The sequence below is a fragment of the Amycolatopsis sp. MJM2582 genome (assembly GCF_000754115.1).
Taxonomy (GTDB): domain Bacteria; phylum Actinomycetota; class Actinomycetes; order Mycobacteriales; family Pseudonocardiaceae; genus Amycolatopsis; species Amycolatopsis japonica.
On sequence record NZ_JPLW01000003.1, the window covers coordinates 266994 to 324369 of the forward strand.

Genomic DNA, 57376 nt, shown 5'->3' on the forward strand with positions numbered 1-57376 from the left:
CCGGACGGCGGCGCGGCGGAGCACCGTCTCGCGGCGCGGCGTCGCGGGGCGCACCGCGGCGGGAAGGCGGGGGCGGGGTCTGACCGGTCCGGGACGCCGGACGGCCACGGCCCGGCGCGGCGGCCGCGGCGGGACGGGCGGCGGGCTTGGCCTCGTCGCGGCGTTCCGGTTTGGTGCCCGGCTTGACCTTCACCGGGGCCTCGGGATCGCGCTCGCGGTAGATCCGGAAGATGCCGATCGCCAAGGTGATGCCGGTGGTGATGGCCATCGTCGGGAAGCCGTTGATCAGCGGCGTGCCGACGTCGAAGGCTCTCGAAAGAAGATCCGTGCCCTTGCTGCCGTCCGAGGTCAGGAGGATGACTCCCGGGACGGTCACGGCGAGGACCAGGGGCGGCTGCACCATCGGGCCGAACAGCCCGCGGCGCTGGACGGCCACCACCGCGGCCACCGCGCCGAGCGCGTAGCAGGCCTTGAACAGCAGGCCCAGGTCCTTCTGCATCATCATGTCGACGAAGGCGCCAAGGATGGCGAGCCCGAAGCCCACCAGGACGGCCGCCCACCAGGGCAGCCCACGCCTGGCGCCGACGAGCGGACGCTCGTCCCAGGCAACGGGGACGTCGTCGGCATCAGGATCGCTCTGGCGATCGCGAATCGCGGTCACAGGCTCCACCGTATATCCAAGCTGCGGGCATACCGCCAACAGGCGGTGTGTCTATCGCCTGGTAGTGGTCATTCCGGACCACCCGGACGGACCGTCCGGGCACTTACCGGAAGTACTACGAGTAAGCGGGCGACAAGGTTGTCTTCCGGGCTGAAATGGAGCTCGCGATTCCGGAAACCGCTGGTGGGGCGGGTGCGGTCGGTGTGCTGAGTACCTGCGGTACCTGAAGGCCCCCTTCCTGTACTTAGGCGCAAGGATGGGGGCCTTCATGTACTTGGGGAAGGTGTGAAGGTCGAGTTTCCTCGGCTGAGCCGAGGGAAGGGACCCTTCACGCGCGGCGGCTGTGACCACTGGTGCTCATGGGGCCTGTATGACGGCATGCGAGTCCGTGAAGGCCTCCTTGAGGGACCCAGAGTCCCTCAAGGAGGCCTTCACGGACCGGACCTGGACCGACTACAGGCGGCACCTCACGACGCGGGGAGTTCGTCCGCCTTCCTGATCAGCGGCACCGGTGCCGGGCTGCCCGCGGCGTCCGTCAGCGGCGAGACCGTGCTCCGGAAGCTCTCGAGCGCCTCCAGCTCCCGCCGCCGAGCCGAGATGAAACGCTGCAGGTGGGTGCTCGACAGGTTCAGCGCGTCGACCGCGTTGCCCGCGGCCCGGTGCGCGGCCGCGGCGCCCGCCCGCACCTGCTCGACGTCCTCGACCAGTGCCCGTTCGGTCGCGGCGAACAGCGCGGCGGAGGCCAGTACGGCGAATCCCGTCGGCCCGCACAGGAAGACCCGCCGGTCCAGCATCCAGCGCAGCAGTTCCGGGTCGGTGTCCAGTGCCGCCACGACGGCCGCGTCGGACGGGACGAACATGATCGTCCCGTAGATCGCGTCGGCCCAGCGCTGGTAGCCCTTGCCCGCCAGCTCGGCCGCCCGCGACCGGAGCTGCCGGACGTGGACGCGCAGCGCGTCCAGCCGTTCTTCGGGGTCGTCGGTCTCGACGGCCTCGGCCCAGCAGGCCATGCTCGCCTTCGCGTCGACGGGGACCGTCCGGCCGCCGCCGACCCGCAGCACCATGTCCGGTTTCGCGGCGCCGCCGCCCGCCAGATCCGTCTGCAAAGTGAAGTGCAGCTCCTCGCGGAGCCCGAGCGCGCGTGCGGTCTCCAGGAGCACTTGCTCGCCCAACTCGCCCCGGCCGCTGATCGAGGCGAACGCGACCTCGTACCGGCGCAGCGCGAGCTGCTGCTGATCCGCCTTCGCCCGCTCGGCCGCGACCTGTTTCGCCGCCGCGTCCGCCCGCCGCATGCCGTCGTTGTACAGCCGCCAGAGCAGCGCGACGGCCGCGAGCAGCAGCAACGCGAGCACGACGGCCGCGGTGGTGATCACCGTCGCCACCGGTACCTCCCCTCCGGATCCGAGTCGGAGGACATCATGGCGGAACCCACCGACAAAACCGGAGCGGCGCGGTCGCGCTCCGTATCTGACCTGCGTCGTCCCCGGCGTGTCGGAAAGCGCAGTGCCGCCAAGGGCGCGCCTCCGCTGTCCGGCCGGTGTGCGGCCCTACCTTGGGCTGCGTGAAGCTCCTGCACACCTCCGACTGGCATATCGGCCGCACTTTCCACGGCGCCGATCTGCTCGCCGAACAGGAAGCCGTGCTGGGTCATCTCGCCGAGCTCGTGGTCGCCGAGTCGGTCGACGTCGTGCTCGTGTCCGGCGACATCTACGACCGTGCGGTGCCCTCGGCGGAGGCCGTCCGCGTCGCCACCACGGCGCTGGGCCGGATCCGGCAGGCCGGGGCGAAACTGGTGATGACCCCGGGCAATCACGACTCCGCGCCGCGGCTGGGCGCGTTCGCCGAATTCGCCGCGGCGGGCGGGCTGCATCTGCGCGCCACGATCGACGGGCTCGCCGAGCCGGTGCTGCTGCCCGACGAACACGGCGAGGTCGCCCTCTACGGCATCCCGTATCTGGAACCGGAGCCCGCGCGCCACGCCCTCGGCGTGCCCGAGGCCCGCGGCCACACCGGCGTCCTCACCGAAGCGATGCGGCGCATCCGGGAGGATCTCGCCGGGCGGCCGTCCGGGACGCGGTCGGTGGTGCTCGCGCACGCCTTCGTCACCGGCGGCGAGCCGACCGAATCCGAGCGGACCATCGCGGTCGGCGGCGTCGAGCAGGTGCCGGGTTCGGTGTTCGACGGCGTCGATTACGTCGCGCTCGGCCACCTGCACGGCCCGCAGACCCTCGCCGAGCACCTGCGCTATTCGGGCAGCCCGCTGGCGTACTCGTTTTCCGAGACACGCCAACGGAAATCGGTCTGGCTGGTGGAACTCGGCGCCGACGGGCTGGCCGAGGTCCGGCGCCACGAACTGCCGGTGCCGCGGCATCTCGCGATGCTGCGCGGCGAGCTGGCGGAGCTGCTTTCGGATCCGGAGCACGACGGCCTCACCGAACATTTCCTCTCGTTCACGGTCACCGATCGGGTCCGCCCGATCGACGCGATGCGCAAACTGCGTGAGCGGTTCCCGTACGCGGTGCACATGGACTGGCAGCCGGAAGGCGGGCACGACGGGGCCGCGCTGAAGTACGCCGAAGCCGTCCGCGGGCGGTCCGACGTCGAGATCACCCGCAGTTTCCTGGAGGACTGCCGGGGCTCCGCGCCGTCGGAGAGCGAGGAGCGGCTGGTGCTGGCGGCGCTGGGCGCGGCGGGCAGGGAGCGCGAAGTATGAGACTGCACCGCTTGGAGGTCGCCGCTTTCGGTCCGTACGCGGGCCGTGAGGTGGTGGACTTCGACGCGCTCGGCGCGGACGGGCTGTTCCTGCTGCACGGTGACACCGGCGCGGGGAAGACGACGCTGCTCGACGCGATCGCGTTCGCCTTGTTCGGCACCGTTCCCGGCGCTCGCGGCGAGGTCAAACGGCTGCGCTGCGACCTCGCCGAGCCGGATCAGGTCACCGAGGTCGTCCTCGAACTGACCGTGCAGGGCCAGCGGATGCGGATCGCGCGCAACCCCGAGTACCAGCGGCCCAAGCGCCGGGGCGAGGGGATGACCGTCCAGCAGGCGAAGGCGGTGCTCAGCTGGGTCGGCACGGTACCCGCCGGCCACGTGGCCGAGGGCATCACACGGATCGACGAGGTCGCGCGCACGGTCGAACGGCTCATCGGCATGACGCACGAGCAGTTCTTCCAGGTGGTCCTGTTGCCGCAGGGCGAGTTCGCACGGTTCCTGCGCGCGAACACCGCCGAGCGCGAGGAGCTGCTGGAGCGTCTGTTCGGCACCGAGCGCTTCTCGGACGTCGAGGACTGGTTCGCGAACCTGCGTGCCGAACGCGGCCGCGAGTTGCAGGCCCGGCAGCAGTCGCTGCGGGAATGGGTCGCCCGGTTCGCACAGGTCGCGGGGCAGGAAGCGCCCGAAGAGGGGCAGGCCGAGTGGGTCGACGAGGTGCTGGCCGAGTCGGCGCGCCGCGTCGGCGAGGCACAGGAACGTGACACGAAGGCCCGCGCGGCGGCGAAGAAGGCCGAGGCCGTCTGGCAGGAGAACCGGTCGACCGCCGAACGGATCCGCCGCGTGCGCACCGCCTATACGCGCTTGTCGGTGATCGCCGAGCAGGCGGACCAGCGTGCGGAGTGGGCGGAAGAGGTCGAGGCGGCCCATCGCGCGGCCGGGGTGGTCGCCGAGGCCGATCTCCTCGAACGCAGGCTGGACCAGCTCGCGGAGGCCGAAGCGGCCGAGGCTCTCCGGGCCCAGGAGGTTCCTGACGCGGTGGACAGTTCCGCAGCGGAGCTGCGCGCTCGGGCGGGTGGTTTGCGGGAAGAGGCGGGCGCGCTCGCCGAACTCGTGGCGGAAAGCGAGCAACAGCACCAGGATCTGGCTCGGCGCGAGCAGCTGACCGCGGTCGCCGCCAAGGCGGAGAAGCAGGCCGAGGAGTTCGCCGCCGAACTGGGTGCCGCGCCGGAGAAGGTCACGGCTTTGCGTGCCGAAGCGGCCGCTGCCGCCGAAGCCGAAGCGAAACTCGACGGCGCTCGCGCTCGCGTCGACGAGCTGACCGCGCTGGCCCGCGACGCCGACGAGATGCCTCGGGTGAAGCAGGCCGTCGAGCGGGCGCGGGTGGCGGTCAGCGAGGCCGTGGACGGTCATCAGCAGGCCCGGCAGCATCGTCTCGATCTGCGTGAGCGGCGTCTCGAAGGGATGGCGGCCGAACTCGCCGCCGGCCTCCACGACGGCGAGGACTGCCCGGTCTGCGGAGCGACGGACCATCCGTCGCCGGCGACGCACACTGGTGGCCTGGTCGATCCCGAGGACGAACGCCGCGCCGAAATCGCGGAACAGCAGGCACATACGCGGCGTGAGAAGGCGAAAGCCGCGTTGCAGGAGGCCGAAAACCGCCTGACCGTCCTGATCGAGCGGCTGGGTGAACACACCGCCGAGACGCTGCGGGCCGAACTCGGCGAGGCGCGCGCACTGGTCGCCACACTGTCGGAAACCGCACGCCGACGGCCCGCGCTCGAGACACAGGTCGTCGCCCTGGAACGGAAGATCGAGCAGCTGACCGAACAGCGCGGGGCGGCCGAGCGTCGTGCGGTCGAGATCGCGACCGAGGTACGCGGTCTGACGGAGCGGCTGACCGAACGCGAGCGCCGGTTGGAGAGCGCACGAGGCGAGTGCGCCGACGTCGCCGCCCGGCGGCGGCATCTGCTCGGCGTCGCGACCCGCCTCGACGCGCTCGCCGAAGCGCGGCTAAGTGTCGCGGGTGCCCGTGAGCGGCGGGACGAGCAAGCGAAACTGGTCAAGGAAGCGTTGCTGGCCAAGGGATTCGCCGATCTCGACGAGATGCGCGCCGCCGCGCGGCCGGACGAGCAGATCACGAAACTGGAGGCCAGTCTCGCCGACGCGAAGGTGATGGAGCGGGCCGCCCGCGAGGAACTCGCGCAACCCGACCTGTTCGGCATCTCGCCGGAGGACGAGATCGACGTCGGTGCTTCGGCGGACGCGGCGCGGGACACGCGAAGCGAGGCCGAGCAGGCGCTCGTGGCGCTGCGAGCGGCCACGTCACGGCACGCCGACCTGACGAAACTGGCCGAGCGGATGACGTCCTTGATGGCGGATCTGGCGCCGGTCGAAGAGCGGTACCTGGAACTGAAGGCGCTGGCCGAGGTGGTCAACGGGCGCGGCCAGAACGCGCGGAAGATGTCGCTGCGTTCCTATGTGCTGGCCGCGCGGCTGGAGGAGGTCGCGGTCGCGGCGACCGCGCGGCTGCGGACGATGAGCCAGGGCCGCTACTCCTTCGTGCACTCGGACGCGGCCGGGGCGCGGGGCACCCGCGGTGGCCTCGGGCTCGACGTGCTCGACGACTACTCCGGCACCATCCGGCCCGCGAAGACGCTGTCCGGCGGCGAGTCCTTCCTCGCGTCGCTCTCGCTGGCCCTGGGGCTCGCCGACGTCGTCGCCGCCGAAACCGGTGGAGCGCTGCTGGACACGCTGTTCATCGACGAGGGCTTCGGCACGCTGGACGCCGAGACGCTCGACATCGTCATGAACATCCTCGACGAGCTTCGCGCCGGAGGGCGAGTGGTCGGGCTGGTGTCGCACGTGGAGGAGCTGCGGCAGCGGATCCCGACGCGGCTACGCGTCCGGAAGGCGCGTACGGGCTCTTCGGTGGAGATCCACGCCGCCTGACCCGCTCCTTGAAGTGTCATGAAAGGGCCGTTCAGGACATCTTTTGTCCTGAACGGCCCTTTCATGACACTCGGGACGGGCAGTTCAGGCCGCTTCGTGGGTCAGCAGCCACTGCTTCGCCGGCACACCCCACCGGAAGTTCCCCACACCGCCGCCGGTCCGCACCACCCGGTGGCACGGCACGAACAACGCCGCCGCGTTCTTCGCGCACGCCGACGCGGCCGCCCGCACCGCCGCCGGATTCCCCGCCAGCGCCGCGTACTCCGCGTAGCTCACCGGCTCCCCGGCGGGCACTTTCCGCAGGATTTCCCAAGCGTGCTCCCGGAAAGCGCCGGACCGTTGCCGCACCTCGACATCGGCGACGGCGTCCAGGTCGCCGTCGTGGTACCGGCGGATCGCGGTGCTCACCGGCCCCAGATCCCGTCGTTGCCTCACCTCGCCGGGGGCGAGCGACGGCGAGATCAGCGTCGTCAATTCGGCGACGTCGCCGGTCCAGCCCGAGGCGAGCACGGCCCCGTCACCCGCCACGACGGCGGTGAACGGACCGATCTTCGTGTCCATTGTGGACCAATACGCGATGCTCATGGTTTTCCTTTCAAGCGCGCAGTAGGTACATGCCGGCGTACGAGGACCAGGGCTGCCAGGCCCGCCCGCGTTCGGCCAGCGTCTTTTCGTCGTCGGGGATGCCCAGCGCCGCCGCTCCACGGCGCAGCCCCGGGTCACCGGTCAGCAGGACGTCGGGCGCGCCGAGCACCCGCATCAGGACGTAGTCCGCGATCTCCGGCCCGATTCCCGGGAGCTCCAGAAGCTCCGCCCGCAGCTCCAGGGGATCGCGGCCGACGTGGACCGACACCTCGTCCGCCAGCGCGCGGGCCACGGCGGCCACCCGTTCCGGGCCGTGTTCGGCGACCTGGGCCGCCGTCGGGAACACCGTGGTCAGCCCCTCGAGTGACTCGTCGCAGCTGGGCACGCGTTCGCCGAGGCTCTCGGCGAGCGCGGCGGTCTCGGCGGGGGAGAGCATCGCGCGCAGCACGAGCTCGTCGCCGTCGACCGCGCCGGGCACCCGGATGCCGGGGATCGCTTCGACCAGCGGCGCGAGGGCCGGGTCGGCCCCGAGGACCCGCGAGACCGCCTCGGGATCGGCGTCGAGGTCGAGCAGCCGCCGCACCCTGGCCACCGCGCTGCTCAGGTCACGCAGGTCGGTGAGCCGCAGATCGCAGCGGACGTGGTCGTCCTTCGCCGTCAACCACACCACGCCGATGCCGTGTGCGAGCCGCAGCGTGCGGCCGTAGCCGGTCACGCCGGAGTCGTCGCGCGTCACGTGCTCGACGCCGGGGACGGCCCGGTCGGCCAGGAAGTCCAGCACCCCGTCCGCGTCGAACGGCTTCCGGAACGGCAGCCGCAGGCTCAACCGGGTCCCGGTCGGCAGTTCCTCTGCCTTACGCCGCCGCAGGCTCGCCGCCCGAAGCTGCGAAGGCGTCGTCGCGAAGACCTCTCGGATCGTCTCGTTGAACTGGCGGACGCTGGAGAACCCGGCCGCGAACGCGACGTCCGTCAGCGGGAGCCCGGACATCTCGATCAGCAGCCGCGCCGAATGCGCCCGGTGCGCTCTGGCCAGCGCCAGCGGACCGGCGCCGAGTTCCGCGGTGAGGACGCGTCCGAGCTGGCGTTCCGAATAGCCGAGCCGCCGCGCGAGCCCCGGGACGCCGTCGCGTTCGACGGTGCCGTCCGAGATGAGCCGCATCGCCCGTGCGGCGAGGTCGGCCCGGATGTCCCAGTCGGGGGAGCCGGGGACCGCGTCGGGCAGGCAACGGCGGCAGGCGCGGAAGCCGTGCGACTGCGCGGCCGCCGACGTCGGGTAGAAGCGGACGTTCTGCTGCTTCGGCGTCGACGCGGGGCAGGACGGACGGCAGTAGATCCCGGTGGTGGCGACGGCCATGATGAACTGGCCGTCGAACCGGGAATCACGGGCGGCGACGGCGCGGTAACACCGTTCGGTGTCGCGCCACACGGCCCGTTCGGCCAGGGTCTGCTCGGTCATGACATCGATCGTGCCACCAGGTCGGAGGCGTGGCTGGCGGAAATCCGACACGGCGATCAAGGCCTCGGCGGATGGGGCGGCGGGCGGCACGTAGACTTCTGGCCCGTGAGTCTCACCCTCGGCATCGTCGGCCTGCCCAACGTCGGCAAGTCCACCCTGTTCAACGCGCTGACCCGCAACGACGTGCTCGCGGCGAACTACCCGTTCGCGACGATCGAGCCCAACGTCGGCGTCGTCCCGCTGCCGGACCCGCGGCTGGACCAGCTCGCCGAGGTCTTCGGCTCCGAGCGGACCGTGCCCGCCGTCGTGTCCTTTGTGGACATCGCGGGCATCGTGAAGGGCGCGTCCGAGGGGGCCGGTCTCGGCAACAAGTTCCTCGCGAACATCCGCGAGGCCAACGCGATCTGCCAGGTCATCCGCGTGTTCGACGACCCGGACGTGATCCACGTCGACGGCCGGATCGACCCGGGCAGCGACATCGAAACGATCAACACCGAGCTGATCCTCGCCGACCTGCAGACCCTGGAGAAGGCGCTGCCGCGGCTGGAGAAGGAAGCGCGGACGAAGAAGGAGAACAAGCCCGCGCTCGACAACGCGGTCAAGGCCAAGGAGATCCTCGACGCCGGGCGCACCCTCTTCCAGGCGCAGAAGGAGGTCGACTTCGAGGCGCTGCGCGAGCTGAGCCTGCTCACCACGAAGCCGTTCCTCTACGTCTTCAACGCCGACGAAGGCATCCTCACCGACGAGTCGCGCCGCGAGGAGCTGGCCAAGCTGGTCGCCCCGGCCGACGCGGTGTTCCTCGACGCCAAGGTCGAAGCCGAGCTACTCGAACTGGACGACGAAGAGTCCGTGCGCGAGCTGCTGGAGTCCGTCGGCCAGCACGAGCCGGGTCTCTACTCCCTCGCGCGCGCCGGCTTCCACACCCTCGGCCTGCAGACGTACCTGACCGCCGGCCCCAAGGAGTCGCGCGCCTGGACGATCCCGCAGGGCGCGACCGCCCCGCAGGCCGCGGGCGTCATCCACACCGACTTCGAGCGCGGCTTCATCAAGGCCGAGGTCGTCTCGTTCGACGACCTGATCGAGAACGGCTCGATGGCCGCCGCCCGGTCCGCCGGCAAGGTGCGCATGGAGGGCAAGGACTACGTCATGGCGGACGGCGACGTGGTGGAGTTCCGCTTCAACGTCTGATGCCCCGAGGAGCCAAGGGCATGAGCGCCGATCGCGACGTCTCGTTCATCGATCGCTGGGGTGTCGAGATCGAAGACGACATCTCCGTCGAGACCTTCGGTGCCCTGCTCGACGCGCTCAACGACGATGCCGATGCCGAGCACGTCGTCGTCGACATCAACGACAGCGACGACTGGTTCGTCGAGTTCACCCGCCGCTCCGTCTGTTTCCAGCAGGCGGAACGCGGCGGGGAAGTCGTCGGCACCCTCGACTACGCCGACCGCGACGAGGCGCTCGCGATCGCCAAGGAGTTCATCGACGGCGACTTCGAGGCTCTTCGCGCACGCTCCTGGAAGTCCGACGGGTGAATCACACGCCGTAGCGGTCCTGGAACATCGTCGCGGGTGCCTCGCCGTGCCGCGCCGTGTAGGCCGCCACGATCTCGTCCGCCACGTCCTCGCCGGCCTGAAGACGGACGAGGTACGGAACCGCCCAGTGCAGCTCGGCGGCGTCGAAGTCCTTCTCCCAGAGCGGATCGAGCCCGGTCCGCGTCTCGTCGAGCACAGCGGAGAGCGGAACCTGTCCGCCCGCGTTCACCGGATGCGGGCCCACCGAGATCGAGAAGCGGGAAGCGGCGCCTGCCGGGTTGACGGCCATTTCCATGGGGTGCGGGTGGTGGCCGGGCGCCGTGCGCGCGATCACGAGGAACCGCAACGGCCGCCGTTTCGTCTTCTTCATGCGGCCATTCGAGCACGCCGCCACGGACCGAGGATGAACCGCATGACGAGCCCCGCCCTCTCGCCGCTTGCCCGCGCTCTGGCGCGCACGGACTTCGCGGAGAACTGGTACCGCTGGTGCGACGCCCGGCGCGACTGGGCGGCCGAGGCGACGGGTACCTACGACGAAGACTCCCTGCTGACCGCCAGCGGCGTCGTGTGCAGCCTGACGGTCCAGCTCGGACGCGGACTCAACTCCCAGGAGTGCCGCCTGGCGGTGCTCGCGGGCGGCGAACGGCAGGGGGAGCCCGAGATGCTGCACGCGATCACGCGCGCCATCCGGCTCTCCCAGGGCGAGCCGGAACCGGCCCCGCCCTACCCTCGGCCGATCATCGGCAGCCGCGGTCAGCTGGAGGTCGTGTCGCGCGAGATCGTCGACGTTCTCGGCCAGGTCGCCCGAGGCTGGGCGTCATGACCGAGGTCCTCTTCTCCCGTGAGAACGGTTGGATCCCGCGAGTGATCCGCGAGAACGGCGAGCTCGTCCTCGAACTCGGCGCCGGAGCCGACGCCAACCATGATCCCCGCAGGTTCACCCTCCCGATCTCGGAAGCCCATTTGGCGGTGATCCGCGGCGATCTGGTCCGGCATCTGCTGCTGTGGAGCGCGATCCTGCCGCTCTGCGCGGCCGCCGGGATCCGGCGGCCGCTCGACGAACGCGCGGCGGTCGCCTTGCTGGACCCGATCCTCCTCGGGGCGCCCGCCGAAGTGGAGTTGTTCTTCCAGGACATCCGCTGGGACGTACGGCGGCTCGTCGCCCAGGGCGCGGACGTCGAACTGCTCGGGCGCGGACGGCTCTTCGCCGCGTTGGGTTCCGCGACCGAGCGGTCCGACTGGTCGCTCGTCCAGCGGTACGACGCCAACCGTGGGCACGCCCGATGAGTTTCCCGCTGTGTTCGGAAGGACGACGATGAGGCCACTGACCTTCAGTGACGACAAGGAAAACGAGCAGAAGTGGGTGCCGGGCGGTGCGCGATCCGCGGCCGACGCGTTCCGGGAGTTCGTCGACCGGCACCGTGCCGACGACAACGCCACGTTCTGCATCGAGGACGAGGAGAACGAAGAGGCGCTGCTGCTCATGTACGACGCCGGCACCATCTGCCGGATCAAGGGCGCGCAGGACTCGCAGGTCGAGTACCGCCTCGTCACCAACGGCGGCGACTACCGGAGCCAGGTGGCGAACTTCGTCCGCGGCGGTTCGGCCGCGCTCGACCGCAGCGGGCCGTGGTTGCCGGACGTCGCCGCCCTCGACCGGGCGAGGCTCCGCTTCGAGTTCGACGGGTCCGTGTTGCGACGGACCCATCCGCGCGAGCTGCGCCGTCGCCTGGAGATCCTGACCGTCATCGACGGACACGAGCCGGCGACGGTCGACGGGGTCACGCACTTCGGCTTCGGCAACGGCGGCGGCGACACGGTCAACGCCTGGTTCACCGCCGACGGACGCGGCCTGGTGACGACTTTCGACCACACCAGCGCGCTCAACTTCTACGAAGACCCGCAGGCGCAGGCCGCCCTGTACGACGGTGTGCCGGCGGACCTCCTCGCCATGGTGAAGGACGCGCCCGAGACGGAGACGACGCTCGAGGTCGGCGGCCTGGTGGCCGCCGGTGGCGTCTTCACCTTTTCGGGACCATGCGCCATGTCGGAAGGACTGGTGGCCCGGCTGCAGGAGGCGCGACTGGACGTCGGGGAGACCGGGGTCGGCTGGTTGCTGGAAGGTCTTCTCTCGTTGCAGGACTTCACCCCCGCCGCGGTCGCGGAGGAAGTGGCGTGGTGGAGCGACGAGGACATCGAGAAGGGGTTCGCCGCTGCCCCTCGGGAACAGCCCGCGCCGTTCGACCAGGAGACGGTGGATCGCTTCTGCAAGATCTGGGCCGACTCCGGGTACAACGATCGCTGGGACGTGCACTACGTCTTCTTCGACGGCAACACGGTCGAGGACGTGGGGGAGGCGCGGGACGAGCTCCTGGCCTTGGTCCGGACGCTCGGACTCGAGCGCGTCGACGCCCCGCCCGGAGCCCCCACCGGTGAAGTGTGGGTCCGCACCGACCCCCGTATCGACGCCGAGCTCGAGCGCTGGTCGTGACTTCGTCAGGGAAGGCCCCGGACTTGCCGCCCGGCGGTTCGGATGAACACGGACAGGGTTTCCTGGCTGCGTTCTTCATGCTGTTTCACGGCGGCGAGATCCGGAGCTCGGTGCAGGGCCTCGATCGGCTCGAAGGTGGCGTCGACGAGTTGGAGGATTTCGGAATCGTCGGTGAGCATCTGGATCCTGAGCCGCGCGTGATCGGCCGCCGCCCCGCGCTTGTCGGATTCCGTGTGCGCGGCCCGCATCTCCTCGTCCGGCGCCGAGCGCTGTTTGAGGAACCATTTCGCGATCACGCCTTGCCGCAGTTCGGTCATGGCTTCGGCGAAGGCCACGTACGCGGCGATCCGTTCCTGCCGAAGCCGTTCGTCGCGAGCGGTCCGCTCCGTTCGCCGTGTGTTCAGCAATCCGAGCAGGTACGTGAGGGTCGAACCGGCCAAGGTGCCGGAGATCGCGACCACGCTGGTCAGCACGCCGTTCATGGCCGGGATCGTAGGATCTCCGCAGCCGCGCGGTAACCGAATCCGAGGAGAACAGTGCCGAACGACGACGCCGTCGATCTCATCAGATCGCTGGTCGATGCCACGGGACCGGCCGACGGCTGGGAATCGCTGGCGATGATCCTGGAATTCGGGGAGGGGTTTCGCAGTGCGTATGGGTACGCGTATTCGCCCGGAGACGTCATCGCGCCCGTGGCCTGCAAGTGGTCGAGTATCGAAGCCGCGGTGGACGCGTACCTGGGCGGCTACTACCGACCCGGCGACAAGCTGCCGGTGAAGATCCTCGTGCAGTTCGACCGGACGGCCGGAAAGTACGAAGTGACGTTCGAGGACACCGACGAGGACCGCTGGGCCGTGAAGCCGAAGAACTTCCGGACGATGCGCGAACAGCTGCGCCCGAAGTTCGGCTGAAAGGCGAAGACGATGGCACGAAAGCGAAAGACCCTTCCCAAGGACTTCCAGGAGATGCTGACCTCGGCATCGGTGGACGAACTCAAAGCCGTCTTCGGCAAATGCGAGATCGACGCGCGGGGCGGCTACAGCAAAGGGACCGCGATCGGCTTTCCGGAGTGCCCGGACGAGCTCATCGTCTGGCTGACCGGGCAAGGGCTCGCCGTCGACACCCCGGACAGCTACGGCAGGACACCGCTTCACGCGCGGGCTTCCCGCGGTGCCACGAAGCAGATTCCTTTGCTGCTCTCGCTCGGCGCGGACATCGATGCGGCCGACACCTCCGGGAAAACGCCGCTTCAGGCGGCGGTCGAGAGGCTGAGGACCGAGTCCGTGCGAGTGCTGATCGAGCACGGGGCGTCGACCGCGATTCACGACAGGCGCGGTGACTCGTTGCTGATGCGATGCCTGATCAGTACGGAAAACGCCTACCTCCGCGAGTCCGCCGAGATAGCGAAGCTGCTGCTCGACCACGGAGCGAGCATCACGGCCGAGATGCGCCAGAAGGTCGAACGGATCGGTAGCGGCTTCGAGTTCCACCGCGAGACCTTCAACCGGGATCTCCTCGAAGAGACCGACGCCGCGCTCAGTGAGCTGTACCGGATCTTCGACGTCGAGCCGGTCGCGCGGCGGTCGAAGCACGACGGGGTTTCGCCGATCGTCGTGCCCGACGGATCCTGGCAGGAGCGGCACAAAGCGCTGTGGGAGCTTCTCGTCCCGTCGCGCGGCGCGGGCGCGACGGTGCAGTGCGAGGCCATCCGCGTCACCGGCCGGATCTCCGACGAGATGTTCCGCAACGGCGGGGCGAACTGGGACCGTGCCTATCGCGCGATGGCCGACGCGTTCCCGGGTTTCCTCGCGCAGGGCGAACCTCTCGGCGAGGAAGAACTCCGTGAGGCCAAGGAGATCGCCAAGCAGATCCGGTCGGGCCGCGGGGCGGACGACCACCTCGATCGCTTGAGCGAGCTCGCCGTCGCCTGGGTCGCGAAGAACCCGGCCCCGATCGCCTTGGGAGCGGTGGACTACACACGTTGAGGGGGTGCCGGGTGTCCCCGATGAGGACACCCGGCGAGCCTCACTTCCGCAGCAGGCTGTACGCGGCGGAACCGATCAGCTCCAGCGAAACCTGAAGCCGCTCAAGGGAAACGTTGTCCTTGATGGTGTCTTCCGGCGTGTGGTACGTCGGCTCCAGCAGCGCCGGGCCGGTTTCGCCACGCCAGCTGAAGTTGCCCGAAGCGATCCCGCGTTCGAAGAACGGCACGTGGTCGCTCGAACCGCGCGCCACCGGACCCTTGACCCGCGGGTCGTAGCCGAGCCGCTTGGCGGCGGCGTTGACGGCCGCGGTCGTGGCGTTGTCCGCACCGTCGACCGAAAGCAGCCAGTAGGTGACGGCCGGGTCCCAGCTGGTGGCGACCATGTCGTTCTGGAAGCAGCCCGCGATCCGCTGCGCCTCCGGGTCGGACAGGTTCTTGACGTAGTGCCGCGAGCCGATCAGCCCGTACTCCTCCGAACCCCACAGCGCGAACCGCAGCGTCTTGTTCGTCGGCAGGTATCGCAGGACGCGCGCCAGCTCCAGGCACAGCACGGTGCCGCTGCCGTCGTCGTTGGCGCCGGGGGAACCGGGGACGCTGTCGTAGTGCGCGGTCACCATGACCACGCCTTCGTCCTTGCCGGGGAACGTGGCGGGCCGCTCGGCGATGACGTTGTACGACGTCAGGTTCTTGTGGTGCGTGGCCGTCGCCTTGACCGTGACCGAGCCCTTGGCGAGCCGTTCGCGCAGGCGCTCCACTTGCACCTGGGCCAGGCCCAGCACCGGGATGGTGACCGGGGTGGCGAGCGTCGGGGAGAAGGCGGACAGCTTGCGGGCCGGGTCGGCGCCGATCCGGCCGAGCAGCACGGCGTCCGCTCCGCGCTGCGCCGCCGTCAGGTACGCGTCGGCCTTGTTCGCGACGGCGGCGATCAGCACGATCTTGCCGGTCAGGTCGTCGGGCAGGGTGCTGCCGTCACCGGCGTCGACGACGACGGCCTCACGGGTGACGTCCTGCGCGCCCTGCGGCGACGAGCCGGTCTGCCAGCTGTCGCGTCCGATCGTCAGGCCGCCGAGGAACTTGTCGGCGATCGGGAACGGCTGCAACGTCACCTGGTAGCGCAGGTCGCGAAGCACCTTCGCGATGTAATCCCTGGCCCGCAGTTCGCCTTCGGTGCCGGCGATCCGGGGGCCGATCTTGTCGCTGAGCACCCGCAGATGCTCCAGTGCCCGCCGCGACCGCACCCGCGCGATCACGGGATAGTCGCCGAAGTCCAGCGACGGCGGGAACTGCGCGCCCGGACGTTGTTGAGTGGCCGCGGCGGCGGTGCCGGGGTTCAGCCCGATCGTCGCCGCGCCCGCCAGTGCCACCGCGCCCGCGAGCACCTCACGTCTGCGCAGACCTGCCATGGAACACCCCTCACTTCTCGAAGAAACTCGTCCGAGTAGCCAATAGTGCGCCGGTCACCGGAGCAACCTCCGATCGTCCCCTTTTTCCGGTTCAGCGCACGGCGGCCCGGCGGTAGGCCGCCGAGACGGCGACGACGCCGGAGACCGCCGCGGCGATCACCCCGCCGATCAGCAGCACGGTCCCGACGAAGGGCCCGAAGTCGCCGACGTCGGCGAGCCGCCCCCAGAACGACCCTTCGAGCAGCGCGCCGACGAGGATGAACATCGGCGCGGCGACGCCGAGGAAGAGGATCCACCGGTACCTGGCGGCCAGTGTCAGCACGAGGATCCCGGTCACGCCGAGGATGAACGGGCCGGGCGGGATGTCCGGGAAACCCGGGACGCCCGAAACGATCTGGATGATCAGGCCGGCGACGCCGACGAAGAGGAAGAAGGCGTTGGCGACGGCGGCGGTGGAACGGTTCATGACGAGCTCCTCACTGGGTTTCAAGACCACTGAAGAGTCCCGCTCACGGCGGCCGGGGGCGTCGGCCCGGAAGCGGCAATCAGGCCTACGCGGTTTTGCGTACGACCTCCTGATACCAAAGAGGCCGCCGCGCGCCGCGTAAGACTTGGTCATCGCGATGTCCACCGGCTCGCGCACCTACCGGGAAGCGGCGGTCGAACTGGCGGCGTGGGCGAGGGTAACTTCGAACGGGTGAAGCCGTTGAGTCCCGACATGTTCGCGCCCGGCTGTCCGTCGAACCTGACCCCGTTCCGGATCGGCGACAAATGGGCGGGTCTGGTCGTGCAGTGCCTGGAAGAAGGGCCGCGCCGGTTCTCCGAGCTGCGGGTGCCCTTGAGGGGAGTCACGTCGAAGGTGCTCACGGAGACCCTCAGGGCTCTGGAGCGCGACGGCATGATCACGCGGACGGCGTACGACGAGACGCCGCCGCGGGTGGAGTACGAGCTCACTCCGCTCGGCCGGACGTTGTTCGAGCCAATGGAGGCATGCCGTAAATGGGCGGCGGAGCACCTTCCGGAGCTCGTCGCCGCCCGCGAGGCGTACTCCGGTTAGCCGAGAAGGCCCAGTACGACGATCGTCAGCAGCGTGATGGCGGCGGCGAAGGTGGTCACCCAGGCGCGCTGGGCGGCGGTGATGGAGGCGTTGTTCACGGCGGTTCCCCGGGGGAGAGAAGCGACAGGTCCGCCCGGAACAGCGCGTTGATCAGGCTCCGCGTTACCTTCGAAGCGCCGGTGTGATCAAGATCACTGATCGTGCTGGTGATGCCGTTCGCGCGCGGTGTACCAGAGCACTCCGGCGGCCGCCGCCACCATCGCGCCGAACGCCGAGAACCCCACCACGATCGCCTGCGTCATCACTCGTCCTTTCTCGTTGTGTCCCTACCGGGGTGACGTCCGAGAAGCGGGGTTGTGGCGCGGTCGTAGCGGACGTCACATGCCGGCGAGTACCCCGTCGATCTGCGACGCAAGCGAGAAGTCCTTCTCCGTCAGCCCTCCGGCGGAGTGCGTGCTGAGCCGGAACGTCACCGTCCGCCAGCGGATGTCGATGTCGGGATGGTGGTCGGCCGCCTCCGCCAATTCGGCCACCTTGTCCACCGCTTCGATGGCCTTGGGGAAGCTCGGCAGCTTCGCCGTCCGCTCGATCGTCACACCGTCACGGGTCCACCCGGAGAGCTTGGTCACGGCTTCGTCGGCCTGCTGGTCGTTCAAGATTTCCGCCATGACTCCATGGTGGTACGCCGTCGGCTACGCTGCACGTTTGCCACGGGTCCCCCCCCTTGAAGAACGCAGGAGGCTAGATGAAACGCGCCCTCCGCACGGTCGTTGCGGCTGGCACGGTGGCCGCCCTCGTCGCGGGCTGCTCGCTCTCCGGGAACACGGGGAACGACCCGCAGGCGCCGGCGACGGTCACGCTCGTGACACACGACTCGTGGCTCGCGCCCCAGGACGTCCTCGACGCGTTCGAGCGGCAGTCCGGGATCAAGATCTCCGTGCTCAAACAGGGTGACGCGGGCGCGCTGACCAACAAACTGGTGCTCACCAAGGCGAATCCGATCGGTGACGTCGCGTACGGCATCGACTCGACGTTCGCCTCGCGCGCGCTCACCGAGGGCGTTTTCGAGCAGTACACCAGCCCGGAAGCGGATCGCGGCCCGCAGCGCTACTCCGTCGACCCTGGCCATCGGCTCTCCGCGGTCGACCTCGGCGACGTCTGCGTCAACATCGACACCCGGTACTTCGTGGACAAGGGGATCCCGGAGCCGAAGTCGTTCGCGGATCTGACCGACGCCAAGTACAAGGACCTGATGGTCGCCGAGAGCCCCGCGACGTCGTCGCCGGGGCTGGCGTTCCTGCTCGGCACCGTCGCCCAGTTCGGCGAGCAGGGCTGGCAGGGGTACTGGACGCAGCTGAAGGCCAACGGGCTCAAGACGGTCAGCGGCTGGGAAGAGGCCTACTCCAAGGAGTTCTCCGGCTCCTCGGGCAAGGGCCCGCGTCCGATCGTCGTCTCCTACGCCTCCTCGCCCGCCGCCGAGATCGGCGACGACGGCAAGCCGCGCACGAAGGCGCTGCTGGACACCTGTTACCGCCAGGTCGAGTACGCGGGTGTGCTGGCGGGCGGCAAGCAGGTCGAGAAGGCCCGCAAGGTCGTGGACTTCCTGCTGTCGCAGCAGTTCCAGGTCACCGTGGCGAGCAACATGTACGTGTACCCGGCCCGTCAGGGTGTCGAGCTCCCGCAGGGCTGGGCGCAGGCCGCGCCGCTGCCGCAGCAGCCGAAGACGCTCGAACCGGCCAAGATCCAGGCCGGGCGCGAGCAGTGGATCGCGCAGTGGCGCACGCTACTCGAAGGCTGAGCACCCCCAGGCCGACTTTCCGAGGGACAGGGCTGGCCGCACTCGCCGTGCTGCCGCTCGGTTTCCTCGTGGTGTTCTTCGCCTGGCCGGTCGCGGCGATCATCGGCCGGGGCTTCGGCTCCGGCGGCGTCGGCACGGCCATCGGGGACCCACTGACCTGGAAACTTGCGGGATTCACCGTCGCCAGCGCCGGGGTTTCGACGATCGTCGCGGTGCTCGCGGGGCTGCCGGTCGCGTTCCTGCTCGCGCGGGTGCGGCTGCCGGGGGTCTCGCTGGTCCGGACACTCGTGCTGGTGCCGTTCGTGTTGCCGACCGTCGTGGTCGGCCTGGCGTTCCGCGCGCTTTGGCCCGATGGCGGGCTGCTTCCGTTGGTGCTGGCCAACGCCTTCTTCAACGTCGCCGTCGTCGCGCGCACGGTTTCCGGGCTGTGGAGCCATCTCGACCCGCGGACGGTGGACGCGGCCCGTGCGCTCGGCGCGTCGCCGTGGCGCGCCTTCCGTTCGGTGACGCTACCCGCCCTCGCGCCGGCCGTCGCGTCCTCGGCCGCGGTGGTCTTCCTGTTCTGTGCCACCAGTTTCGGGGTCGTGCTCATCCTCGGCGGGGCGAAGTACCGCACGCTGGAGACCGAGATCTACCTGCGCACCGTCCAGCTACTCGACCTCTCCGGCGCGGCCGCGTTGTCGCTGGTGCAGTTCGCCGCCGTCGTCGCCGCGCTCGTCGTGGGCGCGCTCGCGAGGCGTCGCCGGGAGAACGCGGTGCGGCTGCGTTCGCGGAGCGAGACCGCGCGGAGGCCGAGGGGTGGCGAGTGGTGGGCGGTGGCCGCCGGGCTCGCGGTGATCGCGCTCCTGATGACGCCGATCGTGGCGCTGCTGATCGAATCCGTGTCCACTTCGGACGGTTGGAGTCTCGCGGGGTACGAAGCGCTGGCCGGGCAAGGCTCCCGCAACGCGCTCCAGGTTTCGGGCTGGGACGCGGCGTCGATGTCGCTGCGGACAGCGTTCGACGCGACGACGCTCGCGATGATCGTCGGGGTGCTGGCCTCGGTCGTGCTGGTGGCGCTGCGCCGCACGCCCGGCAGGCTGGCGCGGGGGATGGGCGAGACGATGGACGCCGCGCTGATGCTGCCGCTGGGTGTGTCCGCGGTGACCGTCGGTTTCGGTTATCTCGTCACGCTCGACGCGCTCCCGGGCGATCTGCGGACGTCGCCGCTGCTGGTGCCGCTCGCACAGGCGCTGGTGATCATCCCGCTGATCGTGCGGATGGTGCTGCCGGTGCTGCGGTCGGTCGACGTCCGGCTGCGGCAGGCCGCGTCGACACTCGGTGCGAGCCCCGGCCGGGTGTGGCGCGAGATCGATCTCCCGCTGACGGCGCGTTCGCTGGTCGCGGCGGCCGGGTTCGGCTACGTGGTCGCGCTCGGCGAATTCGGCGCGACGAGCTTCCTGGCCAGGCCGGACGCGCCGACGCTGCCGGTCGCCGTCGCGACGCTGATCTCGCGGCCGGGGGAGCTGAACAACCAGATGGCCTACGCGGCCTGCGCACTGCTCATGATCGTGACCGTGGTGGCGGTGGTGCTGATCGACCGGTTCGGCGCGGTCCGCGGGCAGAATTCGGTAGGGGAGTTCTAGTGTCGCTGTCGGTACGGGATCTGACCGTCCACTATGGATCCTTCGCGGCGGTGAAGGACGCCCGGCTGGACATCGCCGATGGCGAGGTGCTGGCGCTGCTCGGCCCGTCCGGATCGGGGAAGTCGACGCTGCTGCGGGCGATCACCGGGCTGGAGCCGCTGACGTCGGGCACCGTGCGGTGGGACGGCGAGGATCTCGCCGGTGTCCCGGTGCACCGGCGGGAGTTCGGGCTGGTCTTCCAGGACGGCCAGCTGTTCCCGCACAAGGACGTCGCCTCGAACATCGCGTTCGGCCTGCGGATGCACGACGTGCCGCGCGCCGAGCACGCGGACCGCGTCCGTGCGCTGCTGGAGTTGGTCGGGCTCGTCGGCTACGAGCGGCGGAGGGTGACCGAGCTGTCCGGCGGGCAGGCGCAGCGAGTGGCGCTCGCCCGCGCCCTGGCTCCGGAGCCGCGGTTGCTGCTGCTGGACGAACCACTGTCCGGTTTGGACGCCGGACTGCGGGAACAGCTGGCGATCGACCTCGCCGCCCTGTTGCGGCGCAGCAAGATCACCGCGCTGCTGGTCACGCACGATCAGGAAGAGGCGTTCACGCTCGCCGACCGCGTCGCCGTGCTCGAAGACGGCGAGATCCGGCAGGAGGGCGCGGTGCGCCGCGTCTGGCGGCAGCCGGTGGACGAGGGCGTGGCACGGTTCCTCGGCGTGACCACGTTCGTCGACGGCGAAGCTTCCGGTGGTGTGGTGCGGACTCCGCTCGGCGAGGTCGCGCTGCCCGACGTCGAGGACGGAGCGGTGCGGCTGGGGCTGCGGCCGCACGGGCTCCGCGTGGCTCCGGACGGTGTCGAAGGCGAGGTCGTCGCCGTCGTGCACCGGCGGGAGCATGTCCGGCTCGTGGTCGCACCCGGCGGCGATCTGTCCACTGTGGACGCGGTCGCGCCGGTGACCGCCGACCTGCGTCCCGGGGACACCGTCCGGCTCGCTCTGGACCCGGACGGCGTCGCCCAACTTCGCATTTAGTCCTCTGAATGCGAACTCCGGCTGAATGCGGTAGTCCGGGCCGAAACCTGCGGTTTTCCGCAGTGTCCGCGGGGTTCGGCCGCCATACCGTCGACTCCATGCTCCTGAAGACGATCTTGTCCTTCGTTCTCGCGGTCGTTCCGGCCGCCGCACCGGCCACGCCGGATATCCCGGTCGCCGAGTTGCGCGGCAGGCTCACCGCCCTCGCCGACGGCCGGGACATCACCGCCGGGCTGATCCACGTCCGGAACGGCACCCGCCAGTGGTCGGACGCGGTGGGCGTGCGCGATCTGGCCTCCGGCGCGCCCGCCGTCGCCGGCGGTCATTTCCGGATCGGCAGCGTCACCAAGACCTTCGCGGCCACCGTCCTCCTGCAGCTGACAGACGAGGGACGGCTGGCGCTCGACGATCCGATCGAGCGCCACCTGCCCGGTGTCGTCCCCGACGGCGGTCGCGTCACCGTCCGGCACGTCCTGCAGCACACCAGCGGCCTGCACGACTACATGAGTGAACCCGGGTACTCGACCAACCGCTGGCGCGCCGATGCCCGCTTCGACGACTACACGCCTTCGCAACTGCTGAAGGTGGCGTTCGCGAAAGGCCCGGACTTCGAGAACCCAGGCGAGTCCTGGCATTACTCGAACACCAACTACGTCGTCGCCGGTCTGCTGATCGAGAAGCTGACCGGACGCCCGTACGGCGAGGAGGTGACACGGCGGATCCTGCGCCCGCTCCACCTCACGCGCACCAGCGTCCCGGGCCACCGCTCGTCCTTGCCCGTTCCGCATGCCCGCGGCTACGAACCGCTGCCCACGACCCCGCCGTCGATCGTGGACGCCACCGACATGGATCCCTCACTGGACTGGGCGGCCGGTGAGATGGTCTCCACCCCTCGCGACCTGACCACCTTCGTCACCGCCCTGATCGAGGGCAGGCTGACGAGCCAGGCGAGCCTGACGGAGATGCGGCGGATGAGGGAAGCGGTCCCGCTGTTCCGGTACGGCCTGGGCTTGCAGGAGTTCGCGATCCCTTGTGCGACCGGCCCGAAACCGGTGTGGGGGCACACGGGACAGCTGATCGGCTACCTCACCGTCGCCTTCACCGACGGGAAGGGCAAGTCGCTGACCCTCTCCCTCAACCCGCACGAGCGGGACCCGTCCACCGAAGCCGTGGTCTCCATGGCGACGGCCGTCTTCTGCTAGCACTTAGTCCTCTGAATGCGGTAGTTGCGCGTGCAAGGACCGCATTCAGAGGACGAAACGCGAGGGGAGGGGGTCAGCCGTCCCGGGTGGTCAGGCGCGAGTAGGCGATCGAGAGCCCGATGACGATGTAGCAGGCGGCCCGCAAGGCGCCCTCGCCGAGCATCGACAGGTCCAGCGGATCCATCAGCACCGCGGCCGGAGCCTGCGCCCAATCCTTGTTGAGCAGGAACGGATGCAGCCACGAGACCGCGTCCAGGAAACCGAGGATGGTGAACACGATCGTGCCCGCCAGCACCGAAGCGACCACCAGCATCGGGTGTTCGGTGAACGACGAGATCGCGAGCGCGACCGCGCCGACCGCCCACAGCTGCAGGGTGATCCACAGCGCCACCACCAGCAGCCTGCCCAGCGCGTCCCACACGCTCAGCGTCGAGCCGGTGAGCGTGAACATCGAATCGGCGCCACTGACGATCAGCCCGGTGGCGAATCCGGTGAAGGTCATGGCCAGCACCGCGATCAGCGAGACGGTGGCGACGCCGAACGCCTTGATCGCCAGCAGCCTGCCCCGGCCGACCGGCGCGATGAGCCAGCCCCGCAAGGTGCCGTGCGCGGTCTCACCGGCGATCGCGTCCGCCCCGGCCATCGCCGAAGCGAGCGGCAGGAGCAGCGCCAGGGTCATGGTCAGCGCCGCGACCGGCAGGACGAACCCGTTGTTCATCGCGGAGGCCAGCAGTGCGCCGTCCCGGCCGCCTTCCGCTTCGGACGCGTCGACCAGCGTCAGCGCGACCCCGATCACGATCGGGATCAGCGCGAGCAGGCCCAGTACGGCCAGCGTGCGGGGCCGCCGGAAGATCCAGCGCAGTTCGGCGCGATACAGCCGGAGCAGGCCGATGCTGTCCCGGCCGGTCCTCGCCGCGGGTGCCGTGGCCAGAGCGTGGGTCACGACTCCCCCTCACCGTCTACAGTGGACTCCGGCTGGGTCAGCCGGGCGAACAGGTCTTCCAGGCCGGTCCGGGCCCGCGCCGCCTCGTGCACGGCCACCCCGGCCGTCACCAGATGACGCAGCACGTCGGGCGCCTCGGCGGCGGTGAGGTCCACGCGGACGCCGTCCGGGGTGAGCCTGCTGCCGATCCTGTTCTCCCGCAACGTCTCCACCGCGAGTTCGGCGTCCGGCGTCCGCACCAGCAGCGCCGCGTTCCCCGACTCCAGCAGTTCCGAAAGCTCGCCCTGGGCGATCACGTTCCCGGACTGGAGCACCGCGACATGCGTACAGGTCGCCTCGACCTCGGCCAGCAGATGCGACGACACCAGCACGGTGACACCGTCGGCGTGCAGTTCGGCGATGATCCGGCGGATCTCCCTGGTGCCCGCCGGGTCGAGGCCGTTGGTCGGTTCGTCGAGCACGACCATCCGCCGCGGCACGAGCAGCGCGCTCGCCAGCCCCATCCGCTGCTTCATCCCCAGCGAGTACCCCTTGTAGCGCCGGGTGGCGGCGTCGGTCAGGCCGACGCGCTCAAGCGCCGCGTCGACCGCTCCGGGGATCCCGGCCGAGGCCAGCCTCGGTTCGGCCGCGGCCACGCGCAGCAGGTTCTCGCGCCCGGAGAGAAAAGGGTGGAAACCCGGTCCTTCGACGAGCGCGCCGACGTCGGGCAGCGCGTGCGCCGCCTCGTCGGGCATCTTCCTGCCGAAGAGTTCGACCTCGCCCTCCGTGGGCCGCACGAGACCGAGCAGCATCCGGATGGTCGTCGTCTTGCCCGAACCGTTGGGGCCGAGCATCCCCAGCACGGCGCCTTCGGGAACGTCGAGATCGACGTGGTCCACGGCCACCGTGCGGCCGTAGACCTTGCGCAGGCCCCTGGTGCGGGCCGCCATGGGTACCGCCGGAGCGGACGCCTCCTGGGAGGCGTCCGTCCCGGCTTCGAAAGTGGTGGTCACTTCGCGGCCAAAGCCTCGAAGAGGACCTGCTCCGGCACCGCGCCGACGGCGTAGCGGCCGTCGTCGGTCAGCACGCCGCTGCCGACCTTGGTGGTCACCAGCCAGCCGCTGCCCCAGGCACCGCTGACCGGCTTGGCGAACCGCGAAAGCAGTGCCTTCGGGTCGACCTGGCGGCCTTCCTCGTCCTTGGCCTGACCGGCCTTCGACAGCGCGTCGGCCGGGATCTTGCCCGTGATCGCGGTGTCCCAGCCGTCGCCGACGACCTTGATGTCGGACTTCGCCTGCTCGGCCAGCTCACGGTTCTTCGGATCGACCTCGGCGGTCTTCTCGGTCACCTTCGCGCCCTTCGGCGGGGTGAACTCGAAGTTCGACGCGGGCTGGGCCGCGAAGTTGATCTCGCTGAACGAGACCTCCAGCGCCGGGGACGAAGTGCCGTTCGCCAGCACCGTGACCCGCAGCGGCAGCCGGGTCTGGTCGTCGATCGCGACGCGGATCTCGCGCAGGAGCGTCCGCTCGGTCGGCTTCGGGGTCAGCACCAGTTCGTACGCGGACCGGTTCGCCACCGAGGCCGTCCCGCTGACGGCGATCGTGCTGCTCTCGCGCACCTTGCCGAGCAGTTCCGACGCCACCGTGGCCGGGTCGACGTCCTTGCTCTTCTCCTGGTGCTCCTTGGCCAGCCCGTCCGGGATGGTCACCTTGGTGGCCGAGTTGTCCTTGGAGCTGTACTCCCAGACGGTCTGGCCGTTCCGGACGATGGTCTGCTGGCTGGAGCCCTCGGTGAGCGAAACCTTGCTCTTGCCCGCCCCGTCGGTCGAAATCTGCGCCGAGTCGACGTCGAGCGCCGAGACGCCGGGCAGGGTGCTGCCGACCTGCGGCAGGCCGAGGTCGTTGCTGACCTTGACCTTCCCGTCGAACGCCGACGGCTTCGCGTTGAGCGTCGACTGCACCAGCTCTTCGGCGCTGATCTGCGGCAGGACGGGCGCGTCGCCCGCGGTGGCCGGCATCGCGACGACGGCGAGGCCGCCGACGCCGAGCGCCGTGCCCACCACCGCCGCGGTGATGGCCTTCCTCTTCGGATCCATGCTGTCTCTCCCTGTTTCCCCGAACCCCAGTGTGCTCGGGTCTTGGCGACAACGCTTCCCCGGAAACGCTGAGATACCACTCAGACTCCGCCTCCCCGGCTGAGATGGCGCTGAGAGGTCGCGCGTGAGCTGGTGAAAGCGTGAATGATGAAGAGCGTGAAACCTCGAGTACTGGTGGTCGACGACGAACCCGGCGTGCGCAAGGCGTTGCAGCGGGGGCTGCGCGCCGAGGACATGGACGTGGTCACCGCGGCCGACGGGCCCAGCGGCCTGCGGCTCGCGCAGACGGGCTCCTTCGACGTCGTCCTGCTCGACATCATGCTTCCGGGGCTTTCCGGCTACCGCGTGCTCGAACGGCTGCGCGCGCTCGGCGTCACCACGCCGGTGCTGATGATCTCGGCGAAGGACGGCGAGGTCGATCAGGCCGACGGCCTCGACCTCGGCGCCGACGGCTACCTCGTGAAGCCGTTCTCGTTCGTCGTGCTGGTCGCGCAGGTACGCGCGGTGCTGCGACGGGCGTCGCCGGACGGGACCCGCGGGCCGCTGCGCATCGGCGCGCTCGAAGTCGACCGGAGCCTGCGGCAGGTCCGCTACGACGGCGTCGACGTCGCGTTCAGCCCCCGTGAGTTCGCCCTGCTGGAGGTGCTGGCCGGCCGGGCCGGAACGGTCGTCACCAAGGACGAACTGCTGCGCGCGGTCTGGGGCGACGAGCAGGCCGCGACCCGCAACGTCGTCGAGGTCTACGTCGGCTACGTGCGCCGCAAACTCGACGCGGTCGGCGCGGGCGCGCTGGTAAGGACCGTGCGCGGGCACGGATACCTGGCCTCGGATCCGCAGCTCGACGAAGTGATCGCCCCGGCGGGACAGGGGTGATCGGCTCGCCGTCTTGGTGGCGTCGCCGTTCGCTCCAGGTCCGGATCACCCTGCTCGCGGCCACGGTCACGCTCGGCTTCCTGCTCGGGCTGGCGGCGGTCGCCGGGGACAACCTGCAACCGCTGCTCATCGGTTCGGTCGACGACGAGCTCAGCGCTCAGCTGGAGACCGCGAAGGCCGACGTCTCGGCCGGGCGGACACCGTCGGGGTCGGCGGTCACCGTCCGCGTCCTCGACACCGCGGGCGGCCCGGTGGACGGTCTGCCGCCGTCGAACCTCGGCCCCACGGACATCCGAGCGCTGAAGGCGGGCGAATCGATCACGACCGGCGGCGAGCACAGCTGGCGCTGGGCGGGCACCGTCGTCACCGCACCCGACGGTCAGCAACGGCTCGTCGTCGCGGGTGCGGGCCTGGTCGGCTTCGCGACGGCCGTGCACTCCGGCGGGTTGTGGCTGTTCGTGGTCGCGTCGGTCGGCGCGGTGGGCGCGGGGATCGCGACGTGGCTGCTGGTGCGGTTCGCCCTGCGGCCGGTCGCGCGGATGCGCGGATCGGTGCGGGCGCTCCCGCCGGGCGCGCGGCTGCCGCTCCCGGATTCGCACGACGAACTCCGCGCGCTGGCCGAGGAGTTCAACGCGTTGCTGGCGCGGCAGGAGGAGGGCGCCGACCGGCTCCGCCGGTTCACCGGGGACGCCGCGCACGAGCTCCGCTCACCGGTCGCGTCGATCCGCGTGCAGGCCGAGGTCGCCGTCGCCAACCCCGATCCCGACCTCTCACAGGAGACGCTTTCCGACATCCTGGAGGAGTCGGAACGGCTTTCCGCGCTGCTCGACGGGCTGCTGGCGCTGGCGAGGTCGGATGCGGGGGAGGTCCCGCCCGCGGAACCGGTCGAGCTGGTGAGCGAGGTGCGGGCCGCCGTCGCGCGGATGCCCGCCGACGCACCGGAGATCCGGGTGAGCGGCACGGTCGGGACGGCGTGGGCACTGGCCACGCACGCCGAGGTCGAGCTGGTGCTGAGCAACCTGCTGCGCAACGCCTGCCGGTACGCGCGGAGCGAGATCGTGGTGTCGGTGCTCGCGGCGCGGTCCACCGTGCGGGTGGTGGTCGACGACGACGGGCCGGGCATCGCCCCTGAACACCGGGACCGGGTCTTCGACCGCTTCTACCGCGTGTCCGACTCGCGGGCGCGATCCTCCGGCGGCACCGGGCTGGGGCTGGCGATGGTCGCGGAGGCCGTCCGGCGGCGCGGTGGCCGGGTGCGCGTCGGCGAATCGCCCGACGGCGGGGCGCGCTTCCAGATCGTCTGGCAGGCGGCGCGCGGTCAGTAGGGTGTGCCGCGTGGTGATCGTGGGCGCCGCCATCGTGCGGGACGGACAGTTGCTGGCACAGCAGCGGGCTTGGCCCGCCGACCACGCCGGGCAATGGGAGCTGCCGGGCGGGCGCGTCGAGGACGGCGAAAGCGACGAGGCCGCCCTGGCGCGGGAATGCCTGGAGGAACTGGACGTCGCCGTGACGGTCGCGGGCCGGGTCGGCGAAGACGTGCCGCTGCCGAAAGGGAAGGTGCTGCGGATCTACGCCGCTTCGCTGGCCAACGTGGCGGACGAGCCGCGAGCGGTGGAGCACAAGGACGTCCGGTGGATCTCCACGCGCGAACTCGACGACCTCGACTGGCTGCCCGCCGACCGGATCCTCCTGCCCGCCCTGCACGCCCTGCTCACAAGTCCGTGAAGGCCTCCTTCCCTACCCTCAAAGTAGGGAAGGAGGCCTTCACGGAACTTCAGCCGGCGCCGATGAGCCGCAGCGCCGACTGCAGCCGGTGCTCACCCCGCTCCGCGGCCCGGATGGCACCCGCCTTGCGCACCCGCTCCAGCTCACCGGGGTCGGCCAGCAGCGCCAGCGCGCGCTCCCGCACCGGCCGCAGCTCCTCGATGAGCGCCTCGGCGACGGCCTCCTTCACCTGGCCGTAGGAGTCGAACCGGTCCGCGAGGACCTCGGGCTTCTCGCGGGTACACGCCGCGAGGATGTCCAGCAGGTTCGCCATCCCCGGACGGGTCTCCGGCGCGTAGGCGGGCTTCGACCCGCCGTCGGTCTTCGCGCGCTTGACCTTCCGGCGGACCTGGTCGGGCTCGTCGAGGACGAAGACCACCCCGGCCTCTTCCTTCGTCGACTTCGACATCTTCCGCGTCGGCTCGGCGAGGTCCATGACCCGCGCGCCGGCGGGCGGCAGCACCGCCTTCGGCATGGTGAACACGTCGCCGTAGGTGGTGTTGAAGCGCTTCGCCAGCGTTCTCGCCAGCTCGACGTGCTGCCGCTGGTCCTCGCCGACCGGGACCTCGTCCGCGCCCTGCAGCAGGATGTCGGCCGCCATCAGCACCGGATAGGTCAGCAGGGAGAGCCGGACCCCGGCGCGGCCCTTCGACTTCTCCTTGAACTGGATCATCCTGGCGGCCTCGCCGTAGTTGCAGGTGCACTCGAGGACCCAGTTGAGGGCGCCCAGCTCGCGCGCTATGTCGGACTGCACGAACACGCGGTCCGGCTCGATCCCGGCCGCGATCAGCACGGCCAGCTGCTCCGACGCCATCGAGCGCAGTTTCGACGGATTGTGCGCGTTCGTCATGGCGTGCAGGTCGGAGACGAAGTACAGGTCGTCCGGCCCGCCCTCGTCGGCCCACCGCCGGATGGCCCCCAGGTGGTTCCCGACGTGGACGTGGCCGGACGGGGTGATCCCGGACAACCTGATCATCTGCCTTCTTCCTTCCGGATTCGGGCCGCCCCAGGGTCCGGGCACGAAAAAGGCCGCCCGGTGGGGCGGCCTGGTGGTGCGCTCGTCTGGTTCAGCGCAGGATTGCGGGGCCGCCGGAGGGCGGCCACCACTGGGCGTTCTGCGCGCGCATGCCGAGGATCGTACCGCAGCCCGAAAAGGAAGGGCAGATCACTCATTCCGGGCACCGCGCGTCAACACTTCATATCAGCCCGGCCAGTACGTCCGTCATATTGGAGATCCGGGTCTACCTTCAACTCATGTTTGTCGTCCTGCTGACCTACACCGCGCCCATCGAAGAAATCGACTACGTGCTGCCCGATCACGCCGACTGGCTGACCAAACAGTACGAACACGGCAATTTCCTCGCCTCCGGCAGGCGCAACCCGCGCATCGGCGGCGTCATCATCACCAAGCCCATGGCCAGGGGAAAGCTGGACGCGATCCTCGCGACCGACCCCTTCTCGATCAAGCACATGGCCACCTACGAGGTGATCGAGTTCTCGCCGACCCGCACCGCGCCGGAACTGCGGGCCATCAACGAGGCGGTGGTGCACTGACGATCTTCTAAGCGGCCTTCGCGATCTTCGTTTTCGCCTTTTTGAGTGCGAGAACGGGGCATTTGCCGCACCGCGACTTCGACCGGCAGCATTTCTTCTTGACCTTGCCGGACTTCATCCATTTGCGCACGAGCTTGTGCGGGTCGTCGGGTAGTTTCTTGCCCACGCGCGCTCCTTCTCCGACCGGTGTCGGCGACCTCTACACGTTAGGTGAGCCTAACCGATCTGGGGGCGTGGGGCTGCTCACAGTCGGGCTACAGGTATCCTGGTGTGGTCCGCGTATGGCCAAAGTCGGCCAGGCGTGTCTCGAACGCGCGAGCGCGGGCACCACACCCGAACTTGAAACCTTTGGAGCCTTCGCGTGCCCGCAGCCAGCGCCACCGCAGTCGATGCCGGCCGCTCGTCCGGCAAGACCCGGCCCGACCTGCGCAACGTCGCCATCGTCGCACACGTCGACCACGGCAAGACGACCCTCGTCGACGCCATGCTCCGGCAGTCCGGCGCCTTCGAGGAACGCGCCGAACTCGTCGACCGCGTGATGGACTCCGGGGAGCTCGAGCGGGAAAAGGGCATCACCATCCTCGCGAAGAACACCTCCATCCACCGCGAGACCGAGAACGGCCCGGTGACGATCAACGTCATCGACACCCCCGGCCACGCGGACTTCGGCGGCGAGGTCGAGCGCGGACTGGCCATGGTGGACGGTGTCGTCCTGCTGGTCGACGCCAGCGAGGGCCCGCTCCCGCAGACCCGGTTCGTGCTCCGCAAGACCCTCGAGGCCGGCCTGCCGGTGATCCTGGTCGTCAACAAGACCGACCGGCCCGACGCGCGGATCTCCGAGGTCGTCGAGGAGACCCACGACCTCCTGCTCGACCTGGCCGGTGACATCGAGGACGCCGACCTCGACGCGATCCTCGACCTCCCGGTCGTCTTCGCCTCCGCCCGGTCCGGCAAGGCGAGCCTCGAGCAGCCCGCCGACGGCGCCGTGCCCGAGAGCGAGAACCTCGACCCGCTGTTCGAGACCCTGCTGCGCCACGTGCCGCCGCCCTTCGCGGACAAGGAAGGCCCGCTGCGCGCGCTGGTCACCAACCTCGACGCGTCGAACTTCCTCGGCCGTATCGCGCTGATCCGCATCCACTCCGGCAACCTGCGCAAGGGCCAGACCGTGGCCTGGATGCGCGAGGACGGCAGCATCCAGAACGTCCGGATCTCCGAACTGCTCGTCACCGAGGCGCTCACCCGCGTCCCGGCGACCGAGGCCAGCGCGGGCGAACTGGTCGCGATCGCCGGTATCCCGGACATCACCATCGGCGACACGCTGGCCGACGTCGAGAACCCCGAGGCGCTGCCCCGGATCGCCGTCGACGAGCCCGCCATCTCGATGACCATCGGTGTCAACACCTCGCCGCTGGCCGGCCGCAGCGGCGGCGACAAGGTCACCGCGCGGCTGGTGAAGGCCCGGCTGGACCAGGAGCTCATCGGTAACGTCAGCATCAAGGTGCTGCCGACCGAGCGCCCCGACACCTGGGAGGTGCAGGGCCGTGGTGAGCTGGCGCTGGCCATCCTCGTCGAGCAGATGCGCCGTGAGGGCTTCGAGCTGACCGTCGGCAAGCCGCAGGTGGTCACCAAGACGATCGACGGCAAGCTGCACGAACCGTTCGAGCGCCTGTCGATCGACGCCCCGGAGGAGCACCTCGGCGGCATCACCCAGCTCCTCGCCGCCCGCAAGGGCCGCATGGAGCACATGGGCGGGCACGGCACCGGCCGCATCAAGCTCGACTACGTCCTCCCGGCGCGTGGCCTGATCGGCTTCCGCACCGACTTCCTCACCGAGACCCGCGGTACCGGTATCGCGAACCACGTGTTCGAGGGCTACTTCCCGTGGGCGGGGGAGATCCGCACCCGCCACTCCGGTTCGCTGGTCGCCGACCGGTCCGGCCCGATCACCGCGTACGCGATGATCCAGCTGGCCGACCGCGGCACCTTCTTCGTCGAGCCCGGCGCCGAGGTGTACGAGGGCATGGTCGTCGGTGAGAACCCGCGCGCCGAGGATCTCGACATCAACATCACCAAGGAGAAGAAGCTGACGAACATGCGTCAGTCCTCCGCCGACGTGATGGAGACGCTGGCCCGCCCGCGCAAGATGGGGCTGGAAGAGGCGCTGGAGTTCTGCTCCGTCGACGAGTGCGTCGAGGTCGCCCCCGACGTCGTCCGGATCCGCAAGGTCACGCTGGACGTCAACCAGCGCGCCAAGGAGCGCAACAAGCTGAAGAACCGCGGCTGAGCCCACCACGACCACCCGGACCCATCGGCCGCCGTCCGGCTGGACACGCGTGTCGTCTACTCGATCACGCGTGTCGTCCGTCTGATCACGCGTGCCGTCCCAACGTCGAAGGGCGCCTGCTCACTCACCGTGAGTAGGCGCCCTTCGCCGTTCCAGGCGCCGAATGCGGTCACGCACCGTATTCGATCGAGCGTTCTTCGTTAAAGAAAGGTCCTTTCCCTACAATTTCAGGGAAAGCCGATCCTCCTTTTCGGACGGTGTTCACAACACCGGAACGGACCCCGCGGATCGACGGCGGAGCGGCCGCCGGTGCCGGTTCGCCGAATGCGGATCCGGACCGCCGCGAAACAAAAGTTCCTAAACGCGTCCGGATAGGACTCGCGATCGCGATCGTTTCGGCCGTGAATCGTGCGGTGGCGAACATTCCGGCCGCCGTTCCGGAATGTTCCGGGTTTGCGGAACCGATTGCCGGAGTATCGCGCTCCGGTGCCGCCGAAAAGCCCCGGCGCGGCAGGAACCCCGAGGGGCTCCCGGACGTCCACCGGGGGAGGACGGCATCCGGTCGGGCGACGACCGGGCCGATATGGGAATCTCGCTGCCGAGGCCATGTCCGGCGTGATAGCTCTATGGCGACGGGGCGAGGGACAAACCAGGAGGATCCAGGCGTGCGGTCACGGACCACAGCGGCACCCATGCTGGCGTGCGCGGCGGTGCTCCTCGCCGCCTGCAGCAACACCCCGCCCCCGCCCGTGGTCAGCTCCTCAGCCTCCCCGGTGAGCACTTCGACCACGAAGACGCCTTCGCAGGTCGTCGTGGGTGTCGACGACGTCCTCGGCGGCTACAACCCCCACAACCTCGCCGACGCCTCCCAGGTGACGTCGGCGCTCTCGCAGCTGCTGCTCCCGTCGGTGTTCCGCCCCAAGGACGACGGCAGCTTCGAACTGGACAAGAACCTGATGAAGTCCGCCGAGGTCGTCTCGCAGCAGCCGTTCACGGTCGCGTACACGATCCGCCCGGACGCCTCCTGGTCCGACAGCGCGCCGATCGCCGCCGAGGACTTCGCGTACCTCCGCGAGGCGATGCGCGATCAGCCCGGGGTCATCGGCGCCGCCGGCTACCGGCTGATCTCGGACATCCAGTCGCGCGAAGGCGGCAAACGGGTCGAGGTCACCTTCTCCAAGCCGTACCCGGGCTGGCAGACGCTCTTCGACAACCTCCTGCCCGCCCATCTGCTCAAGGACGCCCCGAACGGGTGGCAGGGCGCGCTGGCGACGGCGTTCCCGGCCGTCGGCGGCCCCTACTCGATCAAGGGCCTCGACACCGCGCGCGGAGAGGTCACCCTGGAGCGCAACGAGCGCTATTGGGAGAAACCCTCCGCCCTCGACCGGATCGTGCTCCGTGCGGCCGACCGGGAGGGCACACTGGCCGCGCTGCGCAGCGGCAACGACCAGTTCGTGATGACCAGGACCGACGGCAACGGCCTCAAACGGCTCGGTGAGCTCGGCTCCGCCGTCCAGTTGCACACGGTCGCGCGTCCCACGGTCGCGCAGATCCTCCTGCGGCCGGTGAGTTCGACGCTGTCGGATCCGAAGGTGCGCGAAGGCGTCACCGCGCTGATCGACCGCGGCAAGCTGATCACCGAGGCGACCGACGGCGGCCCGTCGGACAAGCTCCGCGCCGACGCCCAGGTCCGCGTCCCGTCGGCCCCCGGTTTCCAGCCGACGATCCCGGCACCGGGCCCGCCGTCGGCGGCCGACCCGGTCAAGGGCGAGGAACTGCTCAAATCCGCCGGATACACCAAGGAAGCCGGAACCTGGCGGAAGAACGGGAAGAACCTTTCGCTGGTCGTCGCGTCGCCCGCCAAGCAGGAGCCGTACGCGACGATCGCCAAGGAACTGACGGCGCAACTGGTGGCCGCGGGGATCGAGGTCAACGCGATCGCGCCGCAGCCGAGGGAACTGTTCTCGACCCTGCTGGCCATGCCGGTGCTCAACGGCGTGCAGCAGACGACGCCGGAGGGCGCGGGCAACGTCGGCATCGACATCGCGGTGGTCGGCCAGGTCACCGGGGGTGCGGACGTCGCTTCGGCGCTGGCGTCCACGTTCGGCTGCCGACCCGATCAGCTCACCGAGAAGACCAAGGCCGTCGTCCCCGGCAACCCGCTGGGCTTCTGCGATCCGGCCCTGCAGCCGTCGATCGACGCCGCGCTGACCGGCGCCACCCCGGTCGCGGACGCGCTTTCGGCCCTCGAACCGGAATTGTGGCGCCGGAATGTTGCCATTCCGTTGTTCCAGCTGGCCGATACCCTCGCCATCGGCTCTGGTATTTCCGGAGTAACCGCTGGTCCTCCTATGGTGGGCCCTTTCGGGTCGGCGGTGAACTGGACGAGGGGTCCGAAGTAGCCGTTTCGAGTCCGAGTCCGACCCTGGAGGGTGACCTTTCCCGGCACGTTCGAGTGGCGGACTGATTCCTCAAGGTAACCGGCGTATTTCTTGAAGTCAGCCGCAAGTTACCCTTTGGTCACGATCGCCCCGGAACTGGTGACTGTTCGTGCATTTCCTTTCTAGCGTGCACCCGCAGTGCGCCAAATGAGTGTCGCTTGGCGTGTCATAGGCTCCGGGCCATCTCACCGGAGCGGTGTGGGGTCCTGTTCCGATCTCAGGAGCCCAGTGCTAGGAGGGCACACTTCATGAGGAAGTCCAAGGCAGTCTCCGCCTGGTCGCTGGTCGCGGCCTCCGCGCTTGTGCTGAGCGCATGCAGCGGTGGCGACAGCGGCAGTACCGACCAGAACGGGTCGTCGACCGACATCAAGAGCATGGCGGTCGGCAAGGCGCAGAACGGCGAAAACTTCAAGCTCGCGGACACCCCGGGGTACGAAGGCACCGTCACGGTGGGCATCGACGACGGGTACTCGGGCTACAACAACGACACGCCTGACACCAACACGTCGTACAACACCTACATCCTGACCGCCGTGCTCGCCGGCGCCGATGTGCTCGACGGCAACAACAAGGTGCTGCTGAACAACGACGTGTTCGACTCCTGGGAGGTCACCTCCAAGTCGCCGCAGACCGTCGTCTACAAGATCAAGCCGAACGTCAAGTGGTCGGACAACGAAGCGTTCGACTGCGACGACATGTACCTGTCGTGGCTGGCGCACTCCGGCAAGGCGAAGACCGCCGACGGCAAGCAGGCCTTCCTCGCCGCTTCGACGACCGGCTACCAGCTGATCAACGAGGCGACCTGCAAGGACGACCTGACCTTCGAGACCAAGTACACCGAGCCGTACCTGGACTACAAGGGTCTGTTCAACTCGACCGCGATCATGCCCGCGCACATCGTCGAGAAGAACTCGGGCGTCGCCGACATCACCAAGCTGACCCCGACCAGCGACGCCGCCCAGCTCACCAAGGCCGGTGACTTCTGGACCAACGGCTTCAAGGGTTTCAAGGCCGACGTCATGCCGGCTTCGGGCCCGTACAAGATCACCGCGTTCGACGCCAACCAGAAGGCCGTCACGCTCGAGAAGAACCCGAACTGGATCGGTGGCAAGGGTGGCCCCTCCAAGATCGTCGTGAAGGCGATGGAGGACACCAAGGCCATGGCGACCGCGCTGCAGAACGGTGAGATCGACGTCGCCGCTTCGACCCAGCCTGACGCCACCGCTGCCAACACCATGAAGGGCCTTTCCGCCCAGGGCATCACCTACGGTTCGGCCTCGCAGCTGACCTTCGAGCACATCGACCTCAACTACGGTCGTATGTTCAAGGACAAGGCCCTCCGCAAGGCGTTCTTCGAGGTCGTCAACCGCCAGGAGATCACCGACAAGCTCCTCAAGGAGGTCCAGGCCGACGCGACCCCGCTGAACAGCATCGTGTTCATGCCGGGCGAGCAGGGCTTCAAGGACCTGTACAGCAGCAAGGCCGGTCTGGGCGCCGAGGCCGCGGCCAAGACGCTGACCGACGCCGGCTGGGTCAAGGGTGGCGACGGTATCTTCGCCAAGGGCGGCCAGCGCGCGTCGTTCAAGATCTCGCACAACCAGAACACCCGCCGTCAGCAGACCGTCGAGATCATCATCTCGCAGGCCAAGGCCGCCGGTATCGAGATCACGGACGACCAGGACGCCAACTTCCTGAAGGGTGGCCGTCTCGCGGCCAGCGACTACGACGCCGCGCTCTTCGGCTGGTCCGCCGCTCCGTTCAAGGCCGAGCAGAAGTCGATCTACATCACCCGTGTCGACGACAGCAGCCAGAACTACCAGGGCCTGTCGAACCCGACGATCGACTCGTCCTTCGAGGCGGCCGTGAAGGCCACCGACGAGGCCGTGCAGCTGGAGAACTACCAGAAGGCCGACCAGGCGATCGCGGACGAGTACGCGACGCTGCCGCTGTTCCAGACCCCGTCCATGTGGGCGTTCAAGGGCATCGACCGCACTTACATGCAGTCGTACAACGGTGTCCTGTGGAACGTCGGTGAGTGGGAGCAGAAGAAGTAGGGCCTTCCGCCCCGCTTTTTCACCACTCGCTTACGCGATCCTGGTGGTACGGGGGCCCGGCCACAAGCCGGGCCCCCGTACCCGCCGGAAGTAGCTGTTGACCGTAGGGTTACCGCCACTACGGTGGACAACCGGGCAGCGGTCCAGCACTTCGGCGACCAGGCCCGGATGAGGAGCAGTTCGTTGAACCTGGTGATCTACATTCTTCGCCGTCTGGCGATATCGATTCCCGTCCTGTTGGTCGGGACTTTCCTGTGTTTCGTCATGGTCGCCGGCACCGGTGACCCGCTCGCCGAGATGAAGAGCAACCCGGCGATGAGCAAGGAAGCCATCGCGCAGATGGCCTCGCAGCTCGGGCTGGACCAGAGCATCGTGCCCCGGTACTTCACATGGCTCGGCAACTTCGTCACCGGCGACTGGGGCGTGTCCATCGCACAGGGCAACGCGCAGGCCCCGGTGTTCCCGAAGGTCATGGCCGCGTTCGAGGTCACCTTGAAGCTCGTGGTCGGAGCCGAGATCCTCGCGCTCATCCTCGGCGTCCTCGTCGGTGTGGTCGCGGCGGTCAAGCAGTACTCGATCATCGACTACATCGCCACCACGCTGGCCTTCCTGCTGTTCTCGATGCCGATCTTCTGTGTCGCCATCGTGCTCAAGCGGTACGCGATCGAGTTCAACGGCTGGGTGCGCGACCTGGGACTGTCCGACGTGCTCGGCAATCCCTGGATCCGCACCACGAGTCCGGAATCGCTGAATTTCGACGGTCCAGGCGGATTCCTGGCCAGTTACGTCGGCGCCTATCTGTTGCCGACACTGTCCATCATGGCCATCAGCTTCGCCGCCTACAGCCGGTTCCAGCGCGCTTCGATGCTGGAGACGCTGAACGCGGACTACGTGCGGACCGCGCGTGCGAAGGGACTCGCCAACGGCCGGGTCATCTTCCGCCACGCCTTCCGGAACGCGCTCATCCCGGTGACCACGCTGTTCTCCGTCAACTTCGGTGCCGTGCTCTCGGGCGCGATCATCACCGAGACGGTGTTCAACTGGAATGGCATGGGCAAGCTGCTCGTCGAAGCCGTGACCAAGAGCGATACGCAGGTGATGATGGGGTGGCTGGTACTCATCGCCAGCAGCATCATCATCGCCAACCTGATCGCCGACCTGATGTACGGCATCCTGGACCCGAGGATTCGCGTTGGCTGACTTGAACTCCCTTATCGCGGCGGAAGGCTCCAAGTCCGCCGACGGCACGCTCCCGGAAGAGGCGCTGCCCGAGCCCCAGAGTCAGGGCAAGCTGGTCCTGCGCAAGTTCCTGCGGCACAAGCTGGCCATGATCTGCACCGGCGTCCTGCTGCTGCTCGTGCTGACGGTCATCATCATGCCGATCTTCTGGCCGCACAGCTACGAGGACAGCTCCTTCCCGTCCTTCGCCAAGCCCAGTGCGGAATATCCGCTCGGGACGACGCAGGTCGGCAAGGAAATGGTGTCGCAGATCCTGCGCGGCACCCAGTACTCGCTGCTGATCGCGCTCATCGTGTCGCTCGTCGCCACCACCATCGGTACCGTTTTCGGTGCCATGGCGGGGTATCTGCGCGGCTTCACCGACTCGGCGATCTCCCGCGTGACGGACCTGTTCCTGATCGTCCCGCAGATCGCCGCGGCCGCCATCCTGGCGAAGGTGTTCGGCGGTGGTAGCTGGTACATCGTCGCGATGGTGCTGGCGGCCTTCGGCTGGATGCCGATCGCCCGTATCGCCAGGGCGGAGTCGATGTCGCTGTCCCAGCGGAGTTCGTGGACGCCGCCCGCGCGTCCGGTGCCGGGACGTTCCACATCGTGTTCAAGCACCTGGTGCCGAACATGGTCGGCCTCATCACGGTCAACGCGACCCTCGCGATCGCGCAGGCCGTGCTGATCGAGGCGGCCCTGTCCTTCATCGGGCTCGGGGTGCAGCTGCCGGACACCTCGCTCGGCCGCGTCATCCTCGAGAACTACGCACAGCTGCAGGCGCGGCCGGCGCTGTTCTTCGGCCCGTTCATCGTGCTGGTGCTGATCTCGCTGACGATCAACTTCATCGGTGACGGCCTGCGGGACGCTTTCGACCCGCGGCAGCGCAAGATGAAGGCGTAAGACCCCTTTAGCGCGTGAAGGCCCCCTTCCCTCGGCTCAGCCGCGGGAAGGGGGCCTTCACGCGTTTCGGGACACGCGAGATACGGCTCCAATCACGCGTGACACGGCTCCAGACACGCGAGTGACGTCCAGATACACAAAGGCCCCCTCCACCGCGTCCAGCGCGGCGAAGGGGGCCTTCACGTAAGCGTCAGTCGGCCACCGGGGCCAGCTTGCCCGCCTCCCAGGCCGCACGCCGCTCGGCCTGCAGCACCGGGTCCGCGACCGGGGCGGCCGACAGCAGACGACGGGTGTACTCCTCGCGCGGCGAGTGCAGCACCTGGTCACGCGTGCCGACCTCGACCAGCTTGCCGTGCTGCATCACCGCGACGCGGTCGGCCAGCAGGTCGACGACCGCCAGGTCGTGGCTGATGAACAGGCAGGCGAACTGCAGCGAGCGCTGCAGGTCCAGGAACAGGTCCAGCACGCGGGCCTGCACCGACACGTCGAGCGCCGAGGTCGGCTCGTCCGCGATCAGCAGCGCCGGGTCGAGCGCGAGCGCCCGCGCGATGGCGACGCGCTGGCGCTGGCCGCCGGACAGCTCGTGCGGGTACCGGTTGCGGTAGTGGCCGCCGAGCTCGACCTTGTCCAAAAGGGACGCCACACGCTCGTTCAGGGCCTTGCCCTGCAGGAACTTGTGCAGCACCATCGGCTCGGCGATCGATTCGCCGATGGTCATCTTCGGGTCCAGTGTGGACGCCGGGTCCTGGAACACGATCGAGAAGTAGCGGCGCAGCGGGCGCAGCTCCTTGTTCGACATGTTAGTGATGTCCTTGCCCGCGATCGACACGCTGCCCGCGGTCGGGGTCAGCAGGCGGATCGCGCAGCGGCCGACGGTCGACTTGCCGGAGCCGGATTCGCCGACCAGGCCGACGATCTCGCCCTTGGCGATGCTCAGCGAGACGTCGTCCACCGCGCGGTTCTTCGCCTGGCCGCGGCGGCCGGGGTACTCCAGCACGAGGTTCTTGATCTCGAGCGCGGGCGCGTTCTCCTCGATCACCGCGGCGAGCTCGGAGTCCTCCAGCCGGATCTCCTCGGCGATCTTCGTGGCCTCGTCGCTGTCGGCGGAGATGCCTTCGTCGTCGAGCAGGCGGCGGCCCTCGGGGCGCTGGCCGAGCACGGGCACCGCGGCGAGCAGCTTGCGGGTGTACTCCTCCGACGGCGACGCGAACAGCTCGCGCACCGGCGCCTGCTCGACGATGTTGCCCTGGTACATCACGACCACGCGGTCGGCGAGGTCGGCGACGACGCCCATGTCGTGCGTGATCAGCACGATCGCGGTGTTCAGGGTGTCGCGCAGCTTGCGCAGCAGGCCGAGGATCTCCGCCTGCACGGTGACGTCGAGCGCGGTGGTCGGCTCGTCGGCGATGATGACCTTCGGGTCGCACGAGATCGCCATCGCGATGACGACGCGCTGGCGCAGACCGCCCGAGAGCTGGTGGGGGTACTGCTTGAAGCGCAGCGGCGGGTTCGGGATGCCGACCATCTCCAGCAGCTCGATGGCGCGCTTGTCGGCGGCTTCCTTCGAGATGTCCTGGTGCGAGCGGAGGGCTTCGCGCAGCTGCCAGCCGACGGTGTAGACCGGGTTCAGCGCGGTCATCGGCTCCTGGAAGATCATCGCGACCTGGTTGCCGCGGATCTTCTGGAGTTCCTTCTCCTTGAGGTCGGCGAGGTTGCGCTCGCCGAGGCGGAGCTCGCCGGCGATCCGGCTCGTCTTCGGGAGCAGCCCGAGCACCGACATCGAGGTCACCGACTTGCCGGAACCGGACTCGCCGACGACGGCGACGATCTCACCCGGCTTGACGTCGAAACCGATGCCCTTGACGGCGTCGACCACGCCGTCGTCGGTCGGGAACGAGACGCTCAGGTCGGAGATGGACAGAACCGAACCCGACACGCCGCCGAGGTCCGACGATGCTGCTTCAGTGCTCACCAAGATGCCCTTCGTGGGGGTACATATGGTCACGACGCAGTGCCCGTGACTCGCGCGAGGATAACCGAGAGTCGCCCGACTAAGGTCGGTCCTCTCCGGCTTCCGTTCCCGACACCCTATAAAGGAAAGCGCGCCGTGTTCGAATTAGTCTTCAAGCCGTGATCTCCGACCGGCCCAAATTGCTCCTGGTGCACGCCCATCCGGACGACGAAAGCATCACCACCGGTGGCACCATCGCGCGTTACGCCGCCGAGGGCGCCGAAGTGACCGTCGTCACGTGCACTCTCGGTGAGGAAGGCGAGATCATCCCGCCCTCCCTCGACGGGCTCGGTTCGTGGGCTTCCGATCAGCTCGGCGGCTACCGCGCGGGCGAGCTGGCGTCGGCCTGCGCGGCGCTGGGCGTCACCCGGCACCGGTATCTCGGCGGCATCGGTCGCTGGCGTGACTCCGGGATGGCCGGGACGCCGTCCGCGGCCCATCCGCGCGCGTTCTCCGGCGGCGACCTCGGCGAGCAGGCCGCTCAGCTCGCCGAGATCCTCGACGAGGTCCGGCCCCAGGTCGTCGTCACCTATGACGCCTTCGGTGGTTACGGGCATCCCGACCACATCCGCGCGCACGAGGTCACGATGGCCGCGGCGCCGAAGGCCGCGTCGGTCGAGCGGGTGTTCCACACCGTTTCTTCCCGTGACGCCGTCACGGCAGGGCTCGCCGCGCTGCGCGGCCGGTCGTCGTTCCGGGTCCCCGAAGACGGCGAACTGCCGGTGACCCCGGACGAGACCATCACGACCGTCCTGGACGTCGCCGCGTACATCCCGGCGAAGGCGGCCGCGCTGCGGGCGCACGAGACCCAGGTCAGCGTGCCCGCCCCGCCGCATCTCGCCGACCACTTCGCGCTGAGCAACGACGTCGCGCAGCCGATCACCCCGGACGAGTACTTCGTGCTCGCCCACGGGCCCGCCGAAGGCGCCGCGGCCGATCTGTTCGGAGGGCTCGCGAAGTGAGCGCGCCGCTCACGTCACGGCAGCGGCTGCTGCTCGCCCTGCTGACGTTCGACGCGTTCCTGCTCGGCCTGCTCGAACTGTTCTTCCTGCCGCTCCGCCTCGACGGGATCGTGCTGCCGAAGCTCGGGGACGCGCCCGTCCCGGTGACCGCGGTGCTCGCGGTGATCACGACCCCGCTGCTGGTGCGGACGACCGCCAAAGTGGTCCGGCCCACCTTTTCGGTGATTCCGCTGCTCGTCTGGGTACTCGTCGTACTCGGGATGGGCATGGCGGGCCCCGGCGGTGATCTGGTGCTGATACAGGACTGGCGGGCGCTGCTGCTGATCGGCGGCGGGGCGCTGCCGGGAGCGCTGGCGCTGGGCGGAGGCCTGGGCGCCGCGCCGAAGGTCGCGAAGGGAGTCAGCGGTGGGTGAAGCGATTTCGGACCGCCAGGTCGTGGCGGTGCTGCGGCCGTTCGTCCGCGCCTGCGGGCCGATGGTCGACGCGCTGCGGGACGCGGATCCGTTCGGGCTGCAGGCCAGAGGCCGTCGCCACGAGGATCTGGACGGCGTCGAACCCGGGCTGAAGGACAAGCTGCTCAACGGGATCACCTCGGTCAAGGTGCCCGGCACCGCGGCGTGGGCCGAGATGTCGAACTACCAGCGGACCGACTGGTGGGTGAACCGGGTCGGCCGGTTCACCGCGCTGATCACCGCGATCCCCGGTCTCGGCGGCGCGCTCGCCGACCGGCTGCCCGTGCAGGACGCGCTCGGCTCGGCGGCACAGGGGGTGCTGCTGTGCGCGATCGCGGGGGAGTACGGCGTGACCGACGTCGGCGCCCGCGTCCGGCTGATCGCGTGGGTGCTGTTCGAACGCGACATCGATCCGGTGATCGCCGCGGGCAAGCACGCCGAACACGACAAGGCCGCCGAAGACGACGAAGCGGCGAAGCTCACCGAAGAACTCGACGACGCGAAGAAGAAGCACGGCAAGATCACCTTGAAGGCCGCCGCGGGCACGCTCTGGCGGCTCGGCCGGGGACTGCTGGCCATCGTCGACGAACTCGAGAAGCGGCCCCGCGGCCGCCTTTTCCACCGTGCGCTCGGGAAGCTGCCGGTGGTCGGCATGGCGGGCGACTACCTCGGCGAGCGGTCCGGCCTCAAACGCGTCTGGAAGCGGGCGCACGAATGGTTCACCGCACACCCGGACGGCGAGCTCACTTCCAGAACATGAACGCGTCCTGGCCGTACATGGCCGCGAGCTTGAACCCGCCGACGGCGTCGAAGATCGCGAAGGACCCCTGCCACAGGAGCCTGCTCGCACCGTCCACGAGGAACAGCACGGCGAACAACGCGATCGGCGCCCACGGCCGGGCCTTCGCGCCGAATTCCCGCGCGCCGGGCGAGAGATACGGCTCGATCGCGCCCCAGCCGTCGAGACCGGGGATCGGCAGGATGTTCAAGATGAACGTGACGATCTGAAGCAGTGCCAGGAACGAAAGCCCGATCACGAGACCGGACGACATCGGCACGAGCGCGACGACGAGGGTCAGCAGGACACCGACGCCGAGGTTGCTCAGCGGGCCGGCGAGCGACACCCACGACTGGACCCCGCGCGACCGCAGGCGCCCGTGTTCGATCCACACCGCGCCACCCGGCAGCGGGATGCCGCCGATGAAGAGGAATACCAACGGCAGGATGATGGACAGTGCCGGATCCGTGTATTTCCGGACGTCCATGGACAGGTAACCCTTGTGGGCGACGCTGTGGTCGCCGCCGCGGAACGCCACGATCGCGTGACCGAACTCGTGCAGCGTCAGTGACGCGACCCAGCCGCCCGCGACGAGCAGTACGACGCCGGTGATGATGAGCGGGTCGTACTTCTGGCTGGAAATCGTCGTCGTGTCACCGAAAGCCGCCAGCACACCGCCCAGGACGGTGACCGCGAGGATGCCGAGGAAGATCGGGCTTGGCCGCACTGCTGATCTCTGCACCCCTCCAGTCTTCCGTATGCCCGATGTGAAGTTGTCGGCGTGTCCCCTTGCGCGATGAGGCGTGAGTATCCCCCGAACTCGCTACTCCGCTTGACCTGACCGCACTACACGGGTGTAATCACAGTGATGTCATTCGTCGCTGGAAGGGGGCGGCGGATGGTGTTTCAACACCGCCAGCCTGGGGAGTGCGTGGACAGCGAGGAGGCGGACGTGCGGTTGGAAGCAGATGGAAGGGAATGGGGGCAAGTCGTGGGTTGGGGTGAGGTCCCGGAGCAGCAACTGGGCGATCTCACCGAGCTTTTCGACGATGCCTCCGCGGAAGAGCAGGACTGGCAGGAACGGGCCCTCTGCGCGCAGACGGACCCGGAGGCGTTCTTCCCCGAGAAGGGCGGCTCCACCCGTGAAGCCAAGCGGATCTGCCTCGGTTGCGAGGTCAAGGACGAGTGCCTCGAGTACGCCCTCGCGCATGACGAGCGGTTCGGTATTTGGGGCGGGCTCTCCGAACGTGAGCGTAGGAAACTGAAAAAGCGAGCTGTGTGACGGCGATCTCCGGCGGCCTCGGGCACCGGAGATCGCTTCCGTTCGCTTCCATATCGTGGGGCCACCAACGGGTGACAGGGTCGCGTCGTAGGGTGGCGGCACTCGACTTCGCCGCCACATCTGGAGTGCCCGTTGTCTCGCACTGCCGCGTCATCTGTGCCGCGCACGGCCCCCGTTCTGGCCATTGTGGTCTGTCACAACGGCGAGAACTGGTTGCCACTGGCGCTTTCCGCGCTGCGGCGCAGCGGTGTCCGGCCGCGGCACGTGCTCGCCGTCGACACCGGATCCACCGACGGGACCGCGAAGATCCTCGCCGACGCGGCCGCCGACGGCGATGCGCCGGTCTTGGACGGGATTCTCACACTTTCCGGTGAAGTCGGCTTCGGTGCCGCCGTCGGCGAGGCCGTCGAGCACGCCGTCGAACGCTGGGGCGACCCCGGCGGTTGGCTCTGGCTGCTGCACGACGACTGCGCGCCGGAACCCGGCTGTCTCGAAAACCTGTTGGCAGCGGCCGAAAACGAGCCCGCGGCGACGGTGCTCGGCCCGCTCGCGGTCGACTGGAGCGACCCGCGCCTGATCGTCGAAGCCGGTCTGTCGACCGACGCCATCGGCCATCGGCAGCAGATCTCACCGGATGAGAACGACACCGCCGTCCTCGCCGTGCCGAGCGCGGGATCACTGGTGCGCCGGGAAGTCTGGCACGACCTCGGTGGCTACGACCCCGGGTTTCCGTTGCTGCGCGAGGATCTCGACTTCGGCTGGCGGGCCAACGCCGCGGGCGGCCGCGTGCTTTCCGTGCCGTCGGCCCGGCTGCGGCACGCCCGCGCGCTCAGCACCGGGCAGCGCGAACCCGACGCCCTCGGCCTTTCCCTCGCGACGGCGAACCGCGCGCACGGGCTCCGGGTGTTCCTCGTCAATTGCCCGCCACTGTCCTTTTGGTTCGGCCTTTTTCGAATTCCGGTCTTCGCGGTGTTGCGGGCGCTCGCGTTCCTGCTGCTGCGGCGCACCGGCGAGGCGGGCGCGGAACTCGCGGCCACCTGGCACCTGTTGCGCGGTCGCGCCGGACTGCGCGCCGCCCGCGCGGAACGCCGGAAGACCGGTCGGCCCGGCAAGGTCGGCGGTTTGTTCACCGGACGGATGACGCGGGTGCGCAACGCCGTGCGCGCCGGTGTCGTCGGCCTCGTACGGCGTGGCGTGGAACGGGATTTCGCCCTCGGGACGGTGCCGGAGGGCGTGGATCAGGAAGGCGCCTGGATCCCGCCGGAGGCGTTGAAGGCCGGGCAAGATCGGCCGGTCGGTCCCGGCGCGCTGCCCGCGGGCGCGATGCGCGGCGTCGGCTCGCGGGGGACGGGCCTTCGACGGCCCAGCGCGGTCGTCGCGGTCGCGGTTCCCGAAAAGCCCGCGACGGAGGGGCCGAAGCCGTCGCCGGTGCCGCGAGACGGCGGGCCGCGGCCGGAACCGGAACTCGTCTTCGTGGAGGTCGACCGGAAGCGGGTGCTCGGCGCGACCGTGTTCGCGCCGCCGGTGATCGTGCTCGTCGTGCTGACGGCGCTCGCGTTCGTGGTCAACGGATCCCGGCTCGGGCTCGATCTCTTCGGCGGGAAACTGCTGCCGGTCGGCGGGCTCGGCGAGATCTGGTCGTCGTATCTCGCGCCGTGGCACGCGATCGCCGGCGGGACGGCGAGCCCCGCGCCCGCGACGCTGCCGGTGCTGGGCACGATCGGCGCGATCTTCACACCGATCGGCGGTCCCGCGGCGCTCGTCGCGATCCTGCTGATCGGCGACATCCCACTCGCCGCCCTGAGCGCGTACGTGGCCACTCGGCATCTTCGCGTGCGTCGCTGGGTGCGTGCCGTCGCGGCGGCGGCGTACGGCGTGCTTCCCGCGGCCACGGCGTCGGTCGCGCAGGGGCGGCTCGACGTCGTCGTCGTGCATCTGCTGCTGCCTTTGGTGATCGCGGGGATCGTGGGGCTGCTGGTCCGCGCGGACTCGCGCTGGCTGCACGTTTCCGCGCTGAGCGCGATCGGGCTGGCGCTGATCGGCGCTTTCTCCCCGTTGGCGCACGCGCTGGCGCTGGTCGGGCTGGTGATCGGGTTCGTGGTGCTGCCTTCGCCGACCGGGCTCGCGCGGCGGATCGCGTCGGTCGGCATCGTGGTGTTCCTGCCGCTGGCGTTGTTGCTGCCGTGGCCGAGTGTGCTGCTGCGGCATCCGGAACTGCTGCTGCACGGGCTCGGCGGTGGCGCCACGGCCGCGTCCGGCGCCGATCTCGCCGGGCTGGACCCGGGCGGCCCCGGCGCCTGGCCGATCGGCGTGGCGCTGGTCGCGGCCGCGATCGTCGCGCTGGTGGTGCGGCCGACGAAGAGCGCGGGCGCCGGTGTGGCGGTCGTCGTGCTAGGCGCGCTCGGGCTCGTCGCGGTGCGCTTCGTGGCGGTGACGCCGATGTCGGGCGGCGCGCACGCGACCGGGTACGCCGGCGTGCCGCTGCTGGTGATCGGCGCGGGTCTGTTGTGGACGGTGCTGGCGACCTGGCAGCGGGGCGGATCCGGGGTCGAGCCCGCGCCGTGGCTGGCGAAGGTCACGGCCGTGGCGGGGGTGCTCGTGCTGCTGGCGCTGGCGACCGGCGCGGTCGTCGCCGGACGGGAAGGGCCCCTGCGGGCGGGCGAGCGTCCCTCGCTGGCACCGGAGATCTCGGCGGAACTGGCTGCGAGTGGCCGCTCGGTGCTGGTGATCGGTGACGTCGCCCGGCAGACCGGCGGTCGGTTGCCGAGTTTCGGCGACGACGAGTTCGCGCCGACGCCGGGCAGCGCCGATCGGCTGGCTTCGTGGCGCCGGGACCTCCTGCAAGGCTCGCCGGATGCGGTGAAGCAGGCCTTCGCGGCCGCTTTGGCCTCAGGGGTGTCGTATGTCGTGCTGCCGAGCGGCGCGGATGGTGGCGCCTTCGTCGAACTCGCGCGCGACCTGGTGGTTTTGGCCGCGCCGACCTCGGACGGGCGTCCGGTGCTGCGGTTGCTGCCCGCCGGCGGGCAGGTGGCGCTGATCTCGCCGGAACTGGCTCAGGCGGCCGTGACCGGGAAGGGCGCGCCGGGAGCGTCACCCGGCGTCGCGCCGGTGCAGGCCGGGCTGCCGGACGTGCGGGTGCGCGTCTCGGAAGGTCCGACCGGGCGGCTGCTCGTGCTGGCCGCGGAGTTCGAGGCGGGCTGGCAGGCGAGCGTGGACGGGAAGGCCGTGCCGATCGTGCGGGCTTGGGGGCATCAGGTGGCGGTCTCGGTGCCGGCCACGCCTTCGGAGGTCGTGGTGGAGCATCAGGGGACGACGCGGAACCTGTTGCTGCTGGCGCAGGTGGCGGCGGTGCTGTTCACGCTGCTGACGGCTGTTCCTACGCGGCGGCGTCCTTCTTGAGCCTGCGGGTGTCCTGAAGGCCTCCTTTGAGACGTTGAGCGTCCCTCAAGAGGCCTTCACGGCTCCCTTTCCTGCGGCGGGGCGCCCCCAATGTGGCATTGGGGACGCTCGGTGACCCCAATGTCACATTGGGGGCGACTCCGGGGTTCGCTTTGGGGCCTTTCGTCGCATGTGACGTGGTGAAAGCTCCCTTCGCTGCATGGCATGCGGTGAAGGGCCCCTTCAGCCCTCATAGGACCTGTGCCGCATCGAGAGGTAGCGCGAAAGCCACTTTCGGGACGTCAGATGTCCTGAAAGTGGCTTTCGCACACGATCTGGGAGGGCAAGGGCATTGGGAACCCTTGAGCCACCCCGCTCGCCCAGCCCCAAGCGAGTTATCCACAGCCCCTTCCCCTTGTGGACAACTCCGCCCTCCGCCGCCGTTTCCGCAGGTCCCGTCGGTGGGCGGCGATACACTGGGCTGGGGACGCCCCCCGGGGAAGGGCGGGGGCTGGGTACGGAGTGGCGAGGGGTCAGTCGCCTTCGATGACGTCGGGTTCGACGCCCAGGTAGCCCGCCACCTGCTCCACGAGGACGTCGTGGACGAGTTCCGCGAGTTCGCCGGGGTCCTTCGCGCGCGCTTCGAGGGGGCGGCGGTAGAGGACGATGCGGGCCCGCGTCGGGAGGCCGGCGCGGTCGACGCCGGCGGGCACGAGCCGCGAGAGCGGGACGGCGCCGTCGTGCAGCACGCCGTCGACTCCGGACGGTGCGCCATCCGAGCGAACTTCGGGGACGTCGTCGACGGCGACGTCGAGCTTCGTCAGCTCGTGCCGCCACCGCGCTTCGATCGGTTCGAGCGCGTCCAAAACCAGCGCGTCGAACCTTTCCGCCCTGCTAGCGGCGGCGGGAAGGGTCGACGGATACAGCGCTCCGCGCAGGCCCCGGCCGTGCCGGTCCCGTCGCATCCGCCGTCGCTGTCGGGAATCACGAGCCGTCGCCACGAACCGAAGGGTACGCGCTCGGCGATTCAAAGCGCGTGTCGCCGGTACGCCGGGCTCGCGACGCGCTATCGTTCTCGATCGTGCGGAGCGTACGAAAGTGTTCGCGAACGGGTTGTCTCGAACCCGCTGTCGCCACGCTCACGTATGCCTACAGCGATTCGACGGCCGTAGTGGGTCCACTGGCCACCGCGAGCGAGCCGCACTCCTATGACCTCTGCGAGGCACACGCCCTCCGGCTGACCGTGCCCAAGGGCTGGGAAGTCGTCCGGCACGAAGGCGCCTTCGCCGCCCCGGACCCCTCCGCCGACGAGCTGACCGCGCTGGCCGAGGCCGTGCGCGAAGCCGGCCGCTCCGACAAGCCCGCACCCGAGCCCGAACCCGAGGGACCCTCGGGCAGGCGCGGCCACCTGCGCGTCCTGCCCGGCCGCGCCTGACGCGAGGGCTCGCCGGTAGGCTTTCGAGCGCGCCAGAGGGCGTTGTAACGAGACTATTGGCGGGGAGCAGGCGTGCCAGACCTTTCGGGCATCGTGAAGGCCTACGACATTCGCGGCGTGGTCGGTGAGCAGCTGGACGCGGCACTCGTCCGCGACCTCGGATCGGCGTTCGCCCTGTTGATCAAGCCGGAGTCCGACTCCGTGGTGATCGGCCACGACATGCGCGACTCCTCGCCCGAGCTCGCCGCCGCCTTCGCCGACGGCGTGACCTCGCAGGGCCTCGACGTCGTGTCGATCGGCCTCGCCAGCACCGACCAGCTGTACTTCGCGTCCGGTTCGCTCAACCTGCCCGGCGCCATGTTCACCGCCAGCCACAACCCGGCGAAGTACAACGGCATCAAGCTGTGCCGCTCCGGCGCCGCCCCCGTCGGCCAGGACTCGGGTCTCGCGGAGATCCGCGACACCGTCGAGCAGGGCGTGCCCGCCTTCGCGGGCCAGCGCGGCTCGGTGACCGAGAAGGACGTCCTCGCGGACTACGCGGCGTACCTGCGCAAGCTCGTCGACCTCTCGGGCAGCCGTCCGCTGAAGGTCGTCGTCGACGCCGGCAACGGCATGGGCGGCTACACCGTCCCCACGGTCTTCGCGGGCCTGCCCATCGAGGTCGTCCCGATGTACTTCGAACTCGACGGCAACTTCCCGAACCACGAGGCGAACCCGCTCGACCCGAAGAACATCGTCGACCTCCAGGCGAAGGTGCGCGAGGAAGGCGCCGACGCGGGTCTCGCCTTCGACGGCGACGCCGACCGTTGCTTCGTCGTCGACGAGCGCGGCGAGCCCGTCTCGCCGAGCGCCATCACCGCCCTGGTCGCCGTCCGTGAGCTGGAGAAGGAGCCGGGCGGCACCATCATCCACAACCTGATCACGTCGAAGGGCGTCCCGGAGATCGTCGCCGAGCACGGCGGCAAGCCGGTGCGCACCCGGGTCGGGCACTCGTTCATCAAGGCCGAGATGGCCAAGACCGGCGCGATCTTCGGCGGCGAGCACTCCGCGCACTACTACTTCCGCGACTTCTGGCGCGCCGACACCGGCATGCTGGCCGCGCTGCACGTCCTCGCCGCCCTCGGCGAGCAGGCGGGCCCGCTGTCCGAGCTGACGGCGGAGTACTCGCGCTACGCGGCCTCCGGCGAGATCAACTCGACCGTCGACGACCAGGTCGCCCGCATGCTCGCGGTCAAGGACGCCTTCGGCGCGCGTGACGGCGTCGAGATCGACGAACTGGACGGGCTCACCGTGCAGCTCCCCGGCGGTGGCTGGTTCAACCTGCGCCCGTCCAACACCGAGCCGCTGCTCCGCCTGAACGTCGAGGCCGCCGACGCCGAGGCCGTCCGGGCGCTGACCGAAGACGTATTGGCGATAGTCCGTGGGTAACGAATGTGTCGTGAAAACACACATAGAGATGTCCCACAGGTAGGGAGTAACCATGGCCGTCACGTTCGACGCACAGTTGCTGGAGATCCTGGCCTGCCCGTCCCCCGATCACGCGCCGCTGCGGCCGGGGACGCCGGCCGATCCGGACGCCGATTCGCTGACCTGCACGGAATGCGGTCGCGTGTATCCGGTCCGTGATGGAATCCCGGTACTGTTGCTGGACGAAGCCACCGAGCCGACGACCCCGGATGGCGCCCATGCCGACGGTCCCTGACGATTCCCTGCTCGACGACCCCGCGAGGCTGGCCGAGGCCGACACCGCGGGGCTTCTCCGTGCCGCCGCGATGGCGGGCGCCCAGGTCCGGGCGACCGCCGAAACCGCGGCCGAACTCGAGCTGAGCGATCGCCTGGACGTCGGGCGCCCGCGCTCGCTCGTGCTGATCGACCGGCCGGGGGTCAGCCGGACGCTGACCCGGCTGGTCGCCGCGCTCCTGACCCCGTCGTGCCCGGTGCCGGTGGTCGTCGCCGAGGTGGTGCCGAGCTGGATCGGCGCGCTCGACGTGGTCTTCGCGCACACCGACGACGCCGGCGATCGCGAGCTGGCCGCGTCACTGGAACGCGCCGCCCGCTTCGGCGCGACCGTCGTGCTGTCCGCGCCCGCCGAAGGCCCGGTCGCGGCCTCCGTCGCGGGCAAGGGACTGCTGCTCGCGCCCAGGCTGCCGGTTCCGCCGGAAATGGCCTTTCCGCGCGGGCTCGCCGCGGCCCTGCTCACCGCGAACGCCCTCGGTCTGCTGGTGGCCGACCTGGAACAGCTCGCGGACCATCTCGACGCGGAAGCCGAGAAGGACTACCTGGCCAGGGAGTCGTTCGCGAACCCGGCCAAGGCGATGGCGCTGAAGCTGGCCGAGCGCCAGCCGCTGCTGTGGGGGCTGGACCCGGTCGCGGTCGCCGTCGGCGAGCACGCGGCCCACGCGTTCGCCGCGCACGCCGCCGTCGTCTGTGACGTGGAGGACTACCGCCAGGCACTGGCCAGGCCCGCTTTGCGGCGGGCGGCGTTGTCCGGCGGCGTGGATCGCGATATCTTCGCGGACCCTGAGGAGGGGGCAGGCGCGACGCCGAGGGTGCTGCTCCTCTCGGTCCGGACCGGGCCCGCCGCGGAGGCGGCCCGCTATCAGGCGGAAGACCTGCTGCCCGGCGGCGACGTGATCGCCCCGGCCGAAGAGATCGAAACGGACGAGATCGTGCGTGCGGCCGTTCTCGCCCTGCGTTTCGAGCTGGCCGCGGTCTACCTGGGGCTGGCCGTCGGCAGCATCGGCGGCGCCGGGAGGTACACGCCTGCAACGGCGTGAGTCCCGAGCGCGACGTAAGCAATGAGGGCCGGCACCACCCGTGCCCGGCGAGGAGTTGAGGTGACAGTGGAGCTGCTGCGCAATGCCGTGCGGCCCTACGCGTGGGGGTCCAGAACGACGATCCCCGAGCTGCTGGGGCGTCCGGTGCCGGCGCCGCATCCGGAGGCGGAACTGTGGATGGGCGCCCACCCCGGCGACCCGTCCCACGTCATCGGCCCGGACGGCACCGAGCGGAGCCTGCTGGAGCTCGTCGAAGCCGATCCCGTCGGCCAGCTCGGCACGACCTGCGCCGGCCGCTGGGGCGGCAGGCTGCCGTTCCTGCTGAAGATCCTCGCCGCCGAAGAGCCGCTTTCGATGCAGGCGCACCCGTCGGCCGCGCAGGCGGCGGAGGGGTACGCGCGCGAGGAGTCGGCGGGCATCCCGCGCGACGCCTCGAACCGCAACTACCCTGACCCGACGGCCAAACCGGAACTGGTCTGCGCGCTGACGGAGTTCCACGCGCTCGCGGGCTTCCGCGACCCGGAACGGACGATCGCGCTGCTGAAGGCGATCGAGACGCCCGGGCTGGCGAAGTACGCGGTGCTGCTGGAGGCCCAGCCGGATCCGGCCGGGCTGCGCGCGCTGTTCACCACGTGGATCACGCTGCCGCAGGCCGCGCTCGACGAACTGCTGCCCGAGGTCCTCGATTCGTGTGTGAAGCACGTCCAGGAACGCGGCGAGTTCGACGTCGAATGCCGGACCATCCTGGAACTCGGCGAAGCGCATCCGCGCGACGCGGGGGTGCTCGCGGCGCTGCTGCTCAACCGCCTCACCCTCAGCGCGGGCGAGGCGATCTACCTGCCCGCCGGCAACCTGCACCTGTACCTGCACGGCACCGCCGTCGAGATCCTGGCGAACTCGGACAACATCCTGCGCTGCGGGCTGACCCCGAAGCACGTCGACGTGCCGGAGCTGCTGCGCGTCGTCGACTTCGCGTGCGGGGAGATGCCGGTCCAGAGCGGAGAGCGCGAGGAGCGGCTGTCGGTGTACCGCACCGACGCGCCGGAGTTCGAGCTCTCGCGGATCGAATGGGAGGCCGGGGACGACGGCGAGGTCGCCGTCCACGACGTCGGCCCGCAGATCCTGCTGTGCACCGCCGGTGGCCTGCTGGTGACGGCCGACGACGGCGAGCAGGTCGAACTCCGCCGCGGCCAGTCGGTGTGGCTCCCGGCCGCCGATCCGGCGGTCCGCGTGCGGCCGCTGTCCGGTGAACGCACCCAGGTGTTCCGCGCCACCGCCGGCACCTGCTGATCCACCTCCCGCGTTTCGTCCTCTGAATGCGGTCCTTGCGCGCGCAAGGACCGCATTCAGAGGACGAAACGCGGGCTTGGCCGAAGTGTGTGCGTTCCGTGTGGCGGCTTCCGCGACTATCGACCGAAGGGGTGACCCGGCGCTTGGCGTCGGCTCGTCCCGGACATCGATAGCCAAGGAGCGACAGCAGTGACTTCCCATCCCGGCGCGGCGAGCGGACGTGCATTCCGGGCGCCGGTTCCGGTGCGCCCCACCGTCCTGCTCGCCGCGCTCGGATTCGCCGTCGTCACCGCGCTCGTCCCGGTCGTCGACCTGGTCCTCCCGGTACCGAGCGGCCAGGAACTGGTCGGCTCGGCGCAGGCGATGGCGGGGCTCGCCGGTGACGCGATCGAGTCGGTCAAGGCCGCGGGGAGCGGCCTGCAGGTGCTCGCGGCGGGCGCGGAGAGCAGGCTGAACCTCCCGCTGGTCGTGCTCGTCTCGCTCGGCGCGCAGGTGCTGCTGACCGCCGCGCTGGTGGTGACGGGCACCCAGCCCGTCCGCGTGATGCTGACCGTCGCCGGACTGATCAACATGTTCGCCGTCTCACGGCTCGGGGCAGCCTCGCCGCCGGTGTGGGACGCCGTGGCCAACGGCGTGCTGGCGATCACGCTGGCCTGGTTCTCCGCCGGACGGCGGGAACCACGGCACGCCGCCTGGTGAAGTGCAGGTGACTTCCGGGTGGTGCCCGTCTGAGGGGTCGGGCACCACTCGGTCAGGCCGGGGCGGGTTCGGTGAGCGACAACAGCAACCGGACGAGGGTCGAAGCGTTGGCGTCGTGGGGGACTTCCAATCGCTTCGCCTCTTCACCCGCCGCCTCGGCCGCTTCTGTTTCCCCGACGGCCTCGTACGCCCTGCGCAGCACGTGCAGGGTGAGGCCGGTCGCCGGTTTCCCGCCCATGGCGCGGAATTCGTCGAGACATCGGTGCAGAACGGGGATCGCGCGGTCGGCCCGGCCGTCGCCGATCCAGCTCGCCGCGATCGCGCGGGTGCAGGAAAGCTCTCGCGGCCGTTCTTCGAGCGCTCCGGCCAGGCGCCGCGCGTTCTCGTAGGCCTTCACCGCGCCGCCGCGCCGCCCGGCGCCGGCGAGGATCGCGCCCTGGGTGCGCAAAGACTTCGCGAGCGCCGATTTCGCCGTCGTCCGGCGAAGGACGCGGACCGATTCCTCGATCGTCGCCAGGGCCTCCTCCTGGCGGCCGTCGAGCATCAGCGACCACGAAAGCCCTTGCAGGGCAACGCCGAGCTGCCGGTCGTCGGCGGATTCCCGCGCCTGGGCGAGGATCCGGCGATCGATCTCCAGCGCTTCGGAGATCTTGCCCAGCCGGTGCAGGGCGGCGGATTCCGCTCGTCTCGCGTGGGTCCCGGAATCCTCCACAGTGGACATTTCGCGGGCCTGGGTGGCGGCGTGCAGCGATTCCCCGGCCCGGCCGAGCCCGACCAGGCAATGTGCCAGATTGGTCTCCACCCACGCCCGGGTGGCGAGGTCGCCCAGCTCCGCCAAGTCCTTCGAGCACGCGCGATAACCCTCGGCCGCGCGTTCGTACTCGCCGCGAACATGCAGCAGTACCGCCAAATTCGCGTCCGCGATGACGGCGATGTGCCGGTCGTCCGCCTCGCGGGCGGCGTCGCGCAACGTCTCGTACGACGTCCGCATGTCTGCGTAATGACTGTGCAAGTACAGGTACGCGCTCAGTCTTTCCAGTACCAGCAACGCTTTCCGTCGCCATCCCACGGCGCACAGCGACGAGACGGCGGAGACCAGGTTCGCCCGCTCCACGGAGAACCAGGTGCCGGGATCACGCAGCAACCGCTCGACCAGCTCGGCCTCCAGCGGCTGCGCGGGGACGTCGTGATCCGACAAGGGCATCGGCACCGTCCTCGGCAGGCGGCGGGCCGCCGTGTCGGCGAGGCACAGCGCCGCGTCCGACACCTTCGCGACGGTGGCCACCCGCTCGGCGCGGGTTTCCTGCTCCCGGCCGAGTTCCGTGGCGAACACGCGGACGAGGTCGTGCACGCGGAACCGCTGCTCGCCCGTCGGATCGAGGCCGGTGGCTTCGAGCAGGCTGGCCTCGACGAGTTCGTCGATGGCCTCGTCGGCGCCTTCGTCATCGATGAGCGTCGTCACCGCCCACGCGGGCAGGTCGAGGGTGCGGCAGCGGCCGATCAGCCGGAACGCGCGCCGAGCCGCCGGGCTGAGCGCCTGATAGCTCAACGCGATACTGCCGCGGACCTGGAGATCGCTGACCTGGAGCTCGTCGAGGCGCGAGACCTCGTCCTCGAGTCGTCCGGCGAGCTTCCCCAGCGGCAGGCCCGGCCGCATCGCGAGCCTGCTGCCCGCGATCCGCAACGCCAGCGGGAGATTGCCGCAGGCCTTGGCGATCCGTTCCGCGTCCGCGCGTTCGGCGCCCACGCGATCCGGCCCGGCGAGGCGGGCGAGCAGCGTCATCGCCTCGGCGCCGGACAGGGGCGCGAGGGGGAGACGATCCGCCCCGGCGAGCCCGGAAAGCCGTCGTCTGCTGGTGATCAGGACGGCGGTGCCCGGCGTGCCCGGCAGCAGCGAGCGGACCTGCTCGGGGCTGGCGGCGTCGTCGAGCACCACGAGGATCCGGCGATCGGCGAGACGGCCTCGATAGACCGCCGCCCTGGCTTCGACGTCGTCCGGGATGGCGGGCCCGGTGACGCCGAGCGCGCGCAACAGGTCGCCGAGGACGTCGGAGAGGTCGCGAGGGTCGGAGGCGCCGGCCAGCGGGACGAACAGCTGTCCGTCCGGAAAGGACCGGCGGAGCCTGTGCGCGGTGGCGACCGCGAGTGTGGACTTGCCCGCGCCCGGCTCGCCGGTGACCACCGCGACCGGGACTCCCGTGCCGTCGCCGAGCAGCCCGGAGAGCTTCGCGATCTCACTCTCGCGGCCCGCGAGATCCGCGATGTCCGGCGGCAGCTGGCAGATCGGGAAGATCGGCGCGGCCTTCGCCGAGGGCACCGGATCCTCACCGCGCAGCACGGCGGCGTGCACCCGGCGGACCTCGGCGCCGGGCTCCACACCGAGCTCCTCGACGAGGGTGGCGCGCAGTTCGCGGTGGACGGCCAGCGAATCGGCCTGCCGTCCGGCGCGGTGCAACGCGATCATCAGCTGCGCGGCCAGCCGCTCGCGCAACGGGTGTTCGGTGATCATCGCCTGGAGCTCGCCGGTGAGCTCGCCGTGCCTGCCGTCGGACAGCTCGGCGTCGACACAGTCTTCGAAGGCGGCCAGGCGCTCCGACTCGAGGCGGGCGACGTCGGCGTCGAGCCGGGGGATGTGCAGCCCGGACAGGACCGGCCCGCGCCATTCCGCCAGGGCCCGGCGGTAATGCCCCGCGGCCGACGCCGGATCGCCCGCCCGCGCCGCGGCCTTCCCCGCCGCGGCGGCTTCGCGGAAGGACAACAGATCGAGGTCGGCGGGCGCGACGACCAGCCGGTAGCCGTGCGGATCCCGCTCGATCTCCAGCCCCGCGAACCGGGCCCGCAGACGGGAGACGTACGTGTGCAGATTCGAGGAGTACGACTTCGGCGGCGTGTCCGGCCAGAGCGTCTCGACCAGGGCGTCGACCGGGACGGACGAGTTCGCGTTCAGCAGCAGGACGGCGAGGAGGGCACGCTGATGATCGCCGCGCGGCGTGGTGCGCCGCCCGGGCGGATCCTCGATCGTCAACGGTCCGAGCACGCCGAATCGCGGCACGGGCACCTCCCCAGGTCATGAGAGGGGCGAGACTAGCGAGGGGCCCCGACAATTCTGTGACCTGTCCCGCCCGGCGCGTACCGGCTCATCTGCACTGCTAGCCTTCGAACCCGGCATATCGGGACACCATTTGGGGAGTTGCAAGTGTCTGCAGGTGGCGGAACCAAGGCGATCATCGCCGCGCTCGTGGCGAACGCCGGAATCGCGGCCGCGAAGTTCACCGGCTTCCTCATCACGGGGTCGTCCTCGATGCTGGCCGAGTCCGTGCACTCGCTCGCGGACACCTCGAACCAGGGCCTGCTGCTGCTCGGTCAGAAGACCTCGCAGCGCAAGGCGACCCGCGCCCACCCGTTCGGCTTCGGTCGGGACCGGTACTTCTACTCGTTCATCGTCGCGCTGATGCTCTTCAGCCTCGGCTCGGTGTTCGCGCTGTACGAGGGCATCCACAAGATCTCGCATCCCGAGGACCTGACCTCGCCGCTGGTGGCGGTCGGCATCCTCGTGGTCGCGATCGGGCTGGAGTCGTACTCCTTCTACACCGCGATCCAGGAGTCGAAGAAGATCAAGGGCGACGTGGGCTGGTGGGCCTTCATCCGCCAGGCCAAGACCCCCGAACTCCCGGTGGTGCTGCTCGAAGACGCGGGCGCGCTGCTCGGCCTCGTGTTCGCGCTCGCG

The 57376-nt window shown here is 69.8% G+C and carries 52 protein-coding genes and 1 pseudogene (1 of these 53 running past the window's edge); 35 read left to right on the forward strand and 18 right to left on the reverse strand.

The annotated features are described in order from the left end of the window. On the reverse strand, window positions 1-661 hold a 661-nt coding region (locus ED92_RS20010), incomplete at its 3' end, for a DUF6542 domain-containing protein (protein ID WP_037340900.1). Between the two features lie 467 nt (window positions 662-1128). Then, window positions 1129-2043: a DNA recombination protein RmuC gene (gene rmuC, locus ED92_RS20015; RefSeq protein ID WP_016337155.1), complete on the reverse strand. Its 915-nt coding sequence runs from the start codon at window positions 2041-2043 to the stop codon at window positions 1129-1131. A 179-nt stretch (window positions 2044-2222) separates the two neighbouring features. Between rmuC and ED92_RS20020 the strand changes: the two genes are divergently transcribed. Together ED92_RS20020 and ED92_RS20025 are read left to right on the forward strand one after the other, a co-directional pair. Further along, window positions 2223-3374, forward strand: coding sequence for an exonuclease SbcCD subunit D (locus tag ED92_RS20020; protein WP_037340902.1), 1152 nt, complete (start codon window positions 2223-2225; stop codon window positions 3372-3374). After that, on the forward strand, window positions 3371-6322 hold the full coding sequence (locus ED92_RS20025; protein ID WP_037340904.1) for an AAA family ATPase: 2952 nt from the start codon (window positions 3371-3373) through the stop codon (window positions 6320-6322). Before ED92_RS20020 ends, ED92_RS20025 begins: the two co-directional genes overlap by 4 nt. An 84-nt stretch (window positions 6323-6406) precedes the next feature. On the opposite strand, the gene ED92_RS20030 is transcribed toward ED92_RS20025, so the two are convergent. After that, entirely contained in the window at window positions 6407-6907 is a 501-nt protein-coding gene (locus ED92_RS20030) for a methylated-DNA--[protein]-cysteine S-methyltransferase (protein ID WP_037340906.1), read from the reverse strand. A 10-nt stretch (window positions 6908-6917) separates the two neighbouring features. Further along, window positions 6918-8363, reverse strand: coding sequence for a DNA-3-methyladenine glycosylase 2 family protein (locus ED92_RS20035; protein WP_037340907.1), 1446 nt, complete (start codon window positions 8361-8363; stop codon window positions 6918-6920). A 105-nt stretch (window positions 8364-8468) separates the two neighbouring features. Between ED92_RS20035 and ychF the strand changes: the two genes are divergently transcribed. Further along, on the forward strand, window positions 8469-9551 hold the full coding sequence (gene ychF, locus ED92_RS20040; RefSeq protein WP_037340910.1) for a redox-regulated ATPase YchF: 1083 nt from the start codon (window positions 8469-8471) through the stop codon (window positions 9549-9551). Window positions 9552-9571: 20 nt separating this feature from the next. Next, a complete protein-coding gene (locus tag ED92_RS20045; RefSeq protein ID WP_037340912.1) occupies window positions 9572-9898 on the forward strand; it encodes a hypothetical protein in 327 nt (108 codons plus the stop codon). 1 nt (window position 9899) lies between these two features. Here the strand turns inward: ED92_RS20045 and ED92_RS20050 are convergent, their stop codons facing one another. Then, entirely contained in the window at window positions 9900-10268 is a 369-nt protein-coding gene (locus ED92_RS20050) for a hypothetical protein (protein WP_037340914.1), read from the reverse strand. 42 nt (window positions 10269-10310) lie between these two features. On the opposite strand from ED92_RS20050, the gene ED92_RS20055 reads away from it, so the two are divergent. The 3 genes from ED92_RS20055 to ED92_RS20065 are packed head-to-tail and all read left to right on the forward strand — an operon-like array spanning window position 10311 to window position 12389. Then, a complete protein-coding gene (locus ED92_RS20055) occupies window positions 10311-10721 on the forward strand; it encodes a hypothetical protein (protein WP_037340916.1) in 411 nt (136 codons plus the stop codon). Further along, window positions 10718-11185 carry a DUF6357 family protein gene (locus ED92_RS20060; RefSeq protein ID WP_037340917.1) on the forward strand — a complete coding sequence of 156 codons (468 nt, stop codon included), beginning with the start codon at window positions 10718-10720 and terminating at the stop codon, window positions 11183-11185. The genes ED92_RS20055 and ED92_RS20060 overlap by 4 nt, the downstream gene beginning before the upstream one ends. Before the next feature lie 28 nt (window positions 11186-11213). Continuing rightward, on the forward strand, window positions 11214-12389 hold the full coding sequence (locus ED92_RS20065) for a DUF6357 family protein (RefSeq protein WP_037342470.1): 1176 nt from the start codon (window positions 11214-11216) through the stop codon (window positions 12387-12389). 5 nt (window positions 12390-12394) lie between these two features. Here the strand turns inward: ED92_RS20065 and ED92_RS20070 are convergent, their stop codons facing one another. Next, complete coding sequence (locus tag ED92_RS20070) at window positions 12395-12871, reverse strand: hypothetical protein (RefSeq protein WP_037340920.1); 477 nt, start codon at window positions 12869-12871, stop codon at window positions 12395-12397. Between the two features lie 54 nt (window positions 12872-12925). On the opposite strand from ED92_RS20070, the gene ED92_RS20075 reads away from it, so the two are divergent. Next, window positions 12926-13300, forward strand: a complete 375-nt coding sequence (locus ED92_RS20075; RefSeq protein ID WP_037340921.1) for a hypothetical protein — start codon at window positions 12926-12928, stop codon at window positions 13298-13300. Window positions 13301-13312: 12 nt separating this feature from the next. After that, window positions 13313-14374 carry an ankyrin repeat domain-containing protein gene (locus tag ED92_RS20080; RefSeq protein WP_037340923.1) on the forward strand — a complete coding sequence of 354 codons (1062 nt, stop codon included), beginning with the start codon at window positions 13313-13315 and terminating at the stop codon, window positions 14372-14374. A 40-nt stretch (window positions 14375-14414) separates the two neighbouring features. Here ED92_RS20080 and ED92_RS20085 read toward each other — a convergent pair whose 3' ends face one another. After that, the gene (locus tag ED92_RS20085; protein ID WP_037340924.1) at window positions 14415-15776 is read right to left on the reverse strand and encodes a M20/M25/M40 family metallo-hydrolase; all 1362 of its coding nucleotides are present in this window, start codon (window positions 15774-15776) and stop codon (window positions 14415-14417) included. Between the two features lie 91 nt (window positions 15777-15867). Continuing rightward, window positions 15868-16242, reverse strand: coding sequence for a hypothetical protein (locus ED92_RS20090; RefSeq protein WP_037340928.1), 375 nt, complete (start codon window positions 16240-16242; stop codon window positions 15868-15870). 252 nt (window positions 16243-16494) lie between these two features. Here ED92_RS20090 and ED92_RS20095 point away from each other — a divergent pair, with 252 nt between their 5' ends. Next, window positions 16495-16833: a helix-turn-helix domain-containing protein gene (locus ED92_RS20095; RefSeq protein ID WP_037342472.1), complete on the forward strand. Its 339-nt coding sequence runs from the start codon at window positions 16495-16497 to the stop codon at window positions 16831-16833. A gap of 377 nt (window positions 16834-17210) precedes the next feature. Here the strand turns inward: ED92_RS20095 and ED92_RS20100 are convergent, their stop codons facing one another. Next, window positions 17211-17501 carry a 4a-hydroxytetrahydrobiopterin dehydratase gene (locus tag ED92_RS20100; RefSeq protein ID WP_037340929.1) on the reverse strand — a complete coding sequence of 97 codons (291 nt, stop codon included), beginning with the start codon at window positions 17499-17501 and terminating at the stop codon, window positions 17211-17213. 77 nt (window positions 17502-17578) lie between these two features. Here ED92_RS20100 and ED92_RS20105 point away from each other — a divergent pair, with 77 nt between their 5' ends. The 4 genes from ED92_RS20105 to ED92_RS20120 all read left to right on the forward strand — a co-directional run bounded on the left by ED92_RS20105 (window position 17579) and on the right by ED92_RS20120 (window position 22474). Beyond that, a complete protein-coding gene (locus ED92_RS20105; RefSeq protein WP_037340931.1) occupies window positions 17579-18631 on the forward strand; it encodes a thiamine ABC transporter substrate binding subunit in 1053 nt (350 codons plus the stop codon). A 47-nt stretch (window positions 18632-18678) separates the two neighbouring features. Then, complete coding sequence (locus ED92_RS20110; RefSeq protein WP_037340933.1) at window positions 18679-20256, forward strand: iron ABC transporter permease; 1578 nt, start codon at window positions 18679-18681, stop codon at window positions 20254-20256. Further along, window positions 20256-21272, forward strand: a complete 1017-nt coding sequence (locus ED92_RS20115) for an ABC transporter ATP-binding protein (protein WP_037340935.1) — start codon at window positions 20256-20258, stop codon at window positions 21270-21272. The genes ED92_RS20110 and ED92_RS20115 overlap by 1 nt, the downstream gene beginning before the upstream one ends. Before the next feature lie 98 nt (window positions 21273-21370). Further along, a complete protein-coding gene (locus tag ED92_RS20120) occupies window positions 21371-22474 on the forward strand; it encodes a serine hydrolase (RefSeq protein WP_037342473.1) in 1104 nt (367 codons plus the stop codon). Between the two features lie 73 nt (window positions 22475-22547). Here ED92_RS20120 and ED92_RS20125 read toward each other — a convergent pair whose 3' ends face one another. Genes ED92_RS20125 through ED92_RS20135 form a run of 3 tightly spaced genes read right to left on the reverse strand, consistent with a single transcriptional unit; the run spans window position 22548 to window position 25491 of the window. Then, window positions 22548-23417: an ABC transporter permease gene (locus tag ED92_RS20125; RefSeq protein WP_037340937.1), complete on the reverse strand. Its 870-nt coding sequence runs from the start codon at window positions 23415-23417 to the stop codon at window positions 22548-22550. Then, complete coding sequence (locus ED92_RS20130; RefSeq protein ID WP_037340939.1) at window positions 23414-24409, reverse strand: ABC transporter ATP-binding protein; 996 nt, start codon at window positions 24407-24409, stop codon at window positions 23414-23416. Before ED92_RS20130 ends, ED92_RS20125 begins: the two co-directional genes overlap by 4 nt. Next, window positions 24406-25491 (reverse strand): DUF2092 domain-containing protein, encoded by a 1086-nt coding sequence (locus ED92_RS20135; RefSeq protein WP_037340941.1) that lies wholly within the window; start codon window positions 25489-25491, stop codon window positions 24406-24408. Before ED92_RS20135 ends, ED92_RS20130 begins: the two co-directional genes overlap by 4 nt. 144 nt (window positions 25492-25635) lie before the next feature. Here ED92_RS20135 and ED92_RS20140 point away from each other — a divergent pair, with 144 nt between their 5' ends. The 3 genes from ED92_RS20140 to ED92_RS20150 are packed head-to-tail and all read left to right on the forward strand — an operon-like array spanning window position 25636 to window position 28089. Then, window positions 25636-26364, forward strand: coding sequence for a response regulator transcription factor (locus ED92_RS20140; RefSeq protein WP_037340943.1), 729 nt, complete (start codon window positions 25636-25638; stop codon window positions 26362-26364). Beyond that, window positions 26361-27689, forward strand: coding sequence for an ATP-binding protein (locus ED92_RS20145; protein WP_037340945.1), 1329 nt, complete (start codon window positions 26361-26363; stop codon window positions 27687-27689). The genes ED92_RS20140 and ED92_RS20145 overlap by 4 nt, the downstream gene beginning before the upstream one ends. Before the next feature lie 10 nt (window positions 27690-27699). Then, window positions 27700-28089 (forward strand): (deoxy)nucleoside triphosphate pyrophosphohydrolase, encoded by a 390-nt coding sequence (locus ED92_RS20150; RefSeq protein ID WP_037340948.1) that lies wholly within the window; start codon window positions 27700-27702, stop codon window positions 28087-28089. Between the two features lie 49 nt (window positions 28090-28138). On the opposite strand, the gene trpS is transcribed toward ED92_RS20150, so the two are convergent. After that, window positions 28139-29104 carry a tryptophan--tRNA ligase gene (gene trpS / locus ED92_RS20155; protein WP_037340950.1) on the reverse strand — a complete coding sequence of 322 codons (966 nt, stop codon included), beginning with the start codon at window positions 29102-29104 and terminating at the stop codon, window positions 28139-28141. 278 nt (window positions 29105-29382) lie between these two features. On the opposite strand from trpS, the gene ED92_RS20160 reads away from it, so the two are divergent. Continuing rightward, window positions 29383-29682 (forward strand): YciI family protein, encoded by a 300-nt coding sequence (locus tag ED92_RS20160; protein ID WP_037340953.1) that lies wholly within the window; start codon window positions 29383-29385, stop codon window positions 29680-29682. A gap of 7 nt (window positions 29683-29689) precedes the next feature. Here the strand turns inward: ED92_RS20160 and ED92_RS43020 are convergent, their stop codons facing one another. After that, the gene (locus ED92_RS43020) at window positions 29690-29848 is read right to left on the reverse strand and encodes a hypothetical protein (RefSeq protein ID WP_007028942.1); all 159 of its coding nucleotides are present in this window, start codon (window positions 29846-29848) and stop codon (window positions 29690-29692) included. 195 nt (window positions 29849-30043) lie between these two features. Between ED92_RS43020 and typA the strand changes: the two genes are divergently transcribed. From typA to ED92_RS20185, 5 genes and pseudogenes are all read left to right on the forward strand, one after another. Next, window positions 30044-31966, forward strand: a complete 1923-nt coding sequence (gene typA / locus ED92_RS20165) for a translational GTPase TypA (RefSeq protein ID WP_037340955.1) — start codon at window positions 30044-30046, stop codon at window positions 31964-31966. Window positions 31967-32658: 692 nt separating this feature from the next. Further along, entirely contained in the window at window positions 32659-34368 is a 1710-nt protein-coding gene (locus ED92_RS20170) for an ABC transporter family substrate-binding protein (protein WP_037340956.1), read from the forward strand. Window positions 34369-34655: 287 nt separating this feature from the next. Next, window positions 34656-36461: an ABC transporter family substrate-binding protein gene (locus tag ED92_RS20175; RefSeq protein ID WP_037340957.1), complete on the forward strand. Its 1806-nt coding sequence runs from the start codon at window positions 34656-34658 to the stop codon at window positions 36459-36461. Window positions 36462-36644: 183 nt separating this feature from the next. Next, window positions 36645-37661, forward strand: coding sequence for an ABC transporter permease (locus ED92_RS20180; RefSeq protein WP_037342474.1), 1017 nt, complete (start codon window positions 36645-36647; stop codon window positions 37659-37661). Further along, window positions 37654-38585 (forward strand): annotated as a pseudogene (locus tag ED92_RS20185) (ABC transporter permease). Before ED92_RS20180 ends, ED92_RS20185 begins: the two are co-directional and overlap by 8 nt. Window positions 38586-38775: 190 nt before the next feature. Here the strand turns inward: ED92_RS20185 and ED92_RS20190 are convergent. Then, window positions 38776-40557: an ABC transporter ATP-binding protein gene (locus ED92_RS20190; protein ID WP_052120758.1), complete on the reverse strand. Its 1782-nt coding sequence runs from the start codon at window positions 40555-40557 to the stop codon at window positions 38776-38778. A gap of 158 nt (window positions 40558-40715) precedes the next feature. On the opposite strand from ED92_RS20190, the gene mshB reads away from it, so the two are divergent. From mshB to ED92_RS20205, 3 genes are read left to right on the forward strand one after another with little or no spacing between them, the layout of a single operon-like run. Then, window positions 40716-41558, forward strand: a complete 843-nt coding sequence (gene mshB / locus ED92_RS20195; protein ID WP_037340958.1) for an N-acetyl-1-D-myo-inositol-2-amino-2-deoxy-alpha-D-glucopyranoside deacetylase — start codon at window positions 40716-40718, stop codon at window positions 41556-41558. After that, a complete protein-coding gene (locus tag ED92_RS20200; protein ID WP_037340960.1) occupies window positions 41555-41971 on the forward strand; it encodes a hypothetical protein in 417 nt (138 codons plus the stop codon). Before mshB ends, ED92_RS20200 begins: the two co-directional genes overlap by 4 nt. Beyond that, window positions 41964-42770 carry a hypothetical protein gene (locus ED92_RS20205; RefSeq protein WP_037340963.1) on the forward strand — a complete coding sequence of 269 codons (807 nt, stop codon included), beginning with the start codon at window positions 41964-41966 and terminating at the stop codon, window positions 42768-42770. The genes ED92_RS20200 and ED92_RS20205 overlap by 8 nt, the downstream gene beginning before the upstream one ends. On the opposite strand, the gene ED92_RS20210 is transcribed toward ED92_RS20205, so the two are convergent. Then, window positions 42754-43515 carry a site-2 protease family protein gene (locus ED92_RS20210; RefSeq protein WP_037340966.1) on the reverse strand — a complete coding sequence of 254 codons (762 nt, stop codon included), beginning with the start codon at window positions 43513-43515 and terminating at the stop codon, window positions 42754-42756. The genes ED92_RS20205 and ED92_RS20210 overlap by 17 nt on opposite strands. A 171-nt stretch (window positions 43516-43686) precedes the next feature. Between ED92_RS20210 and ED92_RS20215 the strand changes: the two genes are divergently transcribed. Together ED92_RS20215 and ED92_RS20220 are read left to right on the forward strand one after the other, a co-directional pair. Continuing rightward, window positions 43687-44070 (forward strand): WhiB family transcriptional regulator, encoded by a 384-nt coding sequence (locus ED92_RS20215; protein ID WP_007028952.1) that lies wholly within the window; start codon window positions 43687-43689, stop codon window positions 44068-44070. Window positions 44071-44202: 132 nt separating this feature from the next. Then, window positions 44203-47469: a glycosyltransferase family 2 protein gene (locus ED92_RS20220; RefSeq protein WP_037340968.1), complete on the forward strand. Its 3267-nt coding sequence runs from the start codon at window positions 44203-44205 to the stop codon at window positions 47467-47469. 512 nt (window positions 47470-47981) lie between these two features. On the opposite strand, the gene ED92_RS20225 is transcribed toward ED92_RS20220, so the two are convergent. Then, window positions 47982-48413 (reverse strand): metallopeptidase family protein, encoded by a 432-nt coding sequence (locus tag ED92_RS20225; protein WP_037340970.1) that lies wholly within the window; start codon window positions 48411-48413, stop codon window positions 47982-47984. 116 nt (window positions 48414-48529) lie between these two features. Here ED92_RS20225 and ED92_RS20230 point away from each other — a divergent pair, with 116 nt between their 5' ends. From ED92_RS20230 to ED92_RS20255, 6 genes are all read left to right on the forward strand, one after another. Continuing rightward, on the forward strand, window positions 48530-48883 hold the full coding sequence (locus ED92_RS20230) for a DUF3499 domain-containing protein (RefSeq protein WP_073848429.1): 354 nt from the start codon (window positions 48530-48532) through the stop codon (window positions 48881-48883). Window positions 48884-48955: 72 nt separating this feature from the next. Continuing rightward, on the forward strand, window positions 48956-50311 hold the full coding sequence (locus ED92_RS20235; protein ID WP_037340978.1) for a phosphomannomutase/phosphoglucomutase: 1356 nt from the start codon (window positions 48956-48958) through the stop codon (window positions 50309-50311). A gap of 52 nt (window positions 50312-50363) precedes the next feature. Beyond that, a complete protein-coding gene (locus ED92_RS20240; RefSeq protein ID WP_037340979.1) occupies window positions 50364-50585 on the forward strand; it encodes a Trm112 family protein in 222 nt (73 codons plus the stop codon). Beyond that, complete coding sequence (locus ED92_RS20245; RefSeq protein WP_037340981.1) at window positions 50569-51660, forward strand: hypothetical protein; 1092 nt, start codon at window positions 50569-50571, stop codon at window positions 51658-51660. The genes ED92_RS20240 and ED92_RS20245 overlap by 17 nt, the downstream gene beginning before the upstream one ends. A gap of 66 nt (window positions 51661-51726) precedes the next feature. Next, window positions 51727-52950 carry a mannose-6-phosphate isomerase, class I gene (manA, locus tag ED92_RS20250; RefSeq protein WP_016337106.1) on the forward strand — a complete coding sequence of 408 codons (1224 nt, stop codon included), beginning with the start codon at window positions 51727-51729 and terminating at the stop codon, window positions 52948-52950. A gap of 189 nt (window positions 52951-53139) precedes the next feature. Further along, window positions 53140-53649 carry a hypothetical protein gene (locus ED92_RS20255; RefSeq protein ID WP_037340982.1) on the forward strand — a complete coding sequence of 170 codons (510 nt, stop codon included), beginning with the start codon at window positions 53140-53142 and terminating at the stop codon, window positions 53647-53649. A gap of 52 nt (window positions 53650-53701) precedes the next feature. Here ED92_RS20255 and ED92_RS20260 read toward each other — a convergent pair whose 3' ends face one another. Beyond that, entirely contained in the window at window positions 53702-56701 is a 3000-nt protein-coding gene (locus ED92_RS20260) for a BTAD domain-containing putative transcriptional regulator (protein ID WP_037340983.1), read from the reverse strand. A gap of 144 nt (window positions 56702-56845) precedes the next feature. Between ED92_RS20260 and ED92_RS20265 the strand changes: the two genes are divergently transcribed. After that, on the forward strand, window positions 56846-57376 hold the 5' portion of the coding sequence (locus ED92_RS20265) for a cation diffusion facilitator family transporter (RefSeq protein WP_037340985.1). It continues 384 nt past the right edge of the window; 531 of the gene's 915 nt are visible here — the first part of the coding sequence; it begins with the start codon at window positions 56846-56848; its stop codon lies off the right edge, out of view.

Bases quoted from the DNA above. Each gene is read 5' to 3' on its own strand.
- ED92_RS20035 (WP_037340907.1), bottom strand. From the start codon at position 8,363: ATGACCGAGCAGACCCTGGCCGAACGGGCCGTGTGGCGCGACACCGAA.
- ED92_RS20140 (WP_037340943.1), top strand. From the start codon at position 25,636: ATGATGAAGAGCGTGAAACCTCGAGTACTGGTGGTCGACGACGAACCC.
- ED92_RS20065 (WP_037342470.1), top strand. From the start codon at position 11,214: ATGAGGCCACTGACCTTCAGTGACGACAAGGAAAACGAGCAGAAGTGG.
- ED92_RS20225 (WP_037340970.1), bottom strand. From the start codon at position 48,413: ATGCGACGGGACCGGCACGGCCGGGGCCTGCGCGGAGCGCTGTATCCG.
- ED92_RS20160 (WP_037340953.1), top strand. From the start codon at position 29,383: ATGTTTGTCGTCCTGCTGACCTACACCGCGCCCATCGAAGAAATCGAC.
- ED92_RS20215 (WP_007028952.1), top strand. From the start codon at position 43,687: ATGGTGTTTCAACACCGCCAGCCTGGGGAGTGCGTGGACAGCGAGGAG.
- ED92_RS20050 (WP_037340914.1), bottom strand. From the start codon at position 10,268: ATGAAGAAGACGAAACGGCGGCCGTTGCGGTTCCTCGTGATCGCGCGC.
- ED92_RS20055 (WP_037340916.1), top strand. From the start codon at position 10,311: ATGACGAGCCCCGCCCTCTCGCCGCTTGCCCGCGCTCTGGCGCGCACG.
- ED92_RS20080 (WP_037340923.1), top strand. From the start codon at position 13,313: ATGGCACGAAAGCGAAAGACCCTTCCCAAGGACTTCCAGGAGATGCTG.
- ED92_RS20245 (WP_037340981.1), top strand. From the start codon at position 50,569: ATGCCGACGGTCCCTGACGATTCCCTGCTCGACGACCCCGCGAGGCTG.
- ED92_RS20045 (WP_037340912.1), top strand. From the start codon at position 9,572: ATGAGCGCCGATCGCGACGTCTCGTTCATCGATCGCTGGGGTGTCGAG.
- ED92_RS20090 (WP_037340928.1), bottom strand. From the start codon at position 16,242: ATGAACCGTTCCACCGCCGCCGTCGCCAACGCCTTCTTCCTCTTCGTC.
- ED92_RS20105 (WP_037340931.1), top strand. From the start codon at position 17,579: ATGAAACGCGCCCTCCGCACGGTCGTTGCGGCTGGCACGGTGGCCGCC.
- ED92_RS20095 (WP_037342472.1), top strand. From the start codon at position 16,495: ATGTTCGCGCCCGGCTGTCCGTCGAACCTGACCCCGTTCCGGATCGGC.
- ED92_RS20170 (WP_037340956.1), top strand. From the start codon at position 32,659: ATGCTGGCGTGCGCGGCGGTGCTCCTCGCCGCCTGCAGCAACACCCCG.
- ED92_RS20100 (WP_037340929.1), bottom strand. From the start codon at position 17,501: ATGGCGGAAATCTTGAACGACCAGCAGGCCGACGAAGCCGTGACCAAG.
- trpS (WP_037340950.1), bottom strand. From the start codon at position 29,104: ATGATCAGGTTGTCCGGGATCACCCCGTCCGGCCACGTCCACGTCGGG.
- ED92_RS20240 (WP_037340979.1), top strand. From the start codon at position 50,364: ATGGCCGTCACGTTCGACGCACAGTTGCTGGAGATCCTGGCCTGCCCG.
- ED92_RS20175 (WP_037340957.1), top strand. From the start codon at position 34,656: ATGAGGAAGTCCAAGGCAGTCTCCGCCTGGTCGCTGGTCGCGGCCTCC.
- ED92_RS20060 (WP_037340917.1), top strand. From the start codon at position 10,718: ATGACCGAGGTCCTCTTCTCCCGTGAGAACGGTTGGATCCCGCGAGTG.
- ED92_RS20085 (WP_037340924.1), bottom strand. From the start codon at position 15,776: ATGGCAGGTCTGCGCAGACGTGAGGTGCTCGCGGGCGCGGTGGCACTG.
- ED92_RS20070 (WP_037340920.1), bottom strand. From the start codon at position 12,871: ATGAACGGCGTGCTGACCAGCGTGGTCGCGATCTCCGGCACCTTGGCC.
- ED92_RS20120 (WP_037342473.1), top strand. From the start codon at position 21,371: ATGCTCCTGAAGACGATCTTGTCCTTCGTTCTCGCGGTCGTTCCGGCC.
- ED92_RS20135 (WP_037340941.1), bottom strand. From the start codon at position 25,491: ATGGATCCGAAGAGGAAGGCCATCACCGCGGCGGTGGTGGGCACGGCG.
- ED92_RS20030 (WP_037340906.1), bottom strand. From the start codon at position 6,907: ATGAGCATCGCGTATTGGTCCACAATGGACACGAAGATCGGTCCGTTC.
- ED92_RS20025 (WP_037340904.1), top strand. From the start codon at position 3,371: ATGAGACTGCACCGCTTGGAGGTCGCCGCTTTCGGTCCGTACGCGGGC.